The following is a 57,671-nucleotide window of genomic DNA, read 5'->3' as shown; positions in this document are numbered from 1 at the left end:
GACTCAATGGTTGCATCAGGTGGCAACGCCATGACTAATAGAGAGAGGGGCAGGCAAACAATTAAGATAATTCCGCCTAAAAGGGCATACGTTGTTTGATAGGTCAGATGATTTAACATCCGCGAGACAACCTGCATCCAAACAAAAGAGCCAGTTCCCGCACCCGCCATCGCAATACCTAAGGCAAATCCTTTTCGATCCTCAAACCAAGAAGTTAGTGCAGTGGCGATTGGAATAGTCGTTAGACACGAGATTCCGATTCCAACAATAATAGCAATCAGATAAAACATCCAGATCGTTTTGGCGAGGGCGTAACAAAAAAATCCTCCACCGGCTAAAATAGATCCAATGGCCATTAATAACTTTAATGGTACTTTTGAAACTAGATGTCCCGTTATGGGGGACATTAGTGCTGTTGTCACAGCCCCAATCGTGAAAATTAAAGAAAATGAGGAAATTGATAAACCTAGATGTTTCGTCACGGGGTCAAGAAAGAGTGAAGTAATATTATTAACGATACTAAACGAGACCGACATAATCAGAAAGCAGGCCATTAGCACGAGATACTTCTGAAATTTCAATTTATTTGACATGGATGTAAACCTCCGAATTCAACCTTTTTATTAGAATGGACGCCTAGGAATGAATTATGTAGCGATGAAAAGGAATAATGAAAATGATTTAAGAATCTTTCAGTTAAACGAAAAAAAGTTATCCACAAGGGACTTTTTTTGCTTTTATTTCAACAGGGGTTAAAGAAAGAAGGTAACTTTGTTTGAAAGGGAGGGCATGTTCTAATACGCGTGTTGAGTTTTTTCTCAATGTAAAGTAAAAGACGATTAACCTTGTTGTTGAAGAAGGTTAATCGTCGGGAGAGAACCGTTTAATTTCTAACGGCAATGGCCTCGATTTCAATTTTAACTTCTCGAGGAAGTTTAGCAACCTGCACACATGAACGGGTAGGTTTATGTGAGTGAAAGTATTGGCCATATACTTCATTGACAATTGAAAAATCGTTCATATCGGTTAAAAAAATCCCACATTTCACTACATTATGAAGCGAGTACCCCGCTTTTGTTAAAATGGCGTCAATATTCTTTAAACATTGGTGCGTTTGCGTAGCAACATCATCGGCAATAACTTCCATCGTTTGAGGATCAAGAGGTATTTGTCCAGAAATATAGAGGGTGTTGTTGACCTCGATAGCTTGTGAATAAGGTCCGATAGCTTGGGGTGCAGCGTTTGTTGAAATAATGTTCATTAAAATTCCTCCTTTTTAAGACAAGAGTGATGAGAATATCTCCCATCATTTTATAATAACATAGTCCTATAAATAGTGTGGTTTATTGGGGGCAAATTAATAGGCAAAAGAATAAGATAAGCTAGAAGTGCGAAAATAAAGGGGAATAATAATTGATTTATTGGAGGAATTTGAAATGGAAAATGTAACCTTTCAAATGGTCATTGAGGCGGCTAGAGAGTTAAAGGGAATCATTAAAGAAACTGATTTTTGTTATGCAGAAACGTTGAGTGGATTGACAAAGGGGGAAATCTATTTAAAGCTTGAAAACCTACAACAATCGGGATCGTTTAAAATTCGAGGGGCTTATAATAAAATGGTTCATTTAACAGAGGATGAGAAAAAAAGTGGTGTTGTAGCTTCAAGTGCTGGAAATCACGCGCAGGGGGTGGCCATTAGTGCAAGCAAATTAGGTCTTAAGTCCACCGTCGTGATGCCTAAGAATGCACCTTTCGCAAAAATTTCGGCGACGCGTAAATATGGGGCAGAAGTGGTGTTAGAGGGGGATGTTTATGACGAGGCCTACCAAAAAGCATTAGAAATTAAAGAGGCGACTGGCGCAACCTTTGTTCATCCGTTCAATGATCCGTATGTCATTGCAGGTCAGGGGACGATTGGTCTAGAGATGTTAAAGGAACAACCGGATTTAGATGTGGTGTTAGTTCCTATCGGTGGAGGGGGGATCGCGGCAGGGATAGCATTAGCGGTAAAAACGATTAATCCCAAAATTCGTGTGATCGGGGTACAAACAGAAAATGCACCTTCTATGTATGAATCGGTTCGATTAGGAAAGATAGAAAAAGTTAATATTCATCGAACCATTGCTGATGGCATCGCAGTTGGTAGACCGGGAGATTTGACGTTTCCCCTTATTTGCCGCTATGTAGACGAAATCGTGACAGTGACTGAAACAGAAATTTCTCAAGCATTTTTATTTCTTCTTGAAAATTGTAACCTAGTGTGCGAAGGCGCTGGTGCCGTTCCAGTTGCGGCGTTATTATCCGGTCATCTAGATGTTAGAGGTAAAAAGGTAGGGGCCGTTCTCTCAGGGGGAAATATAGATATTAATTTAATTGAAAGTATTATTAATCATGCGATGATTACAACCGGCCGTCGAACAGAAATTAAAGTTTTATTAAATCACCGGGCAGGAGAGCTAAGTCTCTTTTTAGATACTATAGCGAAAGAATTCGGAAATGTGTTGGTTATTCATCAAAATCGTCATAAGGAAGGATTATCGATGTATCAATTAGAAGTATCGGTTGTTATTGAGACGATTGATGAAGAACATAAAAAACGCGTCATTGAAAAATTATTAGAGGCAAATTATGAGATTGAGTATACAAACTAGCAAAGTTTGGTGAAATATATTAAAATGAAGATATCGTTTCGGAAGATAGGAGTTGGGACCTGTAATGTTAATTTATAATACGTATACGCGTCAGAAAGAGGAATTTAAGCCGATTGAAGAAAATAAGGTCAAGATGTATATTTGTGGACCAACTGTTTATAATTATGTTCACATCGGAAATGCACGTCCAGTTTTATTTTTTGACCTTGTTCACCGCTACTTTAATTATCTAGGATACGAAGTAGATTATGTCTCTAATGTGACAGATGTGGATGATAAGATTATTAATCGTGCGATTGAAGAAGAGGTAACAGAGGCAGAAATTGCGAAAAAGTATTTAGAATACTTTTTAGAGTGTAATCAACTTTTGAATGCCTTACCGTTTAATAAAATGCCTAAAGTCACGGAAAATATGGAAGAAATGATTGATTTTATTCATGCGTTAGTTGAGCGAGGGTATGCGTACGCAGTAGAGGGTGACGTTTATTTCCGTATCGATAAGGTTCGGGAGTATGGACAATTATCAGGTAAAAGGATAGAAGAATTAGAAGTTGGTGCACGTATTGCAGAAGACTCTAAAAAGGAAAATCCTTTAGACTTTGTTTTATGGAAAAAAACAGATAAGGGAATTACTTGGGATTCACCGTGGGGAGCAGGTCGCCCAGGATGGCATACAGAATGTGTCGTTATGATTCAGAAAGAATTTAAAGGTAAGATTGATATTCATGGAGGCGGAACAGATCTTCAATTCCCTCACCACGAAAATGAAATTGCGCAGTCATTATGTATGCATGGTCACAGTATAGCGAATTATTGGATGCACGTAGGACGTTTAGGTCTTAATAACGAGAAAATGAGTAAATCTTTAGGAAATGTGATTAATGTTAAAGATTTAATTGAGAAAATTGATGCTAATGCGTTTCGCCTATTTATGTTGTCGGTTCACTATCGTCAACCGATCAACTACACAGAGGAAAATATCCAGTTAGCGATGAAAGAGTGGCAAAAAATTAAAACAACGTTTAATCAGTTGCATCTGAAACTTGATGTGGCGGAGGCGCTAGATGTGAAAGAGGAAAAAGTCGACGCAATAGCGGCGTTAATGCAACAATTTACGGACGCGTTAGAGGATGACTTCAATACATCAAATGCTATTACAAGTTTATATGGAGTGGTTAAAGAAGTGAATAAGATGATGCGTGCGAAGGTTAGCGAAGGAGCCTATAAATATGCGCTGATGACTCTTCAAAATATGACGTATATTTTTGGTTTTGATTTGAAGAAAAAGCGTCTAACCTCTGAAGAAAGAGACTTGTTCAAGTCTTGGGAAGCTGCTAGAAAGGCGAAAGACTTTACGCAGGCTGACGCATTAAGAGAAAGATTACAGGCTTTAAATGTCATTTAAAATACGTTATGATAAAAAAGGTTCCATTTGAAAAGGTGGAATCTTTTTTATGTGGCTTAAGAAAATAAGGGCGTGATTGGGATAGAAAACAGGGTCGAAAAATGACTTTTTTCGCTGAAAAGCATTGAATCTAAGAAAGTGAGGGTAAAAAAATGCTTTTTCGTTAAAGCGGGAAAATTTAGTGTATAATAATGACGAGATTAGAAAAGGCGTGTGAGACAATGGAAGTAAAGCAAATGAATAGTACAATGTTGGCCTTTGTAGGGGATTCGTACTATGATTTAAGAATTCGAGAGACGTTGTGCCGAATGGGAATTAATAAACCTAAACGTCTGCATCAATTAGCGGTAAAGTATGTTTCTGCGCATGCTCAGGCAGCAACGTTAACCTACTTAATAGAAAATAATTTATTGAATGAGAAAGAAGTAGAGGTTGTAAAAAAGGGACGGAATACAAAGAGTCGATCAGTTCCTAAAAACACGGATGTTTTAACTTATACACACTCAACAGCTTTTGAAGCGTTGATTGGATATTTATATTTAACTAATCAGATGCAACGATTAGACGAGATTATTTCCTATAGTATTGAATCTAAGGGTGAGGTGACGAAATAATGAGCAAGTATCATAAAGGGAAAAAGAATGATCAAAACCCTAAACGCATGAATAAAAAAGAGGCGAAGCCAATGAATAAAAAAGATAGTGGACGCGAAGTCGTTTACGGAAAGAATACAGTAAACGAGGTTTTATCTTCAAATCGTAAAATATTTGAAGTTGTCGTCGCGGATGCGGTGTCTAAAAACGATGTGAAATTAATGGATTTATTGGCCGAGAGAAATATTACGTGCCGCGTGCTTCCTAAACAAAAATTTGAACAAGTTGTAAAGGATAAGTACGATGTTAAGGGAAATCATCAAGGCGTTTTAGCCATCGTAGAACCTTATGGATATCTTCCATTAGCAGACTTGATCCAAAGGGCGACTAATAAGGACGAACCGGCTTTTATTATTATTTTAGACGGCCTGGAGGATCCGCATAATTTAGGTGCGATTCTTCGAACTGCTGATGCGGCAGGGGTCGATGGAATCATTATTCGTAAAGACCGAGCTGTTGGGTTGACGAGTACGGTAGCTAAATTATCAACGGGTGCTATTGAACATGTTCCAGTTGCGTGTGTTTCGAATTTAACAGTTGCAATTAATCAGTTAAAGGAAGCGGGGCTTTGGATAGCTGGAACAGATGCTAACGAAGCACAAGACTATCGAACGTTAGATGCGCAATTACCTTTAGGTCTTGTAATAGGTAGCGAAGGAAAGGGAATTAGTCGTCTGGTTCGTGAAGCTTGTGATTTTAAAGTCTATTTACCGATGAGAGGTCATGTTACCTCGTTAAATGCGTCGGTCGCTGCTGCATTACTGATGTATGAAATTTATAATAAGAGAAATCCGATAAAATAGTGTCCTAGGAGGGATATGGTGAAGGTTAAGTGTAGTGATTATGAATTGGTACGTTTAGTTCGAGAACAAGATAAAGTTGCTTTGGATACACTCATCAAGAAATACTCACTGTTAATAAAAAAAATAGCCTATTCTTATCGTGGAATCGGTATAGATCCTGAAGATTTTTTTCAAGAAGGGCAATTAGCCTTCATCCAGTCTATTTACACCTATGACCAAGAGGCAGAGTTTAGTTTTTATTCTTATTCAATGACATGTGTAAGAAATGCGATTATAACAGAGTATCGTCGGGTTAAAAGAAGCGCCGGTCTGGATTTATTGACGGATTATAGCACAACAGAAGTTTGTGTTGTAGCGGAGTCACAGGCATCCTATTTAGATCGAGGGTATTTTAACTTAGATGAAAAATTATTTATGGAGTACGCCTTTAAAAAAGAAGGATTTTTATCCGATTTTGAAAAAATGTGTTTGAAATATTATTTGTTAGATAATACTTATATTGAGATAGCACAAATGTTAAGTGTGCCTCCTAAAAAAGTAGATAATGCTTTACAACGTTGTAAAATGAAATTAAAGGCATTAAATAAAAATAGTTCATCTACTGGGCAATATTGTTAGTTTTATTGACAATAGAAGATGTTTTTGATAGAGTAAATAGAGTTACGAAATAAGAAATTGTGAGGTTAAATCATGCGCACAAAAATAATTTTAGCTTGTGATGAATGTTTAAGTCGCAACTATTCAACCGTAAAAAATAAACAAACACACAATGAACGTCTTGTAGTTAAAAAATTCTGCAAGCGTTGTGGGAAACATACAATGCACAAGGAAACTAAATAAAGTTGGTATAGGGGGCCACAGGATGAGTCAGGTAAAAGGTTTTTTTAAAGGTGTGTCTGCTGAATTAAAGAAGATAACTTGGCCGACAGAGAAGGAGATGAAAACTTACACAGTACAAGTAATGTGTTTCGTTATTGTGTTATCAGTTTTCTTCTTCGCTGTTGACTTAGTGATTTCCCAAGTAATCGGGTTACTTGGATAGGAGGTCATATTAGTGGAAAAACGTTGGTATGTTGTTCAAACGTATGCTGGTTATGAAAATAAGGTAATGACCAATTTGTTAAAGCGCATTGAAACAATGAATATGCAAGAAAAAATCTTTCGAGTATTAATTCCGGAAGAAAAAGAAGTTAAAATTAAAGATGGTGTCCGTAAAGAAAAATTAAAGAAAACTTTTCCTGGATACGTTCTTGTTGAAATGATCGATACTGATGATTCTTGGTACATGGTACGTAATACACCAGGTGTTACGGGATTCTTAGGATCAAGTGGTAAGGGAACACGTCCAGTGCCACTTCCAACTGAAGAAATCACACCGATTCTTAAAAAGATGGGAATTACAAGCGTGGAAGTTTCAGTTGATATTGAAGTAGGTCAACAAGTATTAGTTGCAGCGGGTCCTTTCTCAGGACAAGTTGGAAAAATTGAAACAATCGACAAAGAACATGGTAAGGTAAGTGTATTAGTGGATTTATTTGGACGTGAAACGCCAGTAGAATTGGATTTCGGACAAATTTGTGAAGTCGAATAAAAAAAATCCTTGCGAAAAATAAAAAAAGGTGATAAACTAGCGTAGTCGATATGAGATTCATATCAAGTGGGAGGGTGAAACACCCAAATAACCACATCACGGACTTAGAGGAGGTGTGTCGCGTGGCAAAAGCAGTAAAAAGTATTATTAAATTACAAATTCCTGCAGGAAAAGCAAATCCAGCTCCACCAGTAGGTCCAGCATTAGGACAAGCCGGTGCGAACATTCAAGGATTCTGTCAAGAATTCAATGAACGTACACGTGAACAAATGGGAAGTATTATCCCAGTAGTAATCACAGTTTATGAAGATCGTTCATTTACATTCGTTACAAAAACTCCACCAGCATCAGACTTATTAAAAAAAGCGGCTGGAATTCAAAGTGGATCAGCTTTACCTCATAAAGAGAAAGTTGCTACTTTAACTAAAGATCAAATTCGTGCAATCGCTGAGCAAAAAATGCCAGACTTAAACGCGAATACAGTAGAAGCTGCAATGCGTATTATTGAAGGTTCTGCAAGACAAATGGGAATCGTTGTAGAAGACTAATCTACCGTTTTAGGTTGTAGATTACAACCTAAATCTGTGGGAGGAGATTCCGTTAACCACAATTTAGGAGGTATTTGAGATGGCTAAAAAAGGTAAAAAATTCATCGAAGCCAAAAAATTAGTTGATTCTACTACTTTATACTCTGTAGAAGAAGCTGTTGAGTTAGTTAAAAAAACTAATGTTGCTAAATTTGACGCAACTGTAGATGTAGCTTTCCGTTTAGGAGTTGACCCACGTAAAGCGGATCAACAAATTCGTGGAGCTATGGTATTACCTCACGGAACTGGTAAAGATCGCTCAGTTTTAGTTTTCGCTAAAGGTGAAAAAGCTAAAGAAGCTGAAGCGGCTGGAGCAGACTTCGTAGGAGATAGCGATATGATCAATAAAATTCAACAAGGTTGGATGGATTTTGATGTAGTAGTAGCTACTCCAGATATGATGGCTGAAGTTGGTAAATTAGGACGCGTGTTAGGTCCACGTGGTTTAATGCCAAACCCTAAAACTGGTACAGTTACAATGGACGTAACAAAAGCAGTTAATGAAATCAAAGCTGGTAAAGTTGAATACCGTGTTGATAAAGCTGGTAATGTTCATGTTCCAATTGGAAAAGTATCATTCGATAACCAAAAGTTAATCGAAAACTTCAAAGCTATTTTTGGTACTATCTTAAAAGCTAAACCATCTGCAGCTAAAGGAACTTATGTGAAAAACATTGCTGTTTCTTCAACAATGGGTCCTGGTATCAAAGTTGCATCTGAATCATTAGAAAAATAATTTTTTCTTTTTGATAATTGAATAGAATTACCGTAGACAGTAGGGGCCTTGGGCTTAATGTCCTACCGAGGTTTTGGATATATATACTATTTATTTTCATGCCTTAGTTATACCCTTCTGTCCACAACTTAATGGATATAAGGGTTTTTCTACGGACTAATAACGAATATAGGAGGTGTGAATGATGAGCGCTACTGCAATCGAAATGAAATCTCAATTAGTTGCTGAATATGCAGCACAATTCAAAGAATCAGCTTCTTTAGTTGTTGTTGATTACCGCGGATTAACTGTTGCTGAAGTAACTGAATTACGTCAACAATTACGTGCTGAAGGTGTTGAGTTTAAAGTATTAAAAAACAACATTTCACGTCGTGCTGTGACTGAAGCAGGATTCGAAGGTTTAGGTGAAGCATTCGTTGGTCCAACGGCTGTTGCTTATTCTAAAGGAGACGTTGTTGCGCCTGCACGCGTATTATACAACTTCTCAAAAGAACACCAAGCATTAGAATTAAAAGCTGGTTTAATCGAAGGAAGTGTTGCTTCATTAGAGCAAGTTATGGAATTAGCTAAGTTACCAAACCGCGAAGGTTTATTATCTATGTTACTTTCTGTATTACAAGCTCCAATGCGCAATATGGCTTGTGTTGTTAAAGCTGTTTCTGAACAAAAAGAAGCTGGTGTTGAAGCACCTGTAACTGAAGAAGCTGCTGAGTAATTTTTAAAATAAAAAAACCTATAAGGGTATAGCCCTATTTTGAAGGAGGAAAATATAATGGCAAAATTAACTGCTGCTGAAATGATTGAAGCAATCAAAGAAATGTCAGTTTTAGAATTAAATGATTTAGTTAAAGCTATCGAAGAAGAGTTTGGTGTAACTGCTGCTGCTCCTGTAGCTGTTGTTGGTGGAGCTGAAGCTGCTGCTGGACCATCTGAAGTAGATGTAATCTTAACAAGCGCTGGAGCTAAAAAAATCGGTGTTATCAAAGTAGTTCGTGAAATCACTGGTTTAGGATTAAAAGAAGCTAAAGAATTAGTAGATGGAACTCCTGCTAAAATCAAAGAAAAAGTTTCTCCAGAAGAAGCTGAAGAATTAAAAGCTAAATTAGAAGAAGCTGGAGCATCTGTAGAAGTTAAATAATTAACTTTTAAGAAGCTATAAAAAAATAAATTTAAAAACCTGAGTGAGTAGTATCGCTCAGGTTTTTATTTAATACATAAAAAATGTAATAATTTACTTTATTATGGCAATAATAGAACGTGTAAAAATGTTCATATTCTCTAATTTTTAGGTAAAATCAAAAGGGGTTGTGATCATGCATTATTATACTAACAATGTCGATGCTCACTCAGATGAGAAGAGCTTTAATTATAGGCTAAGAGGCTATGATTTTAGATTTACTACGGACGTTGGAGTCTTTTCTAAGAAGGAGGTTGACTTTGGGTCAAGATTATTAATAGAAAGTTTTACTGTTCCTGAAGTAGAGGGGGATATTTTAGATGTTGGTTGTGGTTACGGACCTATCGGTTTGAGTTTAGCTAAGAGTTATGAGAATCGAAATATTCATATGGTAGATGTTAACCACCGAGCGTTAGAGTTAGCTAAAAGAAATGCTAAAAATAATAACATTTTAAATGTTTCTATTTACGAAAGTTATTGTTATGAAGGGGTAAAGGGGAAGTTTGCGGCCATCTTATCCAATCCACCTATTCGAGCTGGTAAGAAAGTTGTTCATGGAATTTTAGAAGAGGCTCAACATCATTTAGTGGATGGTGGAGAGTTGTGGGTGGTTATTCAAAAAAAACAAGGGGCCCCATCGGCTAAAAAGAAAATGGAAGAGGTTTATGGTAATTGTGAGGTTATTTCTAAAGATAAAGGATATTTTATTTTAAGGTCTATAAAATCTTGACAGTATTGAAAAAAAATGATATTATTGTAAAATGCCTAATACTGCTTGTATTTAATGTGAGTTAAGTCGAAAAAAATTAGGTATTGAGGAAAAAAACAATAAAAGTTAACATAAATAAACAAAGAGGTGAAACGCGTGGCAGGGAAAATTGTTCAATATGGTAAAAAGAGACAACGTCGTAATTACTCAAGAATTAATGTTGCACTCGAACTCCCTAACTTAATTGAAATTCAAACTGCTTCTTATCAGTGGTTCCTTGATGAAGGTATTCGTGAAATGTTTAAAGATATTTCACCAATTGAGGACAATAATGGAAATTTAGCACTTGAATTTGTTGGTTACAGTTTAGGAGAACCAAAATATTCTGTTTTGGAAGCGAAAGAACGCGATGCTAATTATGCTGCCCCTTTACGTGTTAAGGTTCGTCTGCATATTAAAGATGAAGAAACACACGCGATTAAGGAAGTTAAAGAAAGTGAAGTATACATGGGTGATTTCCCATTAATGACTCCAACAGGGACATTTGTAATTAACGGTTCTGAGCGTGTAATCGTATCACAATTAGTTCGTTCGTCAGGTGTTTATTATAATAAAGAGATTGATAAAAAAAGTGGTAAAGAAAAATATGCAGCTCAAGTTATTCCAAACCGTGGTGCATGGTTAGAGTATGAGTTAGATGCAAAAGACATCGTCTATGTTCGTGTAGATAGAACACGTAAAATTCCAATCACTGTTTTATTACGTGCATTAGGGCTTTCAACGAAAGAGCAAATTATTGAAATGTTTGGTGAGAATCAATACATTTTAAACACATTAGAAAAAGATCAAACAGTGAATTCTGATGAAGCTTTATTAGAAATCTTCCAAAAACTTCGTCAAGGTGAGCATGCAACAATCGATGGTGCTCGTACGTTGTTTATCTCTCGCTTCTTCGATCCAAAACGTTATGACTTAGCTCATGTTGGACGTTACAAATTTAATAAGAAATTAAATGCCCAAGAGCGTTTGTTAAATCAAAAATTAGCTAGCGATATTTTTGATTCAGAAACAGGTGAGATTCTTGTAGAAGAAGGAACAGTTATTACTCGCCGAATTTTTGAAGAAGTTTTAGCGGATAAAATAGATCGTTTAAATATTAAAAGAGTTGAATTAGTAAATCCATTGGAGGATTCAGCTACATACATTCAGGAGTTTGAAGTATATTCTCCTAGAGTGAATGAAGGAGATCAAATTGTAAAAATTATCGGTAATGTGGAAGATGAGTGTAAATATATTACAACATCGGACATTTTTGCGTCGATTAGTTATTTCTTTAATCTTTTAGATTCTGTAGGATATTTAGACGACATCGACCATTTAGGAAACCGCCGTTTACGTTTAGTTGGTGAGTTGTTACAAAATCAATTCCGAATTGGTCTTTCTCGTATGGAACGTGTTGTTAAAGAGAGAATGTCTATTCAGGAAAGTGAAGGGATTACGCCATCGAGTTTAATCAATATCCGTCCGGTAACAGCGGCTATTAAGGAGTTCTTCGGAAGTTCTCAGTTATCACAGTTCATGGATCAAACAAACCCATTATCTGAGTTAACGCATAAGCGCCGTTTATCAGCTTTAGGGCCTGGTGGGTTAACACGTGAACGTGCTGGAATGGAAGTGCGTGACGTTCACTACTCACACTACGGTCGTATGTGTCCAATCGAAACACCAGAGGGACCAAATATCGGATTAATTAACTCGTTATCATCATATGCAAAAGTTAATGAATTCGGATTTATAGAGACACCATATCGTAAAGTGGTTCCAATTGAGGATAGTGTAACGGGAACAACTAAGATGCAAGTAACAGGAGAAATCCGTTATTTAACTGCTGATGAAGAGGATCGTTATGTTGTCGCTCAGGCAGGTTTAGATTTAGATGAAAATGATTGTTTACCAGAAAAAGTAATCGTGCGTCATCGTGGTGAGAACTTAATTGTTCCTGCAGAACGCGTAGATTTTGTAGACGTATCTCCAAAACAAATTGTATCTGTGGCAACAGCATGTATTCCTTTCTTAGAGCACGATGATGCCAACCGTGCATTAATGGGGGCCAACATGCAACGTCAGGCAATCCCGTTATTAATTCCAGAGGCACCATTTGTTGGGACAGGGATGGAGTATGTAGCTGCAAAGGATTCAGGGCAAGCCGTTGTTGCTCATAATACAGGTACGGTGGAATATGTAGATTCTAAACAAATCCGTATTCGTAGAGAAGCTGATGGTGGATTAGATCGTTATCCATTAATTAAGTTTGTTCGTTCAAATTCAAGTACGGTTCTTAACCAACGACCAATTGTTCGTTTAGGGGATAAGGTTAATGCTGGAGAAGTTTTAGCTGACAGTTCTTCAATGGAAAGTGGAGAATTAGCTTTAGGTCGTAACGTAGTAGTAGCATTCATGACATGGAATGGTTACAACTATGAGGATGCCATTATCATGAGTGAGCGTTTAGTGAAAGACGACGTTTATACTTCAATCCATATAGAGGAATATGAGTTAGAGGCTCGCGATACAAAGTTAGGTCCAGAGGAAATCACACGTGACATCCCTGGAGTCGGTGAAGAGGCACTTAAGAACTTAGATGATCGTGGAATTATTCGTATCGGTGCAGAGGTAAAAGAGGACGACATTTTAGTTGGTAAGGTTACAGCTAAAGGACAAACTGAGTTGACTGCAGAGGAACGTTTACTACACGCTATTTTCGGTGAGAAGGCTCGTGAAGTACGTGATACATCTTTACGCGTACCACATGGTGGAGATGGAATCGTACATGACGTTAAGTATTTCTCAAGACAAAATGGTGATGATTTATCACCAGGTGTAAACGAAGTTATTCGTATTTATATTGTTCAAAAACGTAAAATTTCTGAGGGAGATAAAATGGCCGGACGCCACGGTAATAAAGGGGTTATCTCTAAAATCTTACCTCAAGAAGATATGCCTTATATGCCAGATGGAACACCAGTTGATATCATGTTAAACCCACTTGGGGTACCATCACGTATGAATATCGGACAAATTTTAGAAATTCATTTAGGTATGGCTGCTAAGAAATTAGGAATCCATGTTGCTACACCGGTATTCGATGGTGTTAAAACGGAAGATTTAGAGGCAATTATCGCAGAAGCTGGCATGGATCCAGACGCGAAAACTGTACTTTATGATGGGCGTACAGGCGAAAAATTTGATAATCGAATTTCAGTCGGTGTAATGTATATGATTAAATTAGCGCACATGGTTGATGATAAATTACATGCTCGTTCAATTGGACCCTATTCATTAGTTACACAACAACCACTTGGTGGTAAAGCACAGTTCGGTGGACAACGTTTTGGTGAGATGGAGGTATGGGCATTAGAGGCATATGGTGCAGCTTATACATTACAGGAAATCTTAACAGTAAAATCGGATGATATCACAGGACGTGTTAAAACTTATGAAGCAATTGTACGCGGTGAGAATGTTCCTGAACCAGGTATTCCAGAATCATTCCGTGTATTAGTGAAAGAGTTACAGTCATTAGGTATGGATGTTAAAATCTTATCTGATGCGAAAAATGAAATTGAAATTCGCGATCTTGAAAATGTAAAAACTCATCAAATTGTTGTTCCAGAAACAGTTGAAGAATAATTAGCGGCAAGGAGGGAATCGCCTTGGTAGATGTTAACAAGTTTAAATATATGAAGATTGGTTTGGCATCTTCGGATACTATTCGTAAATGGTCTTATGGAGAGGTTAAAAAATCTGAGACGATTAACTATCGTACATTGAAACCTGAAAAAGATGGATTATTCTGTGAGCGTATTTTCGGTCCACAAAAGGACTGTGAGTGTGCTTGCGGTAAATATAAAAGAATTCGCCACGAAGGAATCGTTTGTGATCGCTGTGGTGTTGAAGTAACAGTAGCAAAAGTTCGACGTGAACGTATGGGGCACATCGAACTAGCTGCTCCTGTAGCTCATATTTGGTATGTAAAAGGAATTCCAAGTCGTATGGGGCTATTATTAAATATGTCTCCACGTGAATTGGAAGAGGTAATTTATTTTGTAAATTATGTTGTAATTGATCCAGGTAAGACTGATTTAGTAAAACAAAAAGTTTTAACTGAAAAAGAATACCGTGAAGTGTATGAAAAATGGGGTAACGAATTTGAAGTAGGAATGGGTGCAGAGGCCATTAAGAAACTACTAGAATCGTTAGACTTAGATAAATTAGCAAAAGAATTACGCTCTGAATTAAAGGTTGCACAGGGACAAAAGCGTGGGAAAGTAATCAAACGTCTTGAGGTAGTAGAATCATTCCGTAACTCAGGAAATCGTCCTGAGTGGATGATTTTAGACGTTTTACCAGTAATACCGCCTGAATTACGTCCAATGGTTCAATTAGATGGAGGACGTTTCGCAACATCTGACTTAAATGATTTATATCGTCGAGTTATTAATCGTAATAATCGTTTAATTCGTTATTTAGAAATCGGTGCCCCGAATATCATTATTAATAATGAAAAGCGTATGATCCAAGAGTCAGTGGATGCATTAATTGATAATGGACGCCGTGGTCGACCAGTTACTGGGCCTGGAAATCGCCCATTAAAATCACTTTCACATATGTTAAAAGGTAAACAAGGACGTTTCCGTCAAAACTTATTAGGTAAACGTGTTGATTACTCTGGACGTTCAGTTATCGTTGTAGGACCAGATTTAAAAATGTACCAATGTGGTTTACCTAAAGAAATGGCCCTGGAATTATTTAAACCGTTCGTAATGAAAGAGCTTGTTGAACGTGATTTAGCACAAAACATTAAAAGTGCTAAGAAGATGATTGAACGCATGGATGATGCGTTATGGGATGTTGTTGAAGATGTTATTCGCGAACATCCAGTATTATTAAACCGTGCCCCTACGTTACACCGTTTAGGTATTCAGGCATTTGAACCTAAAATTGTTGAGGGGCGTGCCATCCGTTTACATCCCCTTGTTACTACAGCATTCAATGCCGATTTTGATGGGGACCAAATGGCGGTTCACGTTCCATTATCTCAAGAGGCTCAAGCCGAGGCACGTTTACTCATGCTTGCTGCCAATAATATCTTAAACCCTAAGGATGGTAAACCAGTAGTAACTCCGTCTCAGGATATGGTACTAGGAAACTATTACTTAACGATGGAGGAAGTTGGAGCCATCGGTGAAGGGAATATTTATAAAGATACTAATGAGCTTATGATGGCTTATGCAAATGGTTATGTTACATTACATTCTCGTATTGCATTAAATGCAAGAGCATTAAATAATATGACTTTCACAGAAGATCAAAATAATAAATACATTATCACAACTTTAGGTAAGGTAATATTTAATGGGATCCTTCCTAAAACATTCCCTTATTTAAATGAACCTACAATGAAAAATTTACAAGGGGCTACTCCTTCTCAATATTTCGTTGAGAAAGGAACTGATATCAAGGCGTATTTATCAGACGTTAAAATTGTATCCCCATTTAAAAAGAAATTCTTAGGTGATATTATTTCGGAAGTTTTCCGTATTTATAAAACGACAGAAACGTCACGTATGTTGGACCGACTAAAAGATTTAGGATTCAAGTATTCAACTGTTGCAGGTATTTCTGTTGGTGTGGCGGACGTAGTCGTATCTTCAAAGAAAAAAGATTTATTAAAACAAGGTGACGATAAAGTTGCGCAGATCCAAGAGTTTTATAATCGTGGATTGTTAACTGATGATGAACGTTATCGTTTAGTTATCGATGTTTGGGCAAAAGTAAAAGACGAGATTCAACATGTATTAATGAATGAATTACCGGCAGATAATCATATTTATATGATGAGTGATTCTGGGGCCCGTGGTAATGCCTCAAACTTTACTCAGTTAGCTGGTATGCGTGGATTAATGGCCAACCCATCTGGTAAAACAATCGAATTACCAATTAAGTCTTCGTTCCGCGAAGGTTTAACTGTAACCGAGTTCTTCATCTCTACCCATGGTGCGCGTAAAGGGTTAGCCGATACGGCATTAAAGACAGCCGACTCAGGATACTTAACACGTCGTTTAGTTGACGTTGCACAAGATGTTATTGTACGTGAAGATGACTGTGGAACGGATAAAGGACAATATATTACTGAATTAAAACAACGTGGACAAACTGTTGAAACTTTATTTGACCGTATTGTGGGACGTTATACGGCTAAGCCAATCTACCATCCGGTAACTAAAGAAAAAATTGCTGATAGAAATGTTTACATTTCAGATGAACTTGGAAAAATCATAGTTGATGCTGGAATAGAGGGTGTGGATATCCGTACAATTTATTCATGTAATGCTCAGAAGGGTGTATGTAAAAAATGTTACGGTCAAAACTTAGCAACTGGTAAAGAGGTTGAGGTAGGGGAAGCTGTAGGTATTATGGCGGCCCAATCAATCGGTGAACCAGGTACTCAGTTAACGATGCGTACATTCCATACTGGTGGGGTAGCCGGAGCCGATATTACACAAGGTTTACCTCGTATTCAGGAGTTATTTGAAGCACGAAATCCAAAAGGGCGTGCTATTATTGCCGAGATTGATGGGGTAATTACTACAATTAAGGCTAATACTAAAAATCGTTATGAGATTACATTAACAAATAAATTAGAAAGTCGTAATTATTTACTTCCTTATGGTGTTCAACCTCTTGTTTCTGAAGGAGACGAGGTTTTAGCCGGAGATATGTTAACGGAAGGTTCAATTGATCCGAAAGAATTACTACGCGTTAAGGATGTCGCTGCCGTGCAAGCGTATATTTTGAAAGAAGTTCAAAATGTATATCGTGCGCAAGGGGTAGAACTATCTGATAAGCATATCGAGATCATGGTTCATCAAATGATGAAAAAGGTAAAAGTTATTGACGGTGGAGATACGGATATTTTACCAGGATCGTTAATTGATATTACGCACTATACTCGCGTTAATGCAGCGGCAATTCAACGTGGTAAACGTCCAGCAGTAGGTATTCCAACAATATTAGGTATTACAAAGGCATCTCTTGAAACGGAATCATTCTTATCAGCTGCTTCATTCCAGGAAACAACACGCGTTCTTACTGATGCGGCAATCAAAGGTAAAGTGGATGAATTAATCGGATTAAAAGAGAATGTTATCATCGGTAAATTAATTCCTGCGGGTACTGGTGTATTACGCGAAGACCATATCTTACCTGTTCATAAAAATGAGGATGAATTAGAAGATGATGTATTACCTTACGAATTAGAAATGTCAGGAATTTCTAATTCAGAAAGTCAAATTGATATTTCATTAGAAGATGATTTAGACGAATTAGATATAGAGCTTGATTTTGATGAAACAGATTTTTTAGATACTGATGAGGAATAAACGATATTTAGTAACTAATTTTTAAAAAAATTCATAGTTTTTCGTAGTTCTGTTGACATTAGTCGAAAAAAATGTTAGATTAATAAAGGCTTTTAAAAACGTAAAGTGAGTTTTGCTTAATAGCAAAGCTTACTTTTTCTAACAAAAATGAACCACCTGGATAAGTGGACTAAGTTTATGAGAGGAGGACTAATATGCCAACTATTAACCAATTAGTTCGTAAAGGACGTCAAAGTAAAGAAACAAAATCTAAATCTCGTCATTTAAATGTAGGATACAATAGTTTAAAGAAAGAACAAACTAACTTATATTCTCCGCAAAAACGTGGGGTATGTACTCGTGTTGCTACAATGACGCCTAAAAAACCAAACTCGGCTTTACGTAAATATGCCCGTGTTCGTTTAACAAACGGTTTAGAAGTAACAGCATACATTCCTGGTATTGGACATAAATTACAAGAGCACAGCGTTGTATTAATTCGCGGTGGACGTGTAAAAGACTTACCAGGGGTACGTTATCATATCGTTCGTGGTACATTAGATGCTACAGGTGTTGATGGACGTATGCAAGGTCGTTCTAAATACGGAACAAAAAAACCAAAAGCAGCTAAAAAGTAATTTAACTTTTTCGATAAATATGGAAGGGAGGCTAAATTATGCCACGTAAAGGACATGTAGCAAAACGTGATGTTTTGCCAGATCCAATTTATAACTCTAAATTAGTATCTCGTTTAATTAACAATATCATGCAAGATGGTAAAAAAGGTACTGCACAAACAATTTTATATAACGCATTTGATCTTATCGCTGAAAAAACTGGACGCGAGCCAATGGAAGTATTCGAAGAAGCAATCGAAAACATTATGCCTGTATTAGAGGTAAAAGCTCGTCGTATTGGTGGGGCTAACTATCAAGTACCAGTTGAGGTTCGTCCTGAACGCCGTATTACTTTAGGATTACGTTGGTTAGTTCAATATTCTCGCTCACGTGGAGAAAAAACTATGGAACAACGTTTAGCTAACGAAATTATCGATGCAGCTAATAATACTGGTGCATCAGTGAAAAAACGTGAGGATACTCACAAAATGGCTGAAGCAAACAAAGCATTTGCTCATTACCGTTGGTAATATTTTAAATAACTATAGGATTACTGGATTTCTAGTAATCCTAAAAGTTTAGTATTTTACTATGAGAGGAGTAACGAAACATGGCAAGAGAATTCTCTTTAAATCATACTCGTAATATCGGTATCATGGCTCACATCGATGCTGGTAAAACGACTACTACAGAACGTATCTTATACTACACTGGACGTATTCACAAAATCGGAGAAACTCACGATGGTGCTTCTCAAATGGACTGGATGGCTCAAGAACAAGAGCGTGGGATTACGATTACTTCAGCTGCAACAACAGCTGCTTGGAATGGTCACCGCGTAAATATCATTGATACTCCAGGACACGTAGACTTCACGGTTGAAGTTGAACGTTCATTACGTGTATTAGATGGTGCGGTTGCTGTATTAGATGCACAATCAGGTGTAGAGCCTCAAACTGAAACAGTTTGGCGTCAGGCTACTACATACGGTGTTCCACGTATCGTATTTGTTAATAAAATGGATAAAACAGGTGCAGACTTCTTATATTCTGTAAAAACATTACATGATCGTTTAGGGGCTAACGCACTTCCAATTCAATTACCAATCGGTGCTGAAGATGATTTCGAAGGTATTATCGATTTAGTTGAAATGAAACAATATATGTATACAAACGATTTAGGTACTGATATTCAAGTTGGAGAAATCGATGCAGCTCATTTAGAAGATGCTGAAATGTATCGTGACCAATTAATTGAAGCAGTATCAAACTTAGATGAAGAGTTAATGATGAAATATTTAGAAGGTGAAGAAATTTCTATTGAGGAATTAAAGGCGGCAATTCGTCGCGCAACAATTAATGTTGAATTATTCCCAGTATTATGTGGATCTGCCTTCAAAAATAAAGGTGTTCAGTTAATGTTAGATGCTGTTATTGACTATTTACCAGCTCCTACTGATATTCCTGCAATCAAAGGAACATTAGAAGATGGAACAGAAGTTGAACGTCATGCATCAGACGACGAGCCATTTGCTGCATTAGCATTCAAAGTTATGACTGACCCATTCGTAGGTAAGTTAACATTCTTCCGCGTGTATTCTGGTACAATTCAATCAGGTACATATGTATTAAACTCGACTAAGGGTAAACGTGAACGTGTTGGACGTTTATTACAAATGCACGCTAACAGCCGTCAAGAAATCTCAGAAGTTTATGCTGGAGATATTGCTGCAGCAGTAGGATTAAAAGATACTACAACTGGAGATACTTTATGTGATCCAGATCACGAGGTAATTTTAGAGTCAATGGTATTCCCAGAGCCAGTTATCTCGTTATCAGTTGAGCCAAAATCAAAAGCTGACCAAGATAAAATGGGTATTGCATTACAAAAATTAGCTGAGGAAGATCCAACATTCCGTACGCATACTGATGAAGAAACAGGTGAAACTATTATCTCTGGTATGGGTGAGTTACACTTAGATATTATCGTTGACCGTATGCGCCGTGAATTCAAGGTTGAGGCTAATATTGGTGCACCACAGGTTGCTTACCGTGAAACATTTACTCAAGCTGCTGACGTTGAAGGTAAGTTCGTACGTCAGTCAGGTGGACGCGGACAATATGGTCACGTATGGATCAAATTTGAACCACAAGAAGCTGGTGCTGGATACGAATTCGTAGATGCAGTAGTAGGTGGGGTTGTACCACGTGAATATATTGGATCTGTAGATGCAGGTTTAAAAGATGCATTACAAAACGGACAATTATCAGGATTCCCTGTTGTTGACGTTAAGGCTACTTTATTTGATGGATCTTACCATGATGTCGATTCAAGTGAAATGGCATACAAAATCGCAGCTTCTATGGCATTAAAAAATGCTTACGACAAATGTAAACCAGTTCTTTTAGAACCAGTTATGAAAGTAGAAGTTGTTATTCCAGATGAATACTTAGGGGATGTAATGGGTGATATTACTTCTCGCCGTGGACGTTTAGATGGAATGGAAGCTCGTGGTAACGCACAAGTTATTCGCGCTTATGTTCCATTATCAGAAATGTTTGGATATGCTACTGCTTTACGTTCAAATACACAAGGACGCGGAAACTATTCAATGGAAATGGACCACTACGAACAAGTTCCAAAATCAATTGCTGATGAAGTCATCAAGAAACATCGCGGATAATCCCTGTTAATTGATGTGTTCATATATACACTACTAATAAGAATGTACTTGCATTCTTATTAGTGGTATTGTAAAATAAAAATGTTAAATACAAAAATGTAACTTAGAGGAGGATATTAGCATGGCAAAAGCTAAATTCGAACGTACTAAACCGCATGTTAACATCGGTACAATCGGTCACGTTGACCACGGAAAAACTACATTAACAGCTGCTATCACAACTGTATTATCTAAAGCAGGTAAAGCAGAAGCTCGCGCATACGACCAAATCGATGGTGCTCCAGAAGAGCGTGAACGTGGAATCACTATCTCAACTGCACACGTTGAGTATGAAACTGACAACCGTCACTACGCACACGTTGACTGCCCAGGACATGCTGACTACGTTAAAAATATGATCACTGGTGCTGCACAAATGGACGGTGGTATCTTAGTAGTATCTGCTGCTGATGGACCAATGCCTCAAACTCGTGAGCATATCTTATTATCTCGCCAAGTTGGTGTACCTCGCTTAGTTGTTTTCTTAAACAAATGTGACATGGTAGACGACGAAGAATTATTAGAATTAGTTGAAATGGAAGTTCGTGACTTATTATCTGAGTACGATTTCCCAGGTGATGAAGTTCCAGTAATCCACGGATCTGCATTATTAGCTTTACAAGGACAACCTGAATGGGAAGCTAAAATCAACGAATTAATGGCTGCTGTAGATGAGTACATCCCAACTCCAGCTCGTCAAACTGATTTACCATTCTTAATGCCAGTTGAGGACGTATTCTCAATCACTGGACGTGGTACTGTTGCAACAGGACGTGTTGAACGTGGTGTTGTTAAAGTTGGTGACGTTGTTGAAATCATCGGTTACCATGAAACTAAATCAACTACTGTAACAGGTGTTGAAATGTTCCGTAAATTATTAGATCAAGCAGAAGCTGGAGATAACATCGGAGCTTTATTACGTGGTATTTCTCGTGAAGAAATTCAACGTGGTCAAGTATTAGCTAAACCAGGATCAGTTAAACCTCATACAAAATTTACTTCAGAGGTTTACGTATTATCTAAAGAAGAAGGTGGACGTCATACTCCATTCTTCGGAAACTACCGTCCTCAATTCTACTTCCGTACAACTGACGTAACTGGAGTTATCCAATTACCAGAAGGTGTAGAAATGGTAATGCCAGGTGATAACGTGGCTATGACTGTAGAATTAATCGCGCCAATCGCTGTTGAAAAAGGAACTAAGTTCTCTATCCGTGAAGGTGGACGTACAGTAGGTGCAGGTTCAGTTGTAGATATCATTGAATAATTAATATCTATCCTTTGAATCTTCTGTCCTAGAGGTTAAAACCTCTAGGACTTTTTTTATTTTTCGAAAAAGTTAGTATAAGAATGTGCAGGTAACTTTAACTATAAAGTTATTATCTTTTAGATTGGACCTATTCCAATGGAAGCAAGGAGTATTGAATTTATTTTGGATGCGGATACTTCATATGGAATTATGCTTTTACGGTAAATTGAGATATGATGTATCTATAAAACTACTCTTAATTACCTTATGGTTTGATGGAGATTAGTTTTTAAATTAGATTAGGTTGGGAAAAGATAAGCTAGGATTACTAATGATCGAATTATAAAATAAAAATTAGCATACTAAAGAGAAAAGATACAAAGAGAGCATTCCCATATCTATTTGCAGTTTGCTTAAATTATATTATTCATATAACATATATATTCAATAATCTAAACGTATTATATTTAGGGAATAATAAATTAATAATTTTAAAATAAAATTATTAAGGGTTGATACATAAAAAAATATATAAATTGGAGACTATGAGTAGCAGGGGCGCGTTGAATAACTTATTTAATACTAATAGATAGATTTATTAGATTTTTAGTAGCGTTCATTAATATTAAGAAAGATTAGTTGTAAAATAAAAACTGTTTCTTATACGAAGGTCATATTAGAGGAACTTTCTAAAAATGGTTGATAATGATATCTTTGTATTGTTGTATTCCCATCTCCCTGATGCAAAAAAATAAAGTGTATCATAGAAGAGCGCTAAAATTTTCAATAGTTGGATAGAATCTTTATAAGTAATTTAGACAATGAATAATTAGAATAAAGTATTACATAGATAAAGTGATTTTTTAAAAAATACACCAAACTCTGATTCAAAATACAATATTTACTTGTCATAAATATTTGATTATGGGTTAAAGATATGTTAAATTTATAAATGTAAATTAGTCCGAAAACAGTGAAGAGATAAGTTGATAGTCAATTATACATTAATAAACAAAAAAATATAAAAAACATTTGCTTTCTTTATTTTTTTCATGTATAATAGATATGTTGACTTAAGCGTTGAGATGAAAGGTTGCTGACACACCCGGCCGATTTGCCATGGCATTGTGACAGGTAATTTTCATGGAGCTAGTCTATTCCTAAAATAGGCGAAGGGAGGAAATAAAATGGCAAAACAAAAAATCAGAATTCGTTTAAAAGCTTATGATCACAGAATTTTAGATCAATCTGCAGAAAAAATCGTAGAAAGTGCTAAAAAAACAGGTGCTAAAGTAGCTGGACCAATCCCACTACCAACTGAAAAGCAAGTTTACACGATTTTACGTGCGGTACATAAATATAAAGATTCTCGTGAGCAATTTGAAATGCGCACTCACAAACGTCTGATTGACATTGTTGAACCAACTGCTCAAACAGTGGATTCATTAATGCGTTTAGATTTACCATCTGGTGTAGACATTGAAATTAAATTATAATATATGAAAAATAGGAGGTGTAACTCATGGCCAAAGGAATCTTAGGTAGAAAAATTGGTATGACTCAAATTTTCACTGAAGAAGGAAAATTAATTCCGGTAACAGTTGTGCAAGCAACACCTAATGTTGTTTTACAAGTTAAAACAAATGAAACTGACGGATATGAAGCTGTTCAGGTTGGTTTTGAAGATAAACGCGAAAAATTAGCAAATAAACCAGAAATGGGACATGTTGCTAAAGCTGAAACAGCCCCTAAGCGCTTCGTTCGTGAATTCCGTAATGTAAATGTAGCGGAATATCAAGTTGGTCAAGAGATCAAAGTTGACACTTTTGCTGAAGGAGAAGTTGTTGACGTAACAGGTAAGACTAAAGGTAAAGGATTCCAAGGGGTTATTAAACGTCATGGTCAATCTCGTGGTCCAATGGCTCACGGTTCTCGTTACCATCGTCGTCCTGGTTCAATGGGATCAATTGCTGCTAACCGTGTTTTAAAAGGTAAAAAATTACCTGGACAAACTGGTGGAAACATCGTAACTGTTCAAAACTTAGAAGTAGTTAAAGTTGATACGGAACGTAACGTTTTATTAATTAAAGGAAATGTACCAGGAGCTAAAAAATCATTAGTGATGGTTCGTTCTGCTGTTAAAGCAAAATAGTTTAGTACAGTAGGAAAGGAGGATTCATAATGCCACAAGTAGCATTATATAACCAACAAGGTGCTCAAGTTGGGGAAATCACGTTAAATGAAACGATTTTCGGTATTGAGCCACATAAACAAGCAATGTTTGATGCTGTAATTATGCAACGTGCATCAATGCGTCAAGGAACGCATAAAACAAAAACACGTACTGAGGTACGCGGTGGTGGACGCAAACCTTGGAAACAAAAAGGTACTGGACGTGCTCGTCAAGGATCTATTCGTGCCCCTCAATGGCGTGGTGGAGGAATTGTATTTGGACCAGTTCCACGTAGTTACGCATACAAATTAAACAAAAAAGTTCGTCGTTTAGCATTAAAATCTGCATTATCAACAAAAGTTGTTGAAAATGAAATTGTAGTTTTAGATGCATTAGCATTCGCTGCACCAAAAACGAAAGAAATGATTTCTGTTTTAGGGTCTTTAAATATTACATCTAAAGCATTAGTTGTTACAGCTGAAGAAAATTCATCAGTTGAATTATCAACTCGTAACATTCCTGGTGTTAAATTCTTAACTGTAGATCAATTAAATGTATTAGATCTTTTAGATGCAACTAAGTTAGTTATTACTCAAGATGCAGTTAAAAAGATTGAGGAGGTGCTTGCATAATGAAAGATGCTAGAGATATTATTAAGCGCCCAATTATCACTGAAAAATCATACGATTTAATGAATGAAGGTAAGTTTACTTTCGAAGTTGATAAAAAAGCTAATAAAATTGAAGTTAAAAAAGCATGTGAAACTTTATTCAATGTAAAAGTTGAAAAAGTTAACATTATTAACGTTCGTCCTAAAAAACGTCGTGTTGGACGTTACGAAGGATTTAAACCTTCAATGAAAAAAGCTATTGTAACATTAGCTGAAGGACAAACAATTGAAAAGTTTGAAGTTTAATTAATAAGTCGCAAAAGGAGGGAACAAGATGGCTATTAAAAAGTATAAACCTACCACAAATGGTCGTCGTAATATGTCTGTTTTAACTTTTGACGAAATTACGACTAATCAACCAGAGAAATCATTATTAGCTCCTTTAAGTAAAAAAGCAGGACGCAATAATCATGGTAAAATCACAGTACGTCATCATGGTGGTGGACATAAACGTAAATACCGTATCATCGATTTCAAACGTACAAAAGACGGTATTCCAGGACGTGTTGCTACAATTGAATACGATCCAAACCGCTCAGCAAATATTGCATTAATCAATTATGTTGATGGGGAAAAACGTTACATTATTGCTCCTAAAGGATTAAAAGTAGGAATGCAAATTGAATCAGGTGCTAATGCCGATATTAAAGTTGGTAATGCGTTACCAATTATGAACATCCCTGTTGGTACATTAATTCATAACATTGAATTAAAACCAGGTAAAGGTGGACAATTAGTTCGTTCTGCAGGAACATCTGCACAAATTTTAGGACGTGAAGAACGTTATGTATTAGTTCGTTTAGCTTCTGGTGAAGTTCGTAAAGTATTAGGTACTTGCCGTGCTACAATCGGTGAAGTAGGTAATGCGGATCACGAATTAGTTAACATCGGTAAAGCAGGACGTACACGTTGGTTAGGTACTCGTCCAACTGTTCGTGGTTCTGTAATGAATCCAAATGACCATCCACATGGTGGTGGGGAAGGGCGTACGCCAATCGGACGTAAATCTCCAGTTACACCTTGGGGTAAACCAGCTTTAGGTTTAAAAACTCGTAACAAGAAAAAAGCATCAACTAAATTAATTGTTCGCGGACGCAACAAATAATAAAAATATATGCTAATCTTAAATGTTCGAAAGGAGGAAATTAAGAATGGGACGTAGTTTAAAAAAGGGACCTTTCTGTGACGATCATTTAATGAAGAAAGTCGTAGCTGCTAACGAAAGTGGCGACAAAAAAATTATTCAAACTTGGTCACGTCGTTCAACAATTTTCCCTCAATTTGTAGGGCACACAATCGCTGTATATGACGGACGTAAGCATGTTCCAGTATATGTTACTGAAGATATGGTAGGACACAAATTAGGTGAATTCGCACCAACTCGTACTTATAAAGGACATGTTAAAGAAGATAAAAAAACTAGACGTTAATATTGAGAGGAGGACATGGCTATGGAAGCTAAAGCTATGGCTAGAACAGTTCGCATTGCTCCTCGTAAAGCACGCTTAGTGATTGATTTAATTCGAGGAAAACAAGTTGGCGAAGCATATGCAATTTTAAAACATACTCCTAAAGCGGCATCTCCTATTGTAGAGAAAGTTTTAAAATCAGCTATCGCAAATGCTGAACACAATTTAAACTTAGATATTAATTCATTATATGTTAAGGAAGCATATGTGAATGAAGGTACAACATTAAAACGATTCCGTCCACGTGCACAAGGTCGTGCATCACAAATTAACAAAAGAACATCTCACATCACAATCGTGGTTGCTGAGAAAAAATAATTAAAGGAGGGATACGAAGTGGGTCAAAAAGTTAGTCCAATTGGTTTACGTGTTGGTGTAATTCGTGATTGGGATGCTCGTTGGTACGCAAACGACAAAGACTTCGCTACTTTATTACACGAAGACTTAAAAATCCGTGATTACATTAATAACAAATTCAAAAGAGCTTCGGTATCACGCGTTGAAATTGAACGTGCAAAAAACCGTGTTAATATTATTATTCATACGGCTAAACCAGGTATGGTAATTGGTCGTGGTGGATCAGAAAAAGATGCAGCTGTTGCTCAATTAGAGAAAATGACAGGTAAACGTGTTTTCATCCGTATTGTTGAAATTAAACGTCCTGAAGTTGATGCGCAATTAGTTGCAAATTCAATTGCAGAACAATTAGAAAATCGTGCTTCTTTCCGTCGTGTTCAAAAAGTTGCAATCCAACGTGCAATTAAATTCGGTGCTAAAGGGATTAAAACACAAGTATCAGGACGCTTAGGTGGAGCAGATATGGCTCGTGCTGAAGGGTATAGCGAAGGAAATGTACCTTTACATACATTACGTGCTGATATTGATTATGCAACTGCTGAAGCAGATACAACTTACGGTAAATTAGGTGTTAAAGTATGGATCTATAAAGGTGAAGTATTACCTACAAAAAATCGTCAAGTAACAAAGGAGGGTAAATAATATGTTAGTACCTAAACGTACAAAATATCGTCGCCCTCACCGCTTGTCTTATGAAGGACGTGCAAAAGGTGGAACAACTGTAGTATTTGGTGAATATGGTTTACAGGCAACAACTGGTGCATGGATCACTAACCGCCAAATCGAAGCAGCACGTATTGCTATGACTCGTTATATGAAACGTAGCGGACGTGTTTGGATTAAAATTTTCCCTCATCAAGCTAAAACTGCAAAACCTTTAGAAGTCCGCATGGGATCTGGTAAAGGGGCTCCAGACGGATGGGTTGCAGTAGTAAAACCAGGAAAAGTAATGTTTGAAATTGGTGGAGTATCTGAGGAAATCGCACGTGAAGCTTTACGTCTTGCTTCTCACAAATTACCAGTTCAAACTAAGTTTGTAAAACGTGTAGACGGTGGTGATAGTAATGAAAGCTAATGAAATCCGTAATTTAACCACTACAGAAATCGAAGCTAAAATTAACGAATTAAAAGATGAGTTATTCAACCTTCGTTTCCAATTAGCTACAGGACAATTAGAAAATACAGGTCGTATTCGTGAAGTACGTAAAGGAATTGCACGAATGAAAACGATCATTAGCGAACGCGAAAATAATAAATAATGAGCTTGAGAGGAGGTTCAGTTATGGAACGTACTAAAAAAACCTTTACTGGACGTGTAGTTTCAGATAAAACAGATAAAACAATTACAGTACTTATCGAATCTTATAAAGTACATCCTCTATACGGTAAACGAGTTAAATATTCAAAAAAATATGCAGCTCACGATGAGTTAAATGATGCAAAAGTTGGAGATTTAGTTCGCATTGAAGAATGCCGTCCTATGTCAAAAACAAAAAAATTCCGTTTAGTTGAAATTGTTGAAAAAGCAGTTATTATTTAATTTATTCTATGAAATACTGGAGTCTTGAAAGGAGGTCCAATCATGATTCAACAAGAAACACGTTTAAGAGTTGCTGATAACTCAGGAGCTAAAGAATTATTAGCAATTAAAATTTTAGGTGGTTCTCACAAAAAAACTGGAAACATCGGTGATGTTATTGTTGCTACAGTTAAGTCAGCAGCACCAGGTGGAGTTGTAAAAAAAGGTGATGTTGTTAAAGCAGTAATCGTCCGTACGAAAACTGGAGCTCGTCGTGCTGATGGATCATATATTAAATTTGATGAAAATGCAGCAGTTATTATTAAAGACGATAAATCTCCACGTGGTACTCGTATCTTCGGACCAGTAGCTCGTGAATTACGCGATAAAGATTTTATGCGTATTGTTTCATTAGCTCCAGAAGTACTTTAATTAACACTTAATCCTTAAGATTAGGAGGTGCACGATATGCAAATTAAAACTGGAGATAAAGTAGTTATCATTTCAGGTAAAGATAAAGGAAAAGAAGGGGTTGTTCTTGCAGCACACCCATCTAAAAATAAAGTTGTTGTTGAAGGTGTAAATGTTGTTAAAAAGCATGTACGTCCTTCACAAATGAATCCAGATGGTGGAATCGTTGAATTTGAGGCACCGATCCATGCATCTAACGTTATGATTGTAGATCCAAAAAGCGGAAAACCAACACGCGTAGGATATAAATTCGTTGACGGTAAAAAAGTACGCTTCGCTAAAAAATCAGGTGAAGTATTATAATAAAGTTTAACAACGAAGGGAGGTAAACCTGCATGAATCGTTTACGTCAAAAATACGAAAATGAAGTAAAAAACCAAATGGTTGAAAAATTCGGATATAAATCTGTAATGCAAATTCCTACTATTGATAAAATCGTTATCAACATGGGGATTGGAGATGCTGTTAGCAACTCTAAAGTTTTAGATGAGGCTGTAGCTGAATTAGCTTTAATTACTGGACAAAAACCAGTTATTACACGCGCTAAGAAATCTATCGCTGGTTTCCGTCTTCGTGAAGGAATGCCAATCGGATGTAAAGTTACATTACGTGGAGAGCGTATGTATGATTTCTTAGACAAGTTAGTATCAGTTTCTTTACCACGTGTACGTGATTTCCGTGGTGTTTCTAAAAAATCATTCGATGGACGTGGAAACTATACATTAGGTGTTAAAGAACAATTAATTTTCCCAGAAATCGACTTCGATAAAGTAAATAAAGTTCGAGGAATGGATATCGTTGTAGTTACAACTGCCAACACAGATGAAGAAGCTCGTGAGTTGTTAACTCAATTAGGGATGCCATTTCAAAAATAATTAATGAAAGGAGGCGTCACTCATGGCTAAAAAATCTATGATTATTAAACAACAGCGTAAACAAAAATTCGCGGTTCGTGAATATACACGTTGCGAACGTTGTGGTCGTCCACACTCTGTCTTACGCAAATTTAAATTATGCCGTATTTGCTTCCGTGAATTAGCATATAAAGGACAAATCCCAGGTGTAAAAAAAGCAAGCTGGTAATAAACTTAATTCTCTTTAAACGGGAAGGAGGAAAAATAAATGGTAATGACAGATCCTATTGCAGATATGTTAACACGTATTCGTAACGCAAACCAAATGCGTCATGAAGTGGTTGAAATGCCAGCTTCAAAGATGAAACGTGAAGTATTAGAATTATTAAAGCGTGAAGGTTTTATTCGCGATGTAGAATATATTGAAGATAACAAACAAGGTGTTTTACGTGTTGCTTTAAAATACGGTAAAAACAACGAGCGTGTTATTACAGGTTTAAAACGTATCTCTAAACCAGGGTTACGTGTTTATGTAAAAAATAACGAAGTTCCTAAAGTATTAAACGGATTAGGTATCGCTATCTTATCTACATCTAAAGGAATTATGGCTGATAAAGAAGCTCGTCAACAACAAATTGGTGGAGAAGTATTAGCTTACGTTTGGTAATAAATAAAGACAGGAGGTGTCACATAAATGTCTCGTATTGGTAATAAACCAGTAGCATTACCTTCTGGTGTTGAAGTGATTGTTGCTGAAAATAATTTAGTTACTGTGAAGGGACCTAAAGGGGAACTTTCTCGTACATTTAATTCAAATATGCAAATTACAGTTGAAGGAAACGAAGTAACTGTAGTTCGTCCAAATGACAATAAAGAAAATAAAATGTTACACGGAACAACACGTGCTTTATTAAATAACATGGTTGTTGGTGTTTCAGAAGGATTCACTCGTGAATTAGAAATTATCGGGGTTGGATATCGTGCACAAAAACAAGGAGAAAAACTTGTTTTAAATGCTGGATACTCTCATCCTGTAGAAATGGAAGCACCAGCTGGTGTAACTATTGAAGTACCTAACAATACTACTGTTGTAGTAAAAGGGATCGACAAACAAGTAGTTGGAGAATTCGCTGCTAACATTCGCGCTGTACGTGCTCCTGAACCATACAAAGGAAAAGGAATCCGTTACAAAGGTGAACATGTTCGTCGTAAAGAAGGTAAAAAAGCTAAAAAATAATTGAAAGGGGTGGCCTGAATGATTAAGAAAGTATCACGTAATGAGTTACGTAAACAAAGACATTACCGTGTACGTGCTAAAGTTACAGGAACTGCAGAGCGCCCACGCTTAAATGTTTTCCGCTCTAGCAAACACATTTATGCGCAAATCATTGATGATGTAACTGGTACTACATTAGTTAGTGCATCAACTTTAGATAAAGATTTAAACATCGCTTCTACAGGTAACGTTGAAGCAGCTAAAGCAGTAGGTGCTTCAATTGCTAAGCGCGCTTTAGAAAAAAATATTTCATCAGTTGTTTTCGACCGTGGAGGATATATCTATCACGGACGTGTTGCAGCATTAGCAGAAGCAGCTCGTGAAAATGGATTAAAATTCTAATTAAAGAAGGAGGGACAAAGATGCGTCAAATCATTGACCCTAGTAACTTAACACTTGAAGAACGTGTAGTTACTATTAATCGTGTAACGAAGGTAGTAAAAGGTGGACGTCGTTTCCGTTTTGCTGCATTAGTTGTTGTCGGTGACAAAAATGGTCACGTTGGTTTCGGTACTGGTAAAGCTCAAGAGGTACCAGAAGCAATCAAAAAGGCAGTAGAAAGTGCTAAAAAGAACTTAATTTATGTACCTACAGTTGGAACTACAATTCCACATCAAATCATTGGGGAATTCGGATCAGGTAACGTATTATTAAAACCTGCTTCTGCCGGTACAGGAGTTATCGCAGGTGGACCTGTTCGTGCGGTATTAGAATTAGCTGGTGTACAAGATATCTTATCAAAATCTTTAGGATCAAACACACCAATTAACATGGTACGTGCAACAATTAATGGTTTAGAAAATTTAAAAACAGTTGAACGTGTAGCTGAATTACGCGGGAAAACTGTTGAAGAAATCTTAGGATAAGGAGGGAACTCCAATGGCTAAAGAATTACACATTACTTTAACACGTAGTGTAATCGGTCAAAATGAATCTCAACGTGCAACAGTTAAAGCATTAGGTTTAAAAAAATTAAACCAAACAGTTGTTAAGACTGATAATGTAGCTATTCGCGGAATGATTAATAAAGTATCTCATTTATTGACTGTAGTAGAGAAATAATTAAAGAGGAGGTGGCTTTCGGTGAAATTACATGAGTTAACGTATACTGAAGGGTCTCGTAAAGATAGAAAACGTATCGGTCGTGGACACGGTTCAGGTCAAGGTAAAACTGCCGGTAAAGGACACAAAGGACAAAACGCTCGTTCAGGTGGTGGAGTTCGCTTAGGATTCGAAGGTGGACAAACTCCTTTATTCCGTCGTTTACCAAAACGCGGGTTTACTAACATTAACCGTAAAGAATACGCCATCGTTAATTTAGATCAATTAAATAGATTCGAAGAAGGTACAGTTGTTACTGCAGAACTTTTATTAGAAACTGGAGTAATTAAAAAATTACACTCAGGGCTTAAGGTTTTAGGAAACGGACAACTAGATAAGAAATTAACTGTAAAAGCAGCTAAATTCTCAAAAACAGCAGAAGAACAAATTGTGGCTCAAGGTGGATCAATCGAGGTGCTATAATGACTACTTTCAGTAAAATATGGAAGAATGATGATTTACGCAAAAGAATCTTATTTACCTTATTGATTTTTATCGTATATCGTATTGGATCTTATATTCCTGTGCCAACAATTAATACATCGGTTCTTGAGGCAACACAAACTCCGATGCTTGGATTCTTTGATACGTTAAGCGGAGGGGCTTTAAAAAGATTTTCATTGTTTGCAATGTCAATCTCCCCTTACATTACCGCATCAATTGTAATCCAGTTGCTTCAAATGGATGTAGTTCCGATTTTGTCTGAATGGGCAAAAGAGGGTGAAACAGGGAAGCGTAAATTAAATCAACTAACCCGTTATGTTACTTTAGTTCTTGCATTTGTTCAAGCCATTGCGATGTCAATTGGTTTTGACTTAGGATATGGTGGAGTATTACTTGAAAGTCATTCAATTCTTACTTATCTATATATTGCATTAACTATGACTGCGGGGACAGCTGTTATGATTTTTCTTGCTGACCAAATTACTAGTAAAGGGATTGGTAATGGTACATCAATGATTATCGTAGCTGGTATTTTATCTCGAGTTCCATATATGCTAAACGATTTATACACAAAGTACTTGGTAAATATAACAGTTTCTAACGTGTTAGCATTTATCTCGGTGCTAGCATTGTTATCTCTGACTATTATTGCTGTTATTTATTTACAGAGCGCAACTAGAAAATTACCAATTCAATATGCAAATAGACATAATTCAGCTCAGTTATCGGGACGCAAAGATTCATTTATTCCGTTGAAATTAAATTCAGCAGGAGTAATACCGGTAATCTTTGCAGCTTCACTTGTGAGCTTACCATTAACTGTGGTTAATTTCTTGCCTGAATCAGGCGTTGCGAATGTAATTAAAGCTATCTTTAATTACCAGCAACCAATTGGATTTATTTTATATATTGTACTAATTGTTGCTTTTACTTACTTTTACGCTTTCGTACAAGTAAGTCCAGAAAAAGTAGCAGAGAATTTAAAAAAGCAAGGATCATACATTCCTGGTGTAAGACCTGGTGTTGATACTGAAGAATATTTATCAAAAATTTTATCTCGTATCACTTTTATTGGAGCTATTTATTTAGTGGTTATTGCAGGATTACCAATTATTTTTGGGGCAATCACTGATTTACCAAGTAGTGTTGAAATTGGTGGTACAAGCTTATTAATTGTAGTTGGTGTTGCAATCGAAACTGCTAAGCAAATCCAAACAAAAACAATGGATCAAAAATATAAAGGATTCATCAAATAATTGAGGTGATATGATGAAAATCGTATTTATGGGGCCTCCGGGTGCTGGAAAAGGTACTCAGGCAGAAAAAATTGTTGAAAATTATCAAATTCCACATATTTCAACTGGTGATATGTTTAGGAAGGCGATAAAAGACCAAACTGAATTAGGTATGGAAGCTAAGCGTTACATGGATCAAGGTGCATTAGTACCTGACCATGTTACAATTGGTATTGTAAAGGATCGTTTGTCTGAATCAGATTGCAAGTCGGGATTCCTATTAGATGGTTTTCCGAGAACAGTAGATCAGGCAAAAGCCTTAGATGAAATACTGACTTCTCTTGATTCGAAGATTGATTATGTAATTAATATTGATGTTGATTTGGACATTCTTAAAGAGCGCTTAACAGGACGTCGTATTTGTCGTTCATGTGGGGCAACATATCACATGATCTTCAATCCACCTAAAAATGCAGATGTCTGCGATAAATGTGGTGGAGAATTATATCAACGTAAAGATGATAATGAAGAAACGGTTGGTAATCGCTTAAATGTTTATGTTAGTCAAACTAAGCCTTTATTAGATTATTACTCTTTAGCAGGAAATCTTGTTAATATTAATGGTCAACAATCAATTGATCTTGTATTTGAAGAAATCTGTGAGGTGCTTGGAGGCAATAAGTAATGATTATTTGTAAAACTCCACGCGAAATTGATATTATGCGAGAAGCCGGGCGTATTGTAGCTTTAGCTCATCAAGAGGTTCAAAAGCATATTAAACCTGGTGTAACAACTAAACAATTAGATAAAATTGTTGAGGATGTAATTCGTAGTCATGGCGCAATACCTTCTTTTAAAGGTTATCATGGGTTCCCTGCAAGTATTTGTGCATCAGTAAATGATGAATTGGTTCATGGTATTCCTGGAAACCGTATATTAAAGGACGGAGATATTATCTCTATTGATATTGGTGCCAAGTATCATGGTTATCATGGAGACTCAGCATGGACTTATCCTGTAGGAAATATTTCAACTGAGGCTCAACGCTTACTTGATGTAACAAAAAAATCATTATTTGTCGGTCTAGAATATGCTAAAGCGGGGAATCGTTTATCTGATATTTCACATGCTATACAAGAATATGTGGAATCAAATAATTTCTCGATTGTTCGCGAGTATGCTGGACATGGTGTCGGCCAAGATCTACATGAAGATCCTTCGATTCCACACTATGGACCTCCTGGACGAGGACCAAGATTAAAAAAGGGCATGACTTTAGCAATAGAGCCTATGGTTAACTACGGGGAGAGATATGTTCGTACTCTACCTGATAATTGGACTGTAGTCACTCGTGATAAGTCACTCTGTGCTCATTTTGAACATACCATTGTCGTTACAGAGAATGGATATGAAATATTAACTAAGTTATAAAGGTAAGGAGGCATAATCAATGGCTAAGCAAGACGTTATTGAAGTAGAAGCTACCGTTATCGATAATTTGCCAAACGCTATGTTTAAAGTAGAATTAGAAAATGGTCATCAATTAATTGCTCACGTTTCTGGTAAAATCCGTATGAATTTCATTCGTATTTTACCAGGTGATAAAGTAACAGTAGAATTATCTCCTTATGACTTAACACGTGGGCGCATTACATATCGTCACAAATAGACTCCGATATACTGAAAAATGAGGAGGTTTTAATTCATGAAAGTAAGACCATCTGTTAAACCTATCTGCGATAAATGTAAAGTTATTCGCCGTAAAGGAAAAGTAATGGTAATTTGTGAAAATCCAAAACATAAACAAAAACAAGGATAAGCTTTAGGAGGTGCAATGTATGGCACGTATTGCTGGTGTAGATATTCCTCGCGATAAACGCGTTGTAATTTCATTAACATATATCTATGGAATTGGTAAACCAACAGCTCAACAAATCTTAGCTGCTGCTGGTGTATCAGAAGATACACGTGTACGCGATTTAACTGAAGACGAGTTAAACCGTATCCGTGTTGAAGTAGATAAATTAAAAGTAGAAGGAGACTTACGTCGTGAAGTTTCATTAAATATTAAACGTTTAATGGAAATTGCTTCATTCCGTGGTATCCGCCATCGTAGAAGTTTACCAGTACGCGGACAAAATACTAAAAATAATGCCCGTACTCGTAAAGGTCCACGTAAAACAGTTGCTAATAAGAAAAAATAGTTAGGAGGGTCATCATATGGCACGTAAACAAGTTAGTCGTAAACGTCGTGTTAAAAAGAATATTGCTACAGGTGTAGCACATATCCACTCGACTTTCAATAATACAATTGTTACGATTACTGATCCTCATGGTAATGCAATCTCATGGTCAAGTGCAGGTGCATTAGGATTTAAAGGATCTCGTAAATCAACTCCATTCGCTGCTCAAATGGCATCAGAAGCTGCTGCAAAAGCTGCAATGGATCATGGAATGAAAAGTGTAGACGTATCTGTTAAAGGTCCTGGTCCTGGTCGTGAAGCAGCTATCCGTGCTTTACAAGCTGCAGGATTAGATGTAACAGCTATTAAAGACGTTACTCCGGTTCCTCATAACGGATGCCGTCCACCAAAACACCCACGTGGTTAATCAGGAAGTTATTTGAAAGTAGTACCCTACTATTAAGCGATCCTGAGGAGGGAAATCGATGTTAGAAATCGAAAAACCAAGAATTGAAATTGAAGAATACATCAAAGATGAATTCTATGGGAAATTTGTTATTGAGCCTCTAAAACGTGGATATGGTACTACGTTAGGGAATTCCTTACGTCGAGTATTACTATCATCACTTCCTGGAGCTGCGGTAACATCTATTTCTATAGAAGGAGTTCAACACGAATTTACCTCTATTGATGGTGTTGTTGAAGATGTAACGCAAATTATTTTAAATTTAAAAAATTTAATTTTATCTATTGATTCAGAGGAAGTTAAAGAACTTCGTATTGATGTTGCAAGAGAAGGCGCAGTAACTGCCGCTGACATTGAGTGTGACGAAGAAGTAGAAATTATTAATCCAGATTTACATATTGCTACATTATCAGCTACTGGTCGTTTAAGAATGACTATGAAAGCTCGTCGTGGAAATGGTTATGTAGGTGCGGATGATAATAAAAAACTTTTAGAAAGCACTGGTGAAATTGCAATTGATTCTATTTATACTCCAGTAACACGCGTTTCATACGATGTAGAAAAAACACGTGTAGGACAAGATGCATCATATGATAAATTAACTTTAGAGGTATGGACTAACGGTAGCGTGAATCCTCAAGAAGCAATTTCTTTGGCATCTAAAATTTTAGTTGAACACTTCAGCATTTTAGTTAATTTAAATGAAGCTGGACAACTTGCAGCATTTATTGTTGAACGAGAAGATGAAGAAAAAAATAAAGTATTAGAAATGCCAATCGAAGAGTTAGATTTATCAGTTAGATCATATAACTGTTTACGTCGTGCTGGAATCAATACGGTTGAAGAGTTAGCTCGTCATTCTGAAGAAGATATGATGAAGGTTCGTAATTTAGGTAAAAAATCATTAAAAGAAGTTAAGGACAAACTTGACGAATTAGGATTAAGCCTAGGTTGCACTAAATAAATAATGTTATAATTCCATTTTCATATGGAAGGAGGAATTTTAAGTGGCTTATAGAAAATTAGGACGTCTTAGTCATCAACGTAAAGCAATGTTACGTGATTTATCAACAGATTTAATCATTAACGAACGCATTGTTACAACTGAAGCTCGTGCAAAGGAATTACGTTCAGTAGTTGAAAAATTAATTACTTTAGGTAAACGCGGAGACTTACATGCTCGTCGTCAAGCAGCTGCATATGTACGCGCTGAAGTTGCAAACGATGAAACTGGAGCAACAGCTGTACAAAAATTATTCTCTGATATCGCACCTCGCTATGCTGAGCGTAACGGTGGATACACTCGTATTTTAAAAGTTGGACCTCGTCGTGGGGATGCAGCTGAAATGGTAGTTATCGAGTTAGTATAATTTTTAGAACCATAGAGGACTTTATCTTCTATGGTTTTTTTTATGCTATAATCCTGAAGATGAATTTGAATTGTTAGTATGAAAAAATTAAATTTAAAATCCTAGTGCTTATATCGCTAGGATTTTAAATTTAATCTTAGACATATTTTACTATATCGTTGAATTCTAATAATCAGGATATATAGTATAGAAAATGTGTTATACATTTGGTGAGATAAGCATTTGTATCCATTTAATGGTAGTTAATATAATATTTATTTAAAATATATGAAAATGTATCTTATAAATAATAAAATTAACTCAATTATTTTATTCAATCAAAAGAATAGGATCTAGTAGTATAAATGTCAATAAAAAAGTGGTTCTTCCGCTATTTTGGTGAAAAGCCCTTTCTAGGAATAGAGCACTTTAATACGTAGAAGTTCAAAACTTGCTCGTCCATACATTTGGCGTTTAATCATTTTAATTCGGTTGACATTCCCTTCACAAATCGCATTAGTGTATGGATAAACTAATGCGTTACTGATCGATTGCTCATCACGTTTCATTCGAAGACAAAACTCACGCAGTAATTTAATCTCATGAGTAGCGTAACGTTCTAGCCATTGAGATAATTTGAATACTTGCCCCATCGTGACCAAATCTCTAAATACTTGGATGGCTGTATATAGTTCACTTAAGTCTGCATGAGCTTGAAAGAGTTCATTTAATAAATTTAATTCTGGTTGAGTTAAAGACGTTGGTTTTCGCCAAATGAATGAGGTGAGTTGAAACTTCGTTGCTTTCAATAATTTACTAGATTTTTTTGATATTTTTTCTGTTGCCTTCTCACTTGTTTTTACGGGGAGATTTGCTTTAATTTCTTGAACTTTTCGACGAGTTGAAGAAGCTCCTCCTTTAAACCCTTGGTGGATGAGTTGTTCATGAATCCAACGAGCAGTTTTTCCTTCCTGACACCATTGTGTGATTTGATTTAAATAGGGGACAAATTGATTAACACGGGGCTTTCGTATTTGCTTGGGAGGTTCAGATAACTGAATATACTTCGCTACGGTTGTCCGACTTAACTTAAGTTGTCTGGCTGTTTGACGAATAGAGCCTACTTGTTGGTAGACCTTTTGAATCTCCAAAATGAGTGCCCATTTTGCTTGTTCCTTTTCAGATAATGATTCATGACTGGATATTGAGTTCACGTTAGTAATCGTTATATCTGTCGCTGGATCTGTTTTTTTAGTGATTGAAGATTCAGGCATGATAAACCATCCTTTAGGAAAACGAGAACTAATGGTTTCTTTAACAACCGTTAATAGGTTTTTAAGAAAGTGCCACTTGTCGGCAACCTGAATAATGTTAGGATTCGTTAAATGAATGGCTTTAGTATAAGTTGTTGCACGATCACGTGTCACTAATTCAACTGAGGGATGTTTTTCCAACCATTCTTTAAACGCTTGAGTCGAACGAGAGGCCAGAATTTCAACCGGACGATGCGTTTCTAAATCACAAATAACCGTTCCAAAGTCGACCCTCGACGAAAAGAAAAGTCATCAACCCCAATATGGGTTAATGACTGATTTTTTATATCTTTTTCAGTAGAATCGATACGTCGTAATAAATCTAATAGTGCATCTCCACTTCGTTTATATCCAAGTTTAAAAAGAAAGCGTGATAAAGCTTCCGCACTCATCGATAATGATAATTGAAGAAAAACCTCTTCAAGACGAATGGTTAAACGCCGATAGGCATTTAAAAAGCCAGTAAATCTTTCAGTAAAAATTTGACGTTTACAGTTAGGATTTAAACAAAAAAACTTTTTAGCTTGTATCCTTAATTGAACAGGTTTATTAAGGATAGACGCATCTAATGGTTTTCTAAGATACGTACTGTGTACCTGGTGACTTTTCATCCCACATAAGGGACAGTGGTTAAATTTTGATTCAGATTTTAAACAAATCAAGATTATATGCTCATTATTTTCAATGGATTGAATCATAAGATTTTCAGGGAAAAAGACATTAAGATTCATGATGATATACCTCTCTACGATGTCTTTTCATTATATCAGGTAAAGCGTTTTATCACCAAAAGTCAGGAAGAACCACATTTATGTTAGCATTCATATAGTAGTTTTAAATATTTTCTTCGCCAACGGATAATTAATAAAAAATATATTTTTAGTAAATTTAGAATGATTATTCTAATACATTAGAGTATTGCTTAGTAGAACAGATGGTAGATAAAATATCGTTTTATAAGCATATACTGGAATATTATCTATAAAAGACTAGAGGTTTATTTATATTTGATTGAATTGTGTTATAATAAAACTAGTAGAAAAAAGGAGGCTCTGATTTGATTAATACGGTAGAAAACTTTACATTTTTTGAACTGTTATTAGTATGTTTAGATGTCTATTTCGTATGGTTGATTATATACTACATATTAAAATTGATTAAATCAAATGTTCGTGCTGTTCAAATCCTTAAGGGAGTTATGCTCATATATTTGATTGATATTATTAGTCAAATATTTGATTTATATACTCTAAGTGTATTAATCGGTAATATTATTGATTGGGGATTACTTGCTGTCATTATTATTTTTCAACCAGAAATTCGTAGTGGTTTAGAGCAAATTGGACGTAATAGCACGATGAATCGGGAAAAGAATAGCCTTGCCGTAAATGATATACATAGTATACTAGCCAATTCAGTAGAGTTTCTAGCAAAGCGACGTATTGGGGCATTAATTGTTATTGAGAGAGGCGTAAAATTAGATGAATTTATAACACCGTCTACAATCATTGATGGTGAAATCTCTCAGGAGTTGTTGACGACTATCTTTGTACCCACCACCCCACTTCATGATGGTGCCGTTATGATTAGAGATGGAAAACTTTATTGTGCTGGTGCCTATCTTCCCTCGACGAGAAGAGAGGATATTAATAAGGCATTTGGAACAAGGCATCGGGCAGCTATCGGAATTAGTGAAATTTCTGATAGTTTAACCTTGGTTGTATCTGAAGAAACTGGAAGATACTCGATTGCGTACAAGGGGGAGCTAAAGGTTTACGATCGTATAGATACATTTAAGGCCGATTTAGAGAAGTATTTAGGTTAGTTAATCCAGCGATTGTAATCTATAAAGGTGGTGTTTTATGAAAAAAGAGAATATGCAGGAACAGCGCGAACATGAGGAAACTAATCAAGCATACGGGACAGAAAAATTTATACATAAAGTTATAGACTTTTCCAAAACATTGGGAAGAGTTTTGACTAATCCGGGAATGTTATTAAGTGTGTTAAGGTTTCAAAAATTGGACCATATATACGAAAGCTTACTTCGTAATGAAAGATTAATTAAGTTACTAGCGTTAGTAGTAGCGATCGTATTTGCTATAAATATAAGGTATGTTCCCAATGCTAAGGAGCGGTACTCTGCGGATATTAATAATTATCCACTGAGTCAGTATTATGACCAAGACAGAATGGTAGTTGATGGATTACCTGCTACTGTAGATGTTACACTAATTGGTGATCGAGGAAAAGTTGATATTGCTAAAGCAAAATCTAACTTTGAGGTTTATGCCGATTTAAGGAATCTACCTCCAGGAACCCATAAGGTTAATTTAGAATATAGTAAACTCAGCAATGACCTGGACGTTAAGTTAGATCCTAGTACGATTGTTGTTACTATCATGTCCTTAATAGAAACGGATAAGCCGATAAGGGCAGACTTTGTAAATTTAGATCAAATTGATGAGATGTATGTATTAGGTGATCCTCAAGTGGCTGTCGATACCGTGAAAATAAAGGGTCCTCAAATTGTTGTAGATCAAATAGCTAGTGTTAAGGCTATAGTGGATGTTTCGGATCTTTCTAAACTTTCTGATTACGAGGCTCCGGTTTATGCTTACGATAGACTTGGTAATAAGCTTGATGTTGAGATTAGGCCAGAAAGGGTAATGGTTTCAACACAAGTGACCACTCCAAGTAAGGTTATTCCTATTAAGGAGGTTATTACAGGAAATCCTCCAGAGGGTTATAGCATAGAATCCATTAGTATAGAACCATCAAAAGTTAAATTGTATGGTGAATCTGATGTAATCGATGTGTATACTGAACTGATAGCTCAGGTTGATTTATATCAGTTAGATGAGAATAATGAGATTATAGTAAAGCTCGAAAAACCAGAAAATGTACATAAAATGGATACTGATACTGTAAAGGTGAAAGTGAAATTTGAAGAAACAAAGAAGAAGATTCTAGAGGATGTTCCGATTGAATTTAAAAATTTGGACTCTCGCTATAAAGTAAAGGCCAAATCTCTAGATGATGCTATGGTTGATTTAACATTAAGCGGAGCTAAAACACGTTTAGATTTGCTCTCTAATGAAGATATTAAGGTTTTTATTGATTTAAACGGATATACGCCAGGTGAATATCAAATTCCGGTTACAATAGAGACAGTTGATAACGTAATCATTGATCCAAGTAGGGCAAAGATAAATATTATTATTACAGAATAAAAGTGAGGTTATGATAAATGGGAAAATATTTTGGTACAGATGGAATTAGAGGAATTGCTAATACTGAATTAACTCCAGAGTTTACATTGAAATTAGGAAGAATTTTAGGGAACCATTTAAAGTCTAAGAATACTCGCCCAAAGGTATTAATTGGCCGTGATACACGAATTTCAGGTGAGTTATTAGAAAGTGCATTAATTGCCGGATTAGTTTCATCTGGTGCAGATGTTCTTACGCTAGGGGTTATTACTACTCCTGGGGTTGCCTATTTAACAAAGAGTTTAGATGTAGATGCGGGGATAATGATTTCTGCGTCTCATAATCCGGTACAGGATAATGGAATTAAAATTTTTAGTCATAGTGGTTATAAATTAAGTGATTCAGAGGAAGAAGAAATTGAGAATTTAATTGATTTAGCTGATGAATTACCTCGACCTATAGCTGGTGAGATTGGGCGTATTGAAGATTTTCAAATGGGATCTCAAAAATATGTTAACTTTATTAAAGGGACTGTAGGTCAAAAATTAACAGGATTAAAAATTGTATTAGACTGTGCGAATGGCGCTAGCTCTGCATTAGCACCCCAATTATTTGCAGATTTAGATGCAGATATTGTAACGGTTTCTTCAAATCCGGATGGAATTAACATTAATCATAATTGTGGATCAACACATCCAGAGGCGTTAGCAAAAGAAGTTGTTAAGCACGAGGCAGACTTAGGTTTTGCGTTTGATGGCGATTGTGATCGATTAATTGCAGTTGATCATACGGGAGCTATCATTGATGGAGATCATATTATGTTTATTGTCGGTCAGTATTTAAATGAGAATGGGTTATTGAAAAAAGGTACTGTCGTCTCAACAGTAATGAGTAATTTGGGATTCTATCATGCTATTGAAGAGAATGGGCTACATAGTGTTCAGACCAAAGTGGGTGACCGCTATGTTTTAGAGGAAATGTTAAAGAACGATTATAACTTTGGTGGTGAACAATCAGGACATTTAATTTTTCTAGACTATGGAACAACGGGAGATGGAATGTTAAGTGCTGTTCAACTTGCTAAAATTGTTGCAGAAAAGGAAAAGAGTTTAGCAGATTTAGCTAAGGCAATGCCAAAGTATCCGCAATTATTAAAAAATCTTCGTGTTGAGGATAAAAATGCGATGATGACAAATGAAGCCATCTTAAAGGTAATAGCTGAAGTTGAGGCCGAAATGTCTGGTGAGGGACGAGTGTTAGTTCGTCCTTCTGGAACAGAACCGTTAGTTAGGGTAATGGTTGAAGCTAAAACCCAGGAGTTATGTGAGTCATATGTAGAGCGAATCTTAAATGTTGTAGAACGTGAATTGAAATAAGGATAAAAAGGGAGACTTGTGTCTCCCTTTTTACATGTTTAAGACGTTGTTAAATGCTACATTCCTGTAAAAATTCTAATTGTAGGATGGGTAATTTTTTATATCTCTAAATAAATCTACGTGCCTTCAATTAGAGACGGCTTTTTTCTGAAAAGAATTATTTTGTTTGGGACTAAAATAACATACTTTTTTTTGTCGCATATGATATAATTGAGATGTTGCTTTCTATGGGGAAGGAGGATTTGGGGTAGATAAGTTTTGTCTATTCATAAAGCGCCAGAGCTCTTGAATATATTTCATTAGCTGACGAGGTGAAGGTTAATCGATTATTCGGCGGATGCCTTCCGGCTGTATACCTCAGTCGTGGTCTTCAAACAAAACTAAGGGGTAACCCTTACGACAAAATTGAAGAAAAGGTAATTAAGAAAGCGACTCTATTTTTGTATCTATTAAAAAAAGAAGGAGTTGTTATAAATATGTGTGGAATTGTAGGATATATTGGTACACAGGATGTTAAAGATATTCTGTTAAATGGTTTAGAGAAGTTAGAATACCGAGGGTATGACTCTGCGGGAATCGCAGTTGTGAATGAGAATGGTGTACATATTTTTAAAGATAAAGGCCGTATTGCACATTTACGTACGGTTGTAGATGAAACTGTTTTATCTACTGTAGGAATTGGGCATACACGTTGGGCAACTCACGGTGCCCCTAATCAACGTAATTCACATCCTCATCAATCAAGTACAGGACGTTTTACGATTGTCCATAATGGGGTTATTGAAAATGAACTAGAATTACGTCAAGAATTTTTACCAAACTATAAATTTATTTCTGATACAGATACTGAAGTGATTGCCGCTCTAATTGAACACTTTGTTTTAGAGAAAGAGGATGTAGAATTAGCAATTCGTCACGTTATGAGCCTATTACATGGTTCTTATGCATTAGGAGTCATTGATGCAGAGAATCCAGATGTTTTATATGCAGCTAAAAATAAGTCTCCAATGTTAATTGGATTAGGTGAAGGATTTAACATGATTGGATCTGATGCCATGGCAATGCTTCAATGTACGAATCAATTTGTTGAAATTGAAGATGAGGAATTTATTAAATTAACTCGTGAGGGAGTTACTATCTATAATCTGTTAGGAGTTCCTGTTAAACGTTCACCATTTACTGCTGAATTAGATGCTTCAGATATTGAAAAGGGGACATACCCTCATTACATGTTAAAAGAAATTGATGAACAACCTTATGTTATCCGACGAATTGTAGAGCAATACTTTGAAGATGGTCAAATTAAAATGGATCAAAAGATTGTAGATGCGGTACAATCTGCTGATCGTTTATATATTATTGCTGCAGGGACAAGTATGCATGCTGGTTTTGTTGGAAAACAATTATTTGAACAGTTAGCTGGTATCCCAACAGAGGTGCATATTTCATCTGAGTTTGTTTATAATACACCTGTTATAAGTAAGAATCCATTATTTATCTTTATTTCTCAATCAGGTGAAACTGCAGATAGTCGTGCCGTATTAGTTAAGATTAAACAATTAGGATATCCATCTCTAACTATTACAAATGTACCGGGATCAACGTTATCACGTGAGGCTGATCATACATTATTATTGCATGCAGGGCCTGAAATCGCAGTTGCTTCAACAAAGGCTTACACAGCCCAGGTAGCAGTCCAGGCGGTTTTAGCTGCTAAAGTGGCTGGAAAGTCAGATTTAGATTTATCTCGTGAATTAGCGATTGTAGCTAATGTGATGGAAAGTATTACAGATCACAAGGAACAATATGAAGAAATCGCGAAAGAATATTTAACACAACGAAATTGTTTCTATATTGGGCGACATGTGGATTATTATGTCGCATTAGAAGCAGCTTTAAAATTAAAAGAGATTTCATATATCCAAACGGAAGGGTTTGCGGCTGGAGAATTAAAACACGGAACTATTGCTTTAATTGAAAAGGGAACACCAGTCATTGCAATTATCTCTCAAGAGGCAGTTAATTTAAATACGCGTTCAAATGTTAAGGAGGTTAAAGCGCGTGGGGCAAATACAGTTATTATTTCCTTACGTTCATTAAGCTCTGAAACAGACCAAATTGTCATCGATGATGTGCATCCATTATTAACGCCATTAGTAACGGTTGTTCCAACGCAATTAATTTCTTATTATGCAGCATTACAACGTGATTTTGATATTGATAAACCACGTAATTTAGCAAAATCAGTTACTGTGGAATAATAGATTTAGTAGTAATGTCGGAAAGGTGTGAGCAATGTCTCACACCTTTTTTTAAGAGATATTGTATCTGAAAATTATTAATGATAGTATAGGTATTGGTAGTAGAATTATCTTGATTCGTTAAATACGATCAGGTGCTTTTAATATGCATAATTTTATAGTAGAGGAGGAATTATTAAGTGAATAAACAACAAATGCTAGGGGAAGAGAAAGTAACTAAGTTGCTTTTCCAATTCTCGGTTCCTGCCATTATAGGGATGATGGTGAACGTCTTATATAATATTGTTGATCGAATGTTTATTGGAAATATACCGAATGTCGGAGGATTGGCTTTAACCGGTGTCGGAATTACGATGCCTATTATGACAATCATATTAGCTTTTGGGATGCTTGTAGGTCTTGGAGCAAGTGCGCGTATTTCTTTAAAGTTAGGAGAACATAAACGCCTAGAAGCCGAAAAACATTTGGGAAATGCCTTCACATTAATTCTACTGATCAGTATTTTCATTACTGTTTTAGGATTATTTTTTATGTCCCCGATTCTTAAAATGTTTGGGGCAAGTACTGAAACTGAGGAATATGCTGCTCAATACATGCAAATTATTTTTATAGGTACTATTTTTAATATGCTTAGCTTTGGATTAAATCATTCAATTCGTAGTGATGGCAATCCTAAACTGGCTATGTTTTCGATGTTAATAGGGGCTGGAACTAATATTTTATTAGATCCTATTTTTATTTTTGGACTTGGAATGGGGGTGCGTGGGGCCGCTTTAGCCACTATTATTTCTCAAATTGCTTCCACCATGTGGATTCTTTATTATTTTACTAAGGGAAAAAGTACTATTAAGATTTCACGTGAAAGTATGAAATTAGAATGGTCTACTGTAATGAGTATTTTTTCAATTGGAATGAGCCCTTTTTCTATGCAAATTGCTCAAAGTATTGTTTTAATATTAGCAAATAATGCTTTAAAGCAGTACGGTGGTGATTTAGCGATTGGGGCTATGACTATTGTAAATAGTATATCTATGATTTTTATGATGCCATTATTCGGTTTAAATCAGGGATCACAACCGATTATTGGGTATAATTATGGAGCTAAAAAGTATAATCGTGTTAAAGATGCAGTTAAAATTCCTGTCATCATTGCAACGGTTATTGTGACGTTTGGCTGGTTATTAATCCAGTTTGCTCCTCAGATGTTGATTAGAATCTTTAGTAATGATCAAGAGTTGTTAGGAATGGCCATTGAGGGTACAAAGATATTTTTATTTATGTTTCCTGTTCTTGGGTTCCAAGTTATTAGCTCTAATTATTTTCAATCCATTGGTCAGGCAAGAATTTCTATGTTTTTAAGTTTATTACGCCAAGTTATTTTATTAATTCCTTGCTTGCTTATTTTGCCTCATATTGGTAACTTTGGATTGATGGGGGTTTGGTTATCAGGTCCGGTTGCTGATGGATTGGCTTCTATTATTACAGGAATTGTTTTCTTCTCTTCAATTAGAAAGTTACATGTTGTTTCTTCAGATAATTATACTAGAGATAGAGTGTCTTCTGCATCAGAGGGGGCATGATTTTAAAAGTGGGCTAGAAATGAATTTTTCGTATTCTTTTTAGAAAAGTCTCTATCTATAAGGTAGCGACATTTAAACGTAATATAATAATTTTCCATTGATTGTTTAGTAGGGTACAGTTTAAAGTGTTCTTACTAAACAATTTTTTATAGGTATTGTAAAAATAAGCAAGGTGAAGTATAGAGTTAATTCTATCACGGGTGTGAATTGGTGCTTGATTTTCGAGTTTATATTGATTCCGTTTATAGTGGGAGGTCTTTATTTTAGTATACTTTTTCTTCTCTTCGATTGAAGGAGGAGGAGAATGGGGTGAATCACCATAATTATTTTGGAGACGGATCTTTTTTGATGGGGGATATAAAATCCCTTTTAGGGGATTTAAAAGGTTGTGAACTTCCGAGAAGACGATAGAAGTCTTGTGCTTTATTATAGTGAAAATTGGCTTCCTTATCATTTTGTAGTGCATGAAAGGCTAGGGAAGTAAGAGCGTGTAAATCACCTACATAGATATAAACAAACTTGCAATGCGCCAAATCAATTCCTTTTTTAGCTACCTCGAGGCAAAAATTAATTTGCTGAGTTTCTAAATAAAACTTTGCGAGATAGAAGTGTGCTCGTAATAAATGATAGGTTTCGGTATTTTCATAGATGGCAAGCCTGTTGTTTATAATTGATACTAAAATATTAATAGCTTGTTCCGTATCCCCTAATTGGAAAAGGCAAATGGCTTTATCAATGTTTATATTTTTTTCTTCTAACGTTAGAAAATGGGATGAACTACTTCCCTCGTATCCTTTTTGAAATGCTGTGGATAGAGACTCTTCTATATATTCGAGCGCCTGGGAAGGGTTATGGTACTTTTTTAATTGGATGATTCCCTTTTGATAAGTGAGAAATTGTTTGGCAATCCCATTTTTAAAATCATCGATCGTTGAACAAAAATTAACCAGCTCTTCTAACCTATCAAAATTTCCTTGCGTAATACATTGTTTCATACGATGGATATAGTTAGATGTTTGTTCGTAATTAACGTAATAGCCCTGTTCAATTAGTAAGCGAATATCAACGTTTAATTTGTTACATAATTGATAAAGGAGAATTAAACTCGGATTTCGCTTTCCATTGAGTATTTTATTTAAATGTTCTCGGGGGGTAATCCCTTCGGCTAATTCACTTTGTGTCATGCCCTTTTCATGGGCAATTTCTTTTAATTTTTGGGTTAATTGTTGGAAGTTAATATAATGTCCATTTAAATTTGAAAATGTTTGATCCCTCATAATAACCTTCTTTCTAATGCTTTAAGTATATTATTAATAATAGGGTACCCAATAACGGAAATATATTAGCAAATGACCCTAAAAAAGTAAAAATTAGAGTCGAGGATGAAGAGGATACTACAGTTTTAATATTTTTCGTGTTATAATATGAAACATAACAAGAATAAAATCCTCATGCTGTTGGCAGAATCCAGCGTTATCAAAAATAGGAGGTCTAATCTAGTAAACGTTACAGGTTGATGTACGTTTATTTTGCTGTGATCTTATATCTGCTCCTGTTTGTTTAGGAGTTTTTTTGTTGTTATAATTTATAAGGTAAGGGAGATTAGTATGACAAATGAATTAATTGCTCTAATGTTTATTATCGTAAATTTTAGCTTAGTGGTTTTAAGCTATAAACTCTTTGGGCGGAAGGGATTGTACGCATACATTGCAATGAGTGTAATTGCGGCTAATATTCAAGTCGCGAAGACAATTACCATTTTTGGAATTACGGCAACACTAGGTAATACAATGTTTAGTGGAATCTTTTTAGCGACCGATTTACTGAGTGAAAAGTATGGAAAAAAGGCAGCGATGACGGCCGTATTTATCGGCTTTTTTATGCAATTATCTTTTTTAGTGGTGACCCAGTTTTCTCTATGGTTTGCTCCGGATGCTTCTGATTGGGCTCAACCGCATATGGAGGGATTATTTTCTTTAGCATTACCCGTATTCACAATTGCAGGGCTGAGTTCATTTATTGTTTCACAAAATGTGGATGTGTTTATTTTTCATATTATTAAGGCAAAGTTTCCAGAAGATAAATGGTTATGGTTACGTAATAATGGGAGTACGTTAATCAGTCAATTTATCGATACATTATTATTTACGGCAATTGTAGTGGCCTTTGGTTTATGGACAGTGGGGGATTCGATTGAAATTTTTATCGTTACCTACTTATTTAAAGTTATTTTAAGTATTTCAGATACTCCGTTTGTCTATTTATTAAAAAAGGTTAATCCACTTGATTTATAAACCGGTCTATGAACCGGTTTTTTTATTGGGGAAAAGAGGAAAGTTTAATTAGGTTATTTTAGATATACATTCAACTGTACAGACGAAAATAAAAAGTAATATTATAGAGGAAAATGAGGATCAAAATCATTTGACTATACATTAAACTATACATACGTTGTTATTGTGGATAACGTTATATCAAGGAATATTAAGCTATCCTTATTCGTTTGTTAGAAAAAAATAATTTTTAAAAAGTAGTTCATCGTCTATAAAAAAAGACATGAATCAAGATGATTCTTGTCTTTTTTTAGTCGCCAACTCCAAAATCGGTATTGTTCCATAAGATTTCGAGATGTTTGATATCATCGAGCCATTTGTACTCGTTGTAAAACCATTCCTTTAATTGAGGATCAGGTTTGATGGCCGTTGTATTTTCACAGTAGACATTTACTGTTGCATGATTAAATTGATTAAGGACGATGTCTATATCTCGTTTTATCATATCTTTTGTTTGACCTTTAACACCTACCATGATACAAGGGGAATCAAAATATTGCTTTAACTCATCAACACTTTGAAAAGGGGCCCCTTTTTTTAGAACTTTTTCGCGAAAATCGTAATCAAATGTTTCGACCCCAGTTTTAAACATTATATCTACATCGAGCCGATTTCGCATTTTCGTTAGATGATTACGAAATATCCAGTGGGCCTCTGCAAATAACTTATCAAATTGATGAATCTCTACTGTTTCTTTTACTAGCGCCAAAGAATCTTTAGGTAAATCGAATATATTTCCAGAATTGATTACTTCTAACGTATTATAAATACCTTTAACATTGGCTAATACTTCTTGATTTACTTGGTTGATTTTAGCCACATTAGTGGAATTATCATCGATGTAATCACAAAAGGCACATTTACCATATGAACAAGGCTTACTTTTTAGAAGAACAATTTCTCTAGGAAACTTTTCCGTTATAATATTATATCTTTCCATTTTTATCACCGTTTTTAGTATATCAAATATTCGCGGTTGATGCGCGTAAAGTGTTCTAATTTAATGTCTATTTTTTGGTAATTATTAAATAATTTTATGGTAAAATGGTAGTAGTCTTTATGGTTAGGTGTGATAGTGTGTTTAAAGGTACTATAGGTTTAAGAAAAATAGTGCAGTTCATTACAATTATTTTTTTAGTTATATTTGTTGGTCTTGTTTTTACTGGGGGGCCTATGGATATTATAGGGGGGCAATATGTTGAAAATTATTTATCTATTTATACGAACGCCCATGTCTTATTATCCCGATCAGAAATTCCGATGTGGTCTTCTAATTTCTTTTTAGGTGGAAATTTTTTAGGGGCACAAAATGTATATTCTATTTTTAATCCCTTTTTTTTAATTACCTTATTTTTTCAGAGTACGATGCTACCTAAACTTTATTTTCCTCTATTATTTTTAAAAACCATTTTGTCCGCAGGGGCATTATTCTTTTACATGAAGGAGACAGGCTGGTTTAAACCCTATACGATTATAATTGCATGCATTTTGTATTTATTTAATGGATGGTATTTGAGTAATTTGACTGAATTTGTGACCATAGAATTATTGTTTTTTGTCCCATTAGTCCTATATGGAGTGGAAAAGTTAATTAGACTCGGGAAAAAAAGATATTTTGTTGCGTTCTTTTCGCTATTGTTAATTTCCCATTTTACATTTACACTTCTTTTTTTAGGTTTTTTAATCGGATATATTATCATCCGCTTGTATATGAGTAAGACAGATATTAGGGATCGGACAAGGCACCTTCTTCAGGCATTTGGTTTAATTATAGGGGGGAATATGATTGTAATTTTACCTCTTTTTCTCGCGTTAAATGCCGTATCCATTGAGTTGCAGGAGGGAATGACGCTCTCATCTTTATTGTTATTTTGTATTAAAGGGTTATTTCCTCCGCTCAATGATCGTTTTACTGAATCGTTAAATATTTTTTCGGTGGATGTAAGTATTGTAGCGTTGTACCAGTCAGTAATCGTTATGTTAATGTTGCCTCAAGCAATAAAGGGGATGCGAAAAGAGGTAAGAAGAATAGTACTTTTTTCTTATAGTGTGACTTTGTTTATCGTGTTTGTTACCCAGTCATTGGAGCTAGTTAATATAACTTCTTTGGCGCCTTTAAATACCAATGTTCTCTCAATTTTATTGATTTTATTTAATTCATTATTAGCGGCTTATTCTTTTAATCATCCACTGCAGTTAGATACTCGATTATTAAGAAAGACCTCTTCGGTTCTAAAAGTCGGGTTGATCAGCCTTTTAGCAGTTATTCTTATTTTTGAAGTCCGCTTAGGTGGGGAAGAGAGTTTAAGTCCCTTTCTATCTGAGATAGGGAGAGGGTTTACGTTGTTATCCCCATATTTTATGTTGGGTCTAGCCATGATATTATTGATTAACGCCTATACGTTTATTATGATAAATTTATTTAAAAGAGATTTAAAGGTAGGGCTTCATTTGACTATCCTTATTTTAACTGTAGAGTGTGTTTCGGTGGCCTATATTTACTTTGCCACGGATATGGATAAATCCTATTTTGCGAGTCATTATATAAAGGATAATGATTCGATTGGGAATAAAACCTACGCAGTGGCAGACTATCTTCAAACAATGGACTCTGATTTTTATCGAATTATTAATAGCTATGAAGTGCAGTATAATGAACCGCTATATCAAAATTATAATGGCTTTTCAATCGCTAATCCTTATTTAATTGTGTCTTCCCAAGATGTTTCATGGATGTTAGATAGAAAAGTTGAGGAAAGTTTATCTATCTCTCCGACGGACTATATGTTAACAACCGCTCTGTCCGCTAAGTATTACTTTACCCCTGATTATGAGACGCAACTTCCAGGTTATGAATATTATGATCGGATTGAGGGGATTACGATATTTAAAAACAATTATTTCTTGCCGGTGGGAACAAGTAGTCCATTTTATATGCTTAAATCTGATTTTAATCAGTTAAGCCGAGCACAACAACATTACGTGTTTTTAAAAGCGATTATTTTAGATGATGAGGAGTTTGCTAATCGTTATCACTTAGAACGACTGGATATTAATGATATAGAAAAGAATCCAGGGGAAATTCAATATTTTGATGCCGCTGCTATTCGTCAACAACTAGGTGTAGAGAATGTACGATATAGTCAAAATAGAATCATGCATGATTACGTGATAAGTGAGCCTAAATTAATAACGTATACGATCCCATATAATAAAGGATGGAAAGCTTATGCAAATGGTAAACAAATTCCCTTGTATGAGGTTAATAACGGATTTATAGGAATAGGATTGTTAGAAGGTGGCACTTATGAAGTGGAATTGATCTATTCTTCACCAGGGGTTATAATCGGGTGTGTTTTATCGGGGATAACTATCTTGATTATCTTATCGACGTTTTCTTATCGATATAGTCGTCGTTTAAAAATTGTCTCGAATTAATTTGAGACAATTTTTTTTCGTTAGTGTATATACTAAAAGTAGGTTTCATTTCTGCAGTCATTGGACTTTTTTTGAGGATTACAAGAAAAGTAAGATTTAAACGAGGGGGGAACGTTTATTAAGCATGTAATTCTTAGTTTTTTTCGGATATGCCCTTAAATTTTATGGACGATTATCATATAATAATAAAGAATATAGGTGAGGAGTGATGAATTGTGTTCATTAAGATAGATGATGTGAAGGTTTATTATGAGGTGGAAGGACAAGGGCATCCGATTTTACTATTACACGGTTGGGGGCAAAGTGTTGCGGCGTTTAAACCTGTGTTCGATTATTTAAAAAATAATTTTCAGGTATATAGTTTAGATTTTCCGGGATTTGGTCAAAGTGATGAACCGAAAACGGTATGGTCAATTTATGATTATGCGGATATGGTAGAAAAATTTGTTGAAAAGTTGGGGATTGTTCATCCGACTATTTTTGGACATTCTTTTGGGGGACGAGTTGCTATTATTTATGCTGGGCGCAAAAATGATTTAAACAAACTGGTTTTAATCGATAGTGCTGGGGTTAAACCTAAACGTGGATTAGATTATTATACCCGAGTATACACATATAAATTAGGTAAAAAAGTTTTAGGATTACCTGGTCTACGAGCATATAAAGAAAAAATGATGGAGAATGCAGGTTCATCAGATTATAAAAACTCGACCCCGATGATGCGACAAATTATGAGTAAGGTTGTAAACGAAGATTTGCAACATCTTATGCCTTCGATTGAAGCTGAGACATTACTCGTGTGGGGGGAGTTAGATGATGCGACACCTCTAAGCGATGCTAAAATAATGGAGCGAAAAATTCCCGGGGCAGGATTAGTTGTTTTTAACGGAGCGGGTCACTATTCATACTTGGATTGTCTTGGTCAATTTTTACGTGTCATGGATGTATTTTTAGAGAAAGAGAGAGGTGAATAAAATGATGATTATTACATCATTATTACTTTTGGCTATAGGTTTTACATTGGTTTTTACATTATGGAAACGAATGGCGCATGCCCTTCAAATGCTTCAACAATGTCATTATATGAATGACCGTTTTACGACATGGATTGCAGGCCATCGTTTAGTTGCTTTTCCATTACCACTTAGTGTTTTAGTAGTGATTTATTGGGGACTGATGGTTCTAACGAGCCTCTCAACGGGTATATCAGAGGTGGCTTTGACTTGGGGAGCCTTAATTATTAGTCTCTTAGGAGTGGGAATGATTAAAATTAGTAGCGGGGTTTCTAAGGAATCTAAAAAGCCATTAAAAATTACAGCTCGCGTTTGGCGAATTATTGCTACTGGTGTTGTAGTAATGTTATTATTCTCTGGATTAGGTTTAGCGTTGTTAGAATCTCATATTGAATTAGTAGGGGTACAAGTCATTGGTTGGTTATTAATATTTAATTTATTTGCGTATTTTCTTATGCTAGTAGCCAATTGGCTTAATAAGCCGATGGAGAATAGTATTCGTTTAGGATTTATCAATGATGCCCGTCGAATTATTAAAAATTCTCAATCATTAGATGTAGTAGGGGTTACAGGAAGTTATGGGAAAACAAGTACGAAGCATGCTTTAAATGCCATTTTATCCGAACAGTTTAATACGTTAATGACGCCAGAGAGTTATAATACACCGATGGGAATTACAATTACCATTCGTAATTATTTAAAACCCATTCATAGTAAGTTTATTGCAGAGATGGGAGCTTACAAAGTTGGCGAGATTAATGAGTTATGTAATATCGCATACCCTAAGTATGGAATTTTAACTTCTGTAGGGCCGCAACATTTAGAAACTTTCAAGACGATTGATCATGTTAAACAAACAAAATTTGAATTAATTGAGTTCTTACCTGCAGATGGAATTGGTTTTATCAATATAGATGATGAAAATATTCGTGATTATTATGAAAATAAATTTAAAGGTGTTTGTACCGTATATACTTATGGGATTAATCAGAAGGCAGACTATCGTGCAAAAGATATTGTCGTTAGTGAAAAGGGAACGACTTTTAATGTTGTTTTTCGAGATGGAAGTGTTCATGAATTTCAAACGAAATTATTAGGTCTTCATAATATTTATAATACCGTTGCAAGTATAGCTTTAGGAAATGAACTCGGAATTCCGGTTGAAAAGATGAAAATTGCCGTTCGCAAAATGAAACCTGTGACCCATCGATTAGAATTGCGCCGTAATGGAAACTTTACTATTATTGATGATGCCTTCAATTCAAATCCAGTAGGATCTAAAATGGCACTTGAGGTTCTAGGTCAAATGAGTGGGAAGCGCATTGTGTTAACCCCAGGTATGGTTGATTTAGGATCTGCTCAATATGAGTTGAATAAGGCCTTTGGAACGTACATGAAGGATACTTGTGATTATGTTATTCTTGTTGGTAAAAAGCAGACAGAACCAATTCAAGAAGGGCTAGCAGAAGTTGGATTCCCTAAAGAGAATATTACGGTAGCGGAAAATTTAACAGAAGCTTTTAAAGTAATGTATGAGGTAGTTGAACCAGGGGCATTTGTTTTAATTGAGAATGACCTGCCTGAACTATTTGCAGAGTAGGACTATTTAGTTTTTGAAGAAGGTAGGGAAGCGGGATGGAAAATCAGGTGTTAGAGTTTATAAAAAAGGTTCAGTCTATTGCACAAATCGGGCTATCTTTTTCGACGGATCCATATGCTATCGATAATTATGAAGAGTTAAGAAAGATTAGTATAAGAATGTTAAAAGAGTATACCTCTCTTCCAGATGACGAATGTGAGTTGTATAAAGATTTTATTTATCCAACACCACAACCAGCCGTACGTACCCTTGTCGTAAGAGATAATAAGCTTTTGCTTGTAAAGGAAAAAGACAGTGGTCTTTGGTCGTTACCTGGTGGATGGTGTGACATAGACTGTACGCCAAAGGAAACGGCGATTAAAGAAACTTATGAAGAGTCTGGTTATGTTATAGAGTGTACAAAGTTACTTGCGGTATTTGATAGAAGACATTATATTAAAAAGTCATTATATGATGTGTATTGTCTTTATTTCCTGGGGAATGTTGTCGCAGGTGAGGCGAAGTGTAATCATGAAACGGAGGATATAGGCTGGTTTGAGGTTTCTAATCTTCCAAGTTTATCTCGTAAGAATTCAATAGAAGAGATTCAAAAGGCATATCATGTATATAAGGAAAAATTGGAAACATATTTTGAATGATTTTTTGAAAAAATAGTTCTTCTGAATGTTATTTCTTGATAAAATAGACGTATGTTTTTACGTTCATATAGAGTATACTTAAAAGAGATACTAAACTTAAATAAAGGGGGCTTCCTCATGAAGTTAAAAGTTGGTGTGTTTTTCGGCGGTGAGTCGGTAGAGCACGAAATTTCGATTATTTCTGCTAACCAGGCAATGCATGCCATTGATAAAACTAAATACGATGTTGTACCAGTATATTTATCAAAGAAGTGTGAATGGTACACAGGAGATGCGTTATTTGATGTAAAGGAATATAAGAATCTTGAAGGCTTATTAAAAAAATGTCAGCGTGTTGTTATCGTTCCTAATAATGGAAAAATTCAAATGGAACGTTATCCAGCAAAAAAATTTGGGAATAACGTGGTAAATACAATTGATGTTGCTATTCCAGTTATTCATGGTACAAATGGTGAAGATGGAGCGTTACAAGGATTTTTCGAGTTAAATGGAATTCCGTATTCAGGATGCGAGGTTGCCGCGGCCGCTGTTGGGCAAGATAAAGTGTTTATGAAGAATATTTTGCGTGACTCAGGATTACCGATTACTAAATATGTCTGGTACTATTCATCTGACTGGTTCGCTGATCAGGAATCTTGTCTAGACACGATTGAGGAGAAATTAAATTACCCGGTAATGATTAAACCAGCAAGCTTAGGATCAAGTGTGGGAATTTCTAAGGCTACTGATCGTGCATCACTTGAAGAGGGAATTACAGAAGCTATTGGTTTTGACAAAAAATTTATTGTTGAGGAAATGGTAACACAATTAGTAGAGGTTAACTGTTCAGTTATTGGAGATTTCTCATCTGCTAAGCCTTCGGTTCTAGAAGAGGTGATGGGATCAGATGAATTCTTAAGTTTCCGTGATAAGTATGAAGGCGGGGGAGGTTCTAAGGGAGCTAAAACTTCTGGAACTAAATCTCAAGGAATGGCTAGTACAAACCGCATTATTCCGGCCCGTTTAACAGAGGAAGGAAC

At 35.8% G+C, this 57,671-nt stretch carries 66 protein-coding genes and 1 other annotated feature (2 of these 67 running past the window's edge); of the genes, 60 read left to right on the top strand and 6 right to left on the bottom strand.

Annotation, left to right across the window (positions count from 1 at the left end):
• Together AC6I0I_RS10925 and AC6I0I_RS10920 are read right to left on the bottom strand one after the other, a co-directional pair.
• A protein-coding gene (locus tag AC6I0I_RS10925; RefSeq protein WP_262953625.1) for an MFS transporter crosses the window boundary here: on the bottom strand, positions 1–593 show its 5' end (the start). It extends 595 nt beyond the left edge of the window; 593 of the gene's 1,188 nt are visible here — the first part of the coding sequence; its start codon is at positions 591–593; the stop codon falls past the left edge of the window.
• A gap of 290 nt (positions 594–883) precedes the next feature.
• Entirely contained in the window at positions 884–1,261 is a 378-nt protein-coding gene (locus tag AC6I0I_RS10920) for a RidA family protein (protein WP_161831776.1), read from the bottom strand.
• A 175-nt stretch (positions 1,262–1,436) separates the two neighbouring features.
• Here AC6I0I_RS10920 and ilvA point away from each other — a divergent pair, with 175 nt between their 5' ends.
• From ilvA to rplQ, 49 genes are all read left to right on the top strand, one after another.
• Positions 1,437–2,651 (top strand): threonine ammonia-lyase, encoded by a 1,215-nt coding sequence (ilvA, locus tag AC6I0I_RS10915; protein ID WP_161831775.1) that lies wholly within the window; start codon positions 1,437–1,439, stop codon positions 2,649–2,651.
• A 64-nt stretch (positions 2,652–2,715) separates the two neighbouring features.
• On the top strand, positions 2,716–4,056 hold the full coding sequence (gene cysS / locus AC6I0I_RS10910; protein WP_161831774.1) for a cysteine--tRNA ligase: 1,341 nt from the start codon (positions 2,716–2,718) through the stop codon (positions 4,054–4,056).
• 191 nt (positions 4,057–4,247) lie between these two features.
• Entirely contained in the window at positions 4,248–4,670 is a 423-nt protein-coding gene (locus AC6I0I_RS10905) for a Mini-ribonuclease 3 (RefSeq protein ID WP_237658909.1), read from the top strand.
• Positions 4,670–5,512: a 23S rRNA (guanosine(2251)-2'-O)-methyltransferase RlmB gene (rlmB, locus tag AC6I0I_RS10900; RefSeq protein ID WP_161831773.1), complete on the top strand. Its 843-nt coding sequence runs from the start codon at positions 4,670–4,672 to the stop codon at positions 5,510–5,512. Before AC6I0I_RS10905 ends, rlmB begins: the two co-directional genes overlap by 1 nt.
• An 18-nt stretch (positions 5,513–5,530) precedes the next feature.
• Positions 5,531–6,130, top strand: coding sequence for a sigma-70 family RNA polymerase sigma factor (locus AC6I0I_RS10895; RefSeq protein WP_161831772.1), 600 nt, complete (start codon positions 5,531–5,533; stop codon positions 6,128–6,130).
• 72 nt (positions 6,131–6,202) lie between these two features.
• Positions 6,203–6,352: a 50S ribosomal protein L33 gene (gene rpmG / locus AC6I0I_RS10890; protein ID WP_161831771.1), complete on the top strand. Its 150-nt coding sequence runs from the start codon at positions 6,203–6,205 to the stop codon at positions 6,350–6,352.
• A 22-nt stretch (positions 6,353–6,374) separates the two neighbouring features.
• Positions 6,375–6,554, top strand: a complete 180-nt coding sequence (gene secE, locus AC6I0I_RS10885; protein WP_161831770.1) for a preprotein translocase subunit SecE — start codon at positions 6,375–6,377, stop codon at positions 6,552–6,554.
• Positions 6,555–6,566: 12 nt separating this feature from the next.
• Positions 6,567–7,103 carry a transcription termination/antitermination protein NusG gene (nusG, locus tag AC6I0I_RS10880; protein ID WP_161831769.1) on the top strand — a complete coding sequence of 179 codons (537 nt, stop codon included), beginning with the start codon at positions 6,567–6,569 and terminating at the stop codon, positions 7,101–7,103.
• A gap of 122 nt (positions 7,104–7,225) precedes the next feature.
• Positions 7,226–7,651 (top strand): 50S ribosomal protein L11, encoded by a 426-nt coding sequence (gene rplK, locus AC6I0I_RS10875; RefSeq protein WP_161831768.1) that lies wholly within the window; start codon positions 7,226–7,228, stop codon positions 7,649–7,651.
• A 79-nt stretch (positions 7,652–7,730) separates the two neighbouring features.
• Complete coding sequence (gene rplA / locus AC6I0I_RS10870; RefSeq protein WP_161831767.1) at positions 7,731–8,426, top strand: 50S ribosomal protein L1; 696 nt, start codon at positions 7,731–7,733, stop codon at positions 8,424–8,426.
• A gap of 12 nt (positions 8,427–8,438) precedes the next feature.
• Positions 8,439–8,585, top strand: a sequence feature (ribosomal protein L10 leader region).
• 25 nt (positions 8,586–8,610) lie between these two features.
• Positions 8,611–9,141 carry a 50S ribosomal protein L10 gene (rplJ, locus tag AC6I0I_RS10865; RefSeq protein WP_262950109.1) on the top strand — a complete coding sequence of 177 codons (531 nt, stop codon included), beginning with the start codon at positions 8,611–8,613 and terminating at the stop codon, positions 9,139–9,141.
• 57 nt (positions 9,142–9,198) lie between these two features.
• Positions 9,199–9,564, top strand: coding sequence for a 50S ribosomal protein L7/L12 (gene rplL, locus AC6I0I_RS10860; protein ID WP_161831765.1), 366 nt, complete (start codon positions 9,199–9,201; stop codon positions 9,562–9,564).
• A gap of 175 nt (positions 9,565–9,739) precedes the next feature.
• Complete coding sequence (locus AC6I0I_RS10855) at positions 9,740–10,333, top strand: class I SAM-dependent methyltransferase (protein WP_161831764.1); 594 nt, start codon at positions 9,740–9,742, stop codon at positions 10,331–10,333.
• 135 nt (positions 10,334–10,468) lie between these two features.
• On the top strand, positions 10,469–14,002 hold the full coding sequence (rpoB, locus tag AC6I0I_RS10850; protein WP_161831763.1) for a DNA-directed RNA polymerase subunit beta: 3,534 nt from the start codon (positions 10,469–10,471) through the stop codon (positions 14,000–14,002).
• A gap of 23 nt (positions 14,003–14,025) precedes the next feature.
• Complete coding sequence (rpoC, locus tag AC6I0I_RS10845; protein WP_161831762.1) at positions 14,026–17,754, top strand: DNA-directed RNA polymerase subunit beta'; 3,729 nt, start codon at positions 14,026–14,028, stop codon at positions 17,752–17,754.
• Between the two features lie 194 nt (positions 17,755–17,948).
• Positions 17,949–18,371 (top strand): 30S ribosomal protein S12, encoded by a 423-nt coding sequence (gene rpsL, locus AC6I0I_RS10840; RefSeq protein WP_055243034.1) that lies wholly within the window; start codon positions 17,949–17,951, stop codon positions 18,369–18,371.
• 38 nt (positions 18,372–18,409) lie between these two features.
• Positions 18,410–18,880, top strand: coding sequence for a 30S ribosomal protein S7 (rpsG, locus tag AC6I0I_RS10835; RefSeq protein WP_161831761.1), 471 nt, complete (start codon positions 18,410–18,412; stop codon positions 18,878–18,880).
• 80 nt (positions 18,881–18,960) lie between these two features.
• Positions 18,961–21,033 (top strand): elongation factor G, encoded by a 2,073-nt coding sequence (gene fusA, locus AC6I0I_RS10830; protein ID WP_161831760.1) that lies wholly within the window; start codon positions 18,961–18,963, stop codon positions 21,031–21,033.
• A 121-nt stretch (positions 21,034–21,154) separates the two neighbouring features.
• Complete coding sequence (gene tuf, locus AC6I0I_RS10825) at positions 21,155–22,339, top strand: elongation factor Tu (RefSeq protein ID WP_161831759.1); 1,185 nt, start codon at positions 21,155–21,157, stop codon at positions 22,337–22,339.
• A gap of 1,169 nt (positions 22,340–23,508) precedes the next feature.
• The gene (gene rpsJ, locus AC6I0I_RS10820) at positions 23,509–23,817 is read left to right on the top strand and encodes a 30S ribosomal protein S10 (RefSeq protein ID WP_055243029.1); all 309 of its coding nucleotides are present in this window, start codon (positions 23,509–23,511) and stop codon (positions 23,815–23,817) included.
• Between the two features lie 26 nt (positions 23,818–23,843).
• Positions 23,844–24,473, top strand: coding sequence for a 50S ribosomal protein L3 (gene rplC / locus AC6I0I_RS10815; protein WP_161831758.1), 630 nt, complete (start codon positions 23,844–23,846; stop codon positions 24,471–24,473).
• 29 nt (positions 24,474–24,502) lie between these two features.
• On the top strand, positions 24,503–25,126 hold the full coding sequence (rplD, locus tag AC6I0I_RS10810; RefSeq protein WP_161831757.1) for a 50S ribosomal protein L4: 624 nt from the start codon (positions 24,503–24,505) through the stop codon (positions 25,124–25,126).
• Positions 25,126–25,410: a 50S ribosomal protein L23 gene (gene rplW / locus AC6I0I_RS10805; protein ID WP_161831756.1), complete on the top strand. Its 285-nt coding sequence runs from the start codon at positions 25,126–25,128 to the stop codon at positions 25,408–25,410. Before rplD ends, rplW begins: the two co-directional genes overlap by 1 nt.
• Positions 25,411–25,438: 28 nt before the next feature.
• The gene (rplB, locus tag AC6I0I_RS10800; RefSeq protein WP_161831755.1) at positions 25,439–26,269 is read left to right on the top strand and encodes a 50S ribosomal protein L2; all 831 of its coding nucleotides are present in this window, start codon (positions 25,439–25,441) and stop codon (positions 26,267–26,269) included.
• Between the two features lie 46 nt (positions 26,270–26,315).
• Positions 26,316–26,594: a 30S ribosomal protein S19 gene (gene rpsS / locus AC6I0I_RS10795; RefSeq protein WP_161831754.1), complete on the top strand. Its 279-nt coding sequence runs from the start codon at positions 26,316–26,318 to the stop codon at positions 26,592–26,594.
• 21 nt (positions 26,595–26,615) lie between these two features.
• The gene (gene rplV, locus AC6I0I_RS10790; protein ID WP_055243020.1) at positions 26,616–26,951 is read left to right on the top strand and encodes a 50S ribosomal protein L22; all 336 of its coding nucleotides are present in this window, start codon (positions 26,616–26,618) and stop codon (positions 26,949–26,951) included.
• Positions 26,952–26,969: 18 nt separating this feature from the next.
• Positions 26,970–27,632, top strand: a complete 663-nt coding sequence (gene rpsC / locus AC6I0I_RS10785; protein WP_161831753.1) for a 30S ribosomal protein S3 — start codon at positions 26,970–26,972, stop codon at positions 27,630–27,632.
• A gap of 1 nt (position 27,633) precedes the next feature.
• Positions 27,634–28,065, top strand: coding sequence for a 50S ribosomal protein L16 (gene rplP, locus AC6I0I_RS10780; protein WP_161831752.1), 432 nt, complete (start codon positions 27,634–27,636; stop codon positions 28,063–28,065).
• The gene (gene rpmC / locus AC6I0I_RS10775; protein ID WP_055243015.1) at positions 28,055–28,249 is read left to right on the top strand and encodes a 50S ribosomal protein L29; all 195 of its coding nucleotides are present in this window, start codon (positions 28,055–28,057) and stop codon (positions 28,247–28,249) included. The genes rplP and rpmC overlap by 11 nt, the downstream gene beginning before the upstream one ends.
• A gap of 23 nt (positions 28,250–28,272) precedes the next feature.
• Entirely contained in the window at positions 28,273–28,530 is a 258-nt protein-coding gene (gene rpsQ / locus AC6I0I_RS10770) for a 30S ribosomal protein S17 (protein ID WP_161831751.1), read from the top strand.
• Positions 28,531–28,572: 42 nt separating this feature from the next.
• Positions 28,573–28,941, top strand: coding sequence for a 50S ribosomal protein L14 (gene rplN, locus AC6I0I_RS10765; RefSeq protein ID WP_055243011.1), 369 nt, complete (start codon positions 28,573–28,575; stop codon positions 28,939–28,941).
• Between the two features lie 36 nt (positions 28,942–28,977).
• Entirely contained in the window at positions 28,978–29,283 is a 306-nt protein-coding gene (gene rplX, locus AC6I0I_RS10760) for a 50S ribosomal protein L24 (RefSeq protein ID WP_161831750.1), read from the top strand.
• A 32-nt stretch (positions 29,284–29,315) separates the two neighbouring features.
• A complete protein-coding gene (rplE, locus tag AC6I0I_RS10755; RefSeq protein WP_055243008.1) occupies positions 29,316–29,855 on the top strand; it encodes a 50S ribosomal protein L5 in 540 nt (179 codons plus the stop codon).
• Between the two features lie 22 nt (positions 29,856–29,877).
• Positions 29,878–30,063 (top strand): type Z 30S ribosomal protein S14, encoded by a 186-nt coding sequence (locus tag AC6I0I_RS10750; RefSeq protein WP_055243006.1) that lies wholly within the window; start codon positions 29,878–29,880, stop codon positions 30,061–30,063.
• A 39-nt stretch (positions 30,064–30,102) separates the two neighbouring features.
• Positions 30,103–30,501, top strand: a complete 399-nt coding sequence (rpsH, locus tag AC6I0I_RS10745; RefSeq protein ID WP_161831749.1) for a 30S ribosomal protein S8 — start codon at positions 30,103–30,105, stop codon at positions 30,499–30,501.
• Positions 30,502–30,528: 27 nt separating this feature from the next.
• Positions 30,529–31,071 (top strand): 50S ribosomal protein L6, encoded by a 543-nt coding sequence (gene rplF / locus AC6I0I_RS10740; protein WP_161831748.1) that lies wholly within the window; start codon positions 30,529–30,531, stop codon positions 31,069–31,071.
• An 18-nt stretch (positions 31,072–31,089) separates the two neighbouring features.
• The gene (gene rplR / locus AC6I0I_RS10735; protein ID WP_161831747.1) at positions 31,090–31,452 is read left to right on the top strand and encodes a 50S ribosomal protein L18; all 363 of its coding nucleotides are present in this window, start codon (positions 31,090–31,092) and stop codon (positions 31,450–31,452) included.
• A gap of 20 nt (positions 31,453–31,472) precedes the next feature.
• Positions 31,473–31,976: a 30S ribosomal protein S5 gene (gene rpsE, locus AC6I0I_RS10730; RefSeq protein WP_161831746.1), complete on the top strand. Its 504-nt coding sequence runs from the start codon at positions 31,473–31,475 to the stop codon at positions 31,974–31,976.
• A 13-nt stretch (positions 31,977–31,989) separates the two neighbouring features.
• Positions 31,990–32,172: a 50S ribosomal protein L30 gene (gene rpmD / locus AC6I0I_RS10725; RefSeq protein ID WP_161831745.1), complete on the top strand. Its 183-nt coding sequence runs from the start codon at positions 31,990–31,992 to the stop codon at positions 32,170–32,172.
• 21 nt (positions 32,173–32,193) lie between these two features.
• Positions 32,194–32,634, top strand: coding sequence for a 50S ribosomal protein L15 (gene rplO, locus AC6I0I_RS10720; protein WP_161831744.1), 441 nt, complete (start codon positions 32,194–32,196; stop codon positions 32,632–32,634).
• The gene (gene secY / locus AC6I0I_RS10715) at positions 32,634–33,911 is read left to right on the top strand and encodes a preprotein translocase subunit SecY (RefSeq protein WP_161831743.1); all 1,278 of its coding nucleotides are present in this window, start codon (positions 32,634–32,636) and stop codon (positions 33,909–33,911) included. Before rplO ends, secY begins: the two co-directional genes overlap by 1 nt.
• Positions 33,912–33,924: 13 nt before the next feature.
• On the top strand, positions 33,925–34,575 hold the full coding sequence (locus AC6I0I_RS10710) for an adenylate kinase (protein WP_262953626.1): 651 nt from the start codon (positions 33,925–33,927) through the stop codon (positions 34,573–34,575).
• On the top strand, positions 34,575–35,321 hold the full coding sequence (gene map, locus AC6I0I_RS10705; RefSeq protein WP_161831741.1) for a type I methionyl aminopeptidase: 747 nt from the start codon (positions 34,575–34,577) through the stop codon (positions 35,319–35,321). Before AC6I0I_RS10710 ends, map begins: the two co-directional genes overlap by 1 nt.
• Before the next feature lie 19 nt (positions 35,322–35,340).
• A complete protein-coding gene (gene infA / locus AC6I0I_RS10700; protein WP_006784453.1) occupies positions 35,341–35,559 on the top strand; it encodes a translation initiation factor IF-1 in 219 nt (72 codons plus the stop codon).
• Positions 35,560–35,595: 36 nt separating this feature from the next.
• Positions 35,596–35,709, top strand: coding sequence for a 50S ribosomal protein L36 (gene rpmJ, locus AC6I0I_RS10695; RefSeq protein WP_006784454.1), 114 nt, complete (start codon positions 35,596–35,598; stop codon positions 35,707–35,709).
• Between the two features lie 19 nt (positions 35,710–35,728).
• A complete protein-coding gene (rpsM, locus tag AC6I0I_RS10690) occupies positions 35,729–36,094 on the top strand; it encodes a 30S ribosomal protein S13 (RefSeq protein ID WP_161831740.1) in 366 nt (121 codons plus the stop codon).
• A 16-nt stretch (positions 36,095–36,110) separates the two neighbouring features.
• The gene (gene rpsK / locus AC6I0I_RS10685; protein ID WP_055242986.1) at positions 36,111–36,500 is read left to right on the top strand and encodes a 30S ribosomal protein S11; all 390 of its coding nucleotides are present in this window, start codon (positions 36,111–36,113) and stop codon (positions 36,498–36,500) included.
• A gap of 58 nt (positions 36,501–36,558) precedes the next feature.
• Positions 36,559–37,503, top strand: a complete 945-nt coding sequence (locus AC6I0I_RS10680) for a DNA-directed RNA polymerase subunit alpha (RefSeq protein ID WP_161831739.1) — start codon at positions 36,559–36,561, stop codon at positions 37,501–37,503.
• A 43-nt stretch (positions 37,504–37,546) separates the two neighbouring features.
• A complete protein-coding gene (rplQ, locus tag AC6I0I_RS10675) occupies positions 37,547–37,909 on the top strand; it encodes a 50S ribosomal protein L17 (RefSeq protein ID WP_161831738.1) in 363 nt (120 codons plus the stop codon).
• A 392-nt stretch (positions 37,910–38,301) separates the two neighbouring features.
• On the opposite strand, the gene AC6I0I_RS10670 is transcribed toward rplQ, so the two are convergent.
• Positions 38,302–39,378, bottom strand: coding sequence for a transposase (locus AC6I0I_RS10670; protein WP_262953949.1), 1,077 nt, complete (start codon positions 39,376–39,378; stop codon positions 38,302–38,304).
• Positions 39,379–39,401: 23 nt separating this feature from the next.
• Positions 39,402–39,932 (bottom strand): transposase family protein, encoded by a 531-nt coding sequence (locus tag AC6I0I_RS10665; protein WP_262953948.1) that lies wholly within the window; start codon positions 39,930–39,932, stop codon positions 39,402–39,404.
• Between the two features lie 326 nt (positions 39,933–40,258).
• On the opposite strand from AC6I0I_RS10665, the gene cdaA reads away from it, so the two are divergent.
• From cdaA to AC6I0I_RS10640, 5 genes are all read left to right on the top strand, one after another.
• Positions 40,259–41,026 (top strand): diadenylate cyclase CdaA, encoded by a 768-nt coding sequence (gene cdaA, locus AC6I0I_RS10660; protein WP_262953555.1) that lies wholly within the window; start codon positions 40,259–40,261, stop codon positions 41,024–41,026.
• Positions 41,027–41,063: 37 nt separating this feature from the next.
• Complete coding sequence (locus AC6I0I_RS10655) at positions 41,064–42,434, top strand: CdaR family protein (RefSeq protein ID WP_161832861.1); 1,371 nt, start codon at positions 41,064–41,066, stop codon at positions 42,432–42,434.
• Positions 42,435–42,451: 17 nt separating this feature from the next.
• Positions 42,452–43,789, top strand: coding sequence for a phosphoglucosamine mutase (gene glmM, locus AC6I0I_RS10650; protein ID WP_161832860.1), 1,338 nt, complete (start codon positions 42,452–42,454; stop codon positions 43,787–43,789).
• A gap of 476 nt (positions 43,790–44,265) precedes the next feature.
• Positions 44,266–46,050: a glutamine--fructose-6-phosphate transaminase (isomerizing) gene (glmS, locus tag AC6I0I_RS10645; RefSeq protein ID WP_161832859.1), complete on the top strand. Its 1,785-nt coding sequence runs from the start codon at positions 44,266–44,268 to the stop codon at positions 46,048–46,050.
• Between the two features lie 179 nt (positions 46,051–46,229).
• On the top strand, positions 46,230–47,630 hold the full coding sequence (locus AC6I0I_RS10640) for an MATE family efflux transporter (protein ID WP_161832858.1): 1,401 nt from the start codon (positions 46,230–46,232) through the stop codon (positions 47,628–47,630).
• Between the two features lie 323 nt (positions 47,631–47,953).
• Here the strand turns inward: AC6I0I_RS10640 and AC6I0I_RS10635 are convergent, their stop codons facing one another.
• Positions 47,954–48,907 (bottom strand): helix-turn-helix domain-containing protein, encoded by a 954-nt coding sequence (locus AC6I0I_RS10635; protein WP_161832857.1) that lies wholly within the window; start codon positions 48,905–48,907, stop codon positions 47,954–47,956.
• Positions 48,908–49,237: 330 nt separating this feature from the next.
• Between AC6I0I_RS10635 and AC6I0I_RS10630 the strand changes: the two genes are divergently transcribed.
• Positions 49,238–49,924 carry a queuosine precursor transporter gene (locus AC6I0I_RS10630; RefSeq protein WP_262951022.1) on the top strand — a complete coding sequence of 229 codons (687 nt, stop codon included), beginning with the start codon at positions 49,238–49,240 and terminating at the stop codon, positions 49,922–49,924.
• A gap of 289 nt (positions 49,925–50,213) precedes the next feature.
• Here AC6I0I_RS10630 and AC6I0I_RS10625 read toward each other — a convergent pair whose 3' ends face one another.
• Positions 50,214–50,903 (bottom strand): radical SAM protein, encoded by a 690-nt coding sequence (locus tag AC6I0I_RS10625; RefSeq protein ID WP_262951024.1) that lies wholly within the window; start codon positions 50,901–50,903, stop codon positions 50,214–50,216.
• A gap of 104 nt (positions 50,904–51,007) precedes the next feature.
• Between AC6I0I_RS10625 and AC6I0I_RS10620 the strand changes: the two genes are divergently transcribed.
• From AC6I0I_RS10620 to AC6I0I_RS10600, 5 genes are all read left to right on the top strand, one after another.
• Positions 51,008–53,401, top strand: a complete 2,394-nt coding sequence (locus AC6I0I_RS10620) for a YfhO family protein (RefSeq protein WP_370512592.1) — start codon at positions 51,008–51,010, stop codon at positions 53,399–53,401.
• A 215-nt stretch (positions 53,402–53,616) separates the two neighbouring features.
• On the top strand, positions 53,617–54,375 hold the full coding sequence (locus AC6I0I_RS10615; RefSeq protein ID WP_161832754.1) for an alpha/beta fold hydrolase: 759 nt from the start codon (positions 53,617–53,619) through the stop codon (positions 54,373–54,375).
• A 1-nt stretch (position 54,376) separates the two neighbouring features.
• A complete protein-coding gene (locus AC6I0I_RS10610; protein WP_161832753.1) occupies positions 54,377–56,014 on the top strand; it encodes a Mur ligase family protein in 1,638 nt (545 codons plus the stop codon).
• A 35-nt stretch (positions 56,015–56,049) separates the two neighbouring features.
• Positions 56,050–56,652, top strand: coding sequence for an NUDIX hydrolase (locus AC6I0I_RS10605; protein WP_161832752.1), 603 nt, complete (start codon positions 56,050–56,052; stop codon positions 56,650–56,652).
• A 117-nt stretch (positions 56,653–56,769) separates the two neighbouring features.
• Positions 56,770–57,671: the 5' portion of a D-alanine--D-alanine ligase family protein gene (locus tag AC6I0I_RS10600; protein ID WP_262951025.1), read on the top strand. It continues 310 nt past the right edge of the window; only the first 902 of its 1,212 coding nucleotides appear in the window; the start codon lies at positions 56,770–56,772; its stop codon lies off the right edge, out of view.

It is taken from the genome of Turicibacter sp. St.80E1 (assembly GCF_059728495.1).
Note: the sequence above shows the minus strand (reverse complement) of the source record. Positions and strands in the feature narration are given on the sequence as shown.

Bases quoted from the DNA above. Each gene is read 5' to 3' on its own strand.
- AC6I0I_RS10920 (WP_161831776.1), bottom strand. From the start codon at position 1,261: ATGAACATTATTTCAACAAACGCTGCACCCCAAGCTATCGGACCTTAT.
- ilvA (WP_161831775.1), top strand. From the start codon at position 1,437: ATGGAAAATGTAACCTTTCAAATGGTCATTGAGGCGGCTAGAGAGTTA.
- cysS (WP_161831774.1), top strand. From the start codon at position 2,716: ATGTTAATTTATAATACGTATACGCGTCAGAAAGAGGAATTTAAGCCG.
- AC6I0I_RS10905 (WP_237658909.1), top strand. From the start codon at position 4,248: ATGACGAGATTAGAAAAGGCGTGTGAGACAATGGAAGTAAAGCAAATG.
- rlmB (WP_161831773.1), top strand. From the start codon at position 4,670: ATGAGCAAGTATCATAAAGGGAAAAAGAATGATCAAAACCCTAAACGC.
- rpmG (WP_161831771.1), top strand. From the start codon at position 6,203: ATGCGCACAAAAATAATTTTAGCTTGTGATGAATGTTTAAGTCGCAAC.
- secE (WP_161831770.1), top strand. From the start codon at position 6,375: ATGAGTCAGGTAAAAGGTTTTTTTAAAGGTGTGTCTGCTGAATTAAAG.
- rplA (WP_161831767.1), top strand. From the start codon at position 7,731: ATGGCTAAAAAAGGTAAAAAATTCATCGAAGCCAAAAAATTAGTTGAT.
- rplJ (WP_262950109.1), top strand. From the start codon at position 8,611: ATGAGCGCTACTGCAATCGAAATGAAATCTCAATTAGTTGCTGAATAT.
- rplL (WP_161831765.1), top strand. From the start codon at position 9,199: ATGGCAAAATTAACTGCTGCTGAAATGATTGAAGCAATCAAAGAAATG.
- AC6I0I_RS10855 (WP_161831764.1), top strand. From the start codon at position 9,740: ATGCATTATTATACTAACAATGTCGATGCTCACTCAGATGAGAAGAGC.
- rpsL (WP_055243034.1), top strand. From the start codon at position 17,949: ATGCCAACTATTAACCAATTAGTTCGTAAAGGACGTCAAAGTAAAGAA.
- rpsG (WP_161831761.1), top strand. From the start codon at position 18,410: ATGCCACGTAAAGGACATGTAGCAAAACGTGATGTTTTGCCAGATCCA.
- fusA (WP_161831760.1), top strand. From the start codon at position 18,961: ATGGCAAGAGAATTCTCTTTAAATCATACTCGTAATATCGGTATCATG.
- tuf (WP_161831759.1), top strand. From the start codon at position 21,155: ATGGCAAAAGCTAAATTCGAACGTACTAAACCGCATGTTAACATCGGT.
- rpsJ (WP_055243029.1), top strand. From the start codon at position 23,509: ATGGCAAAACAAAAAATCAGAATTCGTTTAAAAGCTTATGATCACAGA.
- rplC (WP_161831758.1), top strand. From the start codon at position 23,844: ATGGCCAAAGGAATCTTAGGTAGAAAAATTGGTATGACTCAAATTTTC.
- rplD (WP_161831757.1), top strand. From the start codon at position 24,503: ATGCCACAAGTAGCATTATATAACCAACAAGGTGCTCAAGTTGGGGAA.
- rplW (WP_161831756.1), top strand. From the start codon at position 25,126: ATGAAAGATGCTAGAGATATTATTAAGCGCCCAATTATCACTGAAAAA.
- rplB (WP_161831755.1), top strand. From the start codon at position 25,439: ATGGCTATTAAAAAGTATAAACCTACCACAAATGGTCGTCGTAATATG.
- rpsS (WP_161831754.1), top strand. From the start codon at position 26,316: ATGGGACGTAGTTTAAAAAAGGGACCTTTCTGTGACGATCATTTAATG.
- rplV (WP_055243020.1), top strand. From the start codon at position 26,616: ATGGAAGCTAAAGCTATGGCTAGAACAGTTCGCATTGCTCCTCGTAAA.
- rplP (WP_161831752.1), top strand. From the start codon at position 27,634: ATGTTAGTACCTAAACGTACAAAATATCGTCGCCCTCACCGCTTGTCT.
- rpmC (WP_055243015.1), top strand. From the start codon at position 28,055: ATGAAAGCTAATGAAATCCGTAATTTAACCACTACAGAAATCGAAGCT.
- rpsQ (WP_161831751.1), top strand. From the start codon at position 28,273: ATGGAACGTACTAAAAAAACCTTTACTGGACGTGTAGTTTCAGATAAA.
- rplN (WP_055243011.1), top strand. From the start codon at position 28,573: ATGATTCAACAAGAAACACGTTTAAGAGTTGCTGATAACTCAGGAGCT.
- rplX (WP_161831750.1), top strand. From the start codon at position 28,978: ATGCAAATTAAAACTGGAGATAAAGTAGTTATCATTTCAGGTAAAGAT.
- rplE (WP_055243008.1), top strand. From the start codon at position 29,316: ATGAATCGTTTACGTCAAAAATACGAAAATGAAGTAAAAAACCAAATG.
- AC6I0I_RS10750 (WP_055243006.1), top strand. From the start codon at position 29,878: ATGGCTAAAAAATCTATGATTATTAAACAACAGCGTAAACAAAAATTC.
- rpsH (WP_161831749.1), top strand. From the start codon at position 30,103: ATGGTAATGACAGATCCTATTGCAGATATGTTAACACGTATTCGTAAC.
- rplF (WP_161831748.1), top strand. From the start codon at position 30,529: ATGTCTCGTATTGGTAATAAACCAGTAGCATTACCTTCTGGTGTTGAA.
- rplR (WP_161831747.1), top strand. From the start codon at position 31,090: ATGATTAAGAAAGTATCACGTAATGAGTTACGTAAACAAAGACATTAC.
- rpsE (WP_161831746.1), top strand. From the start codon at position 31,473: ATGCGTCAAATCATTGACCCTAGTAACTTAACACTTGAAGAACGTGTA.
- rpmD (WP_161831745.1), top strand. From the start codon at position 31,990: ATGGCTAAAGAATTACACATTACTTTAACACGTAGTGTAATCGGTCAA.
- secY (WP_161831743.1), top strand. From the start codon at position 32,634: ATGACTACTTTCAGTAAAATATGGAAGAATGATGATTTACGCAAAAGA.
- AC6I0I_RS10710 (WP_262953626.1), top strand. From the start codon at position 33,925: ATGAAAATCGTATTTATGGGGCCTCCGGGTGCTGGAAAAGGTACTCAG.
- map (WP_161831741.1), top strand. From the start codon at position 34,575: ATGATTATTTGTAAAACTCCACGCGAAATTGATATTATGCGAGAAGCC.
- infA (WP_006784453.1), top strand. From the start codon at position 35,341: ATGGCTAAGCAAGACGTTATTGAAGTAGAAGCTACCGTTATCGATAAT.
- rpmJ (WP_006784454.1), top strand. From the start codon at position 35,596: ATGAAAGTAAGACCATCTGTTAAACCTATCTGCGATAAATGTAAAGTT.
- rpsM (WP_161831740.1), top strand. From the start codon at position 35,729: ATGGCACGTATTGCTGGTGTAGATATTCCTCGCGATAAACGCGTTGTA.
- rpsK (WP_055242986.1), top strand. From the start codon at position 36,111: ATGGCACGTAAACAAGTTAGTCGTAAACGTCGTGTTAAAAAGAATATT.
- AC6I0I_RS10680 (WP_161831739.1), top strand. From the start codon at position 36,559: ATGTTAGAAATCGAAAAACCAAGAATTGAAATTGAAGAATACATCAAA.
- AC6I0I_RS10665 (WP_262953948.1), bottom strand. From the start codon at position 39,932: ATGAATCTTAATGTCTTTTTCCCTGAAAATCTTATGATTCAATCCATT.
- AC6I0I_RS10655 (WP_161832861.1), top strand. From the start codon at position 41,064: ATGAAAAAAGAGAATATGCAGGAACAGCGCGAACATGAGGAAACTAAT.
- glmM (WP_161832860.1), top strand. From the start codon at position 42,452: ATGGGAAAATATTTTGGTACAGATGGAATTAGAGGAATTGCTAATACT.
- glmS (WP_161832859.1), top strand. From the start codon at position 44,266: ATGTGTGGAATTGTAGGATATATTGGTACACAGGATGTTAAAGATATT.
- AC6I0I_RS10635 (WP_161832857.1), bottom strand. From the start codon at position 48,907: ATGAGGGATCAAACATTTTCAAATTTAAATGGACATTATATTAACTTC.
- AC6I0I_RS10630 (WP_262951022.1), top strand. From the start codon at position 49,238: ATGACAAATGAATTAATTGCTCTAATGTTTATTATCGTAAATTTTAGC.
- AC6I0I_RS10625 (WP_262951024.1), bottom strand. From the start codon at position 50,903: ATGGAAAGATATAATATTATAACGGAAAAGTTTCCTAGAGAAATTGTT.
- AC6I0I_RS10620 (WP_370512592.1), top strand. From the start codon at position 51,008: ATGGTAGTAGTCTTTATGGTTAGGTGTGATAGTGTGTTTAAAGGTACT.
- AC6I0I_RS10610 (WP_161832753.1), top strand. From the start codon at position 54,377: ATGATGATTATTACATCATTATTACTTTTGGCTATAGGTTTTACATTG.
- AC6I0I_RS10605 (WP_161832752.1), top strand. From the start codon at position 56,050: ATGGAAAATCAGGTGTTAGAGTTTATAAAAAAGGTTCAGTCTATTGCA.